This window comes from Oceanisphaera avium (assembly GCF_002157875.1).
GTDB classification, from domain to species: domain Bacteria; phylum Pseudomonadota; class Gammaproteobacteria; order Enterobacterales; family Aeromonadaceae; genus Oceanimonas; species Oceanimonas avium.
In genome coordinates, this window is sequence record NZ_CP021376.1 from 922,744 (window position 1) to 980,414 (window position 57,671).

Sequence of the window (57,671 nt, forward strand, 5' to 3'; positions counted from 1 at the left end):
ATAGCGTCAGTGATTATTCAGAAGACGAAGTACCTAACTGGTTAAAATTACACTGGCAAGATGAGGTCAGTTACTCTTTCCCCTCTGGCCATTCCATTGCCGCCATGACTATCGCTAGCTTTTATTGTTTACTCTTAGCTTATCGCCAGCGTTCTAAATGGCTTATTGCCGGTCTCAGTGTATGGGCGGTGGGAGTGTGTTATTCCCGACTGTTACTGGGTTTACATTGGCCGGTCGATATTTTAGCCAGTAGCATATTAGGCGTCATGTTTGGCAGTTTAGGCGCTGGCGCCTTTATCTTTTGGGATAAACGCGAGCTAAAACTAGCGCCGCCTAAAGGCTGAGCTTCAAAGCATTAAAAAAGACACCTTAGGTGTCTTTTTTTATTTCTGTTCGCTTTTATTTTTACGTTAGCAATTGCGCTATTACTGGCCAAAGTAGCGAACAAAAGGCGCTATTTCATGCTCAGTGACTTTGCGTAGGTCTTTTTGCGGCGTGCCTAAATATAAGAAGCCCACAATCTGGTCTTGTTCTTTTAACCCTAGCTCGCTATGTACCCCACGATCAAAGGCAAACCAGCCGGTACGCCAAATGCCATTAAAGCCTAACGCTTGCGCCGCCATTTGCATGGATAGCAGTGCACAGCCTGCCGACAATTCTTGCTCTAAGCGCGGCACTTTATCGTGCTCTGTCACTTTAGCGACCACAGTGATCACCATAGGTGCGCGCAGTGGCGCTTTACGAGCGCCTTCAATCGCTTCGGCGTCATTACCTTTAGCCGCAGTAGCATTGGCTAAAATATCACCGAGTAACTGGCGCTGTTCACCTTCAAAAACAATAAATTCCCACGGCGTTAAACCGGCGTGATCCGGCGCGCGCAATCCCGCTTTAAAAATGGTCTCTAATTGCTCACCCGCAGGGGCAGGTTCGTTTAAGCGCGGATTAGAATGGCGATTCAATAATAGTTGCAAAGCGTCCATGTATTACACCTTTAAAAATTTAAGCAACAAGCTGAGAGGCAATACCATAGCAGCCCCGCCCTCAAGACTAAAGTATCAATGGCAGCGCTTAGCGCTGTGTGCTGTTTTTTAAGCAAGAGTGATTAAATTTTTAACGCTAGCGCCAGCCCTTGAGCAATAGCGCGCTTAGCATCCAGCTCTGTTGCCACATCGGCACCCCCGATCAAGTGCGTGCTCATGCCCTTGGCTTGCAACGGGGCTAATAGCGCGCGATTGGGTATTTGTCCGGCACAAATAATCACATTATCCACCGCCAAACACAGCTTTTGGCCTTGGTACTCTACATGCAATCCCGCATCATCTACCTTATGGTACGTCACTCCCGCCCACATCTTTACTTGGTGTTGGCGCAAGCTGGCTCTATGGATCCAGCCGGTGGTTTTGCCAAGGCGTTTACCGGGTTTGCCCTCTTTACGTTGTAATAACCACACTTGGCGCTTGGGCCTCGCAAGACGGGGCTCAGTTAAGCCACCGGCGTGGCGATACTGACTATCTATGCCCCACTGTGCCTGCCATTGCTCAAGCGTTTGCTCTTCCTCCATCACCAACCACTGGGCGACATCAAAACCAATGCCACCCGCACCGATAATGGCGACCTTTTCCCCTACTTTAACTTGGCCCGTCAAGACCTCGATATAGGTAGCCACTTTAGAGTGAGCGTGGCCCTCAAGGGTAATGGTACGAGGCGTAATACCACTGGCTAATATCACTTCATCAAAGCCGCTCAGCGCGTCTAGCTCTGCTAGGGTGTTTAAGCACAGCGTCACCCCTGTATCGACTAAATGATGACTAAAATAGCGCAGCGTTTGGGCAAATTCTGCTTTACCCGGAATGTGTTTTGCTAAATTAAATTGACCACCAATTTTATCCGTCGCTTCAAATAAAGTGACGTTATGACCACGCTCGGCCGCGTGGCAAGCAAAGCTTAGCCCCGCCATCCCTGCGCCCACTACGGCTAATTTTTTAGGTGCTAGCGCAGGCGTTATTATAAGCTCAGTCTCATAGCAGGCTCTGGGATTAACTAAGCAGCTGGCACGTTTTTGAGCAAACACCTGATCCAAGCACGCTTGGTTACAAGCAATACAAGTATTAATACGCTCACTTTGCCCGCTTGCTGCTTTATTGACAAAGTGTGCATCGGCTAAAAAGGGACGCGCCATACACACCAGATCCGCTTGTTTAGTGGCTAAAATATGCTCGGCAATCTCGGGGGTATTAATGCGATTTGTTGCCACAACCGGCACGGTTAAACTTTGTTTTACCCGGGCTGTCACCCAAGTAAACGCCGCTCTTGGCACACTGGTAGCAATGGTGGGTACGCGAGCCTCATGCCAACCAATACCGGTATTAATCATAGTCACGCCGGCGTCTTCTAACGCTTGAGCCAGCTCAATCACCTCACTCAAGGTTGAACCCAACTCCACTAAGTCCAACATGGATAAGCGAAAAATAATAATAAAATGCTCACCCACCTTAGCGCGCACCGCCCTGACTATCTCCACAGCAAAACGCTGGCGCCGGTGCGCATCGCCTCCCCAGTCATCTTGGCGCTGATTCGTCCTAGCACATATAAATTGATTAATTAAATAGCCCTCTGAGCCCATGATCTCCACGCCATCGTAACCGGCCTGTTGCGACAACCAGGCAGTGTGAGCAAAGTCATTAATACAACGCTTAATTTGGCGCTGAGACATGGCGCTGGGCGCAAATGGAGTAATAGCGCAGGCGAGTGCACTGGGCGCCACCACTAAAGGATGAAAGCCATAGCGCCCTGCATGCAAAATTTGTAGCGCAATTTTAGCGCCGCCCTCATGCGCGGCTTGGGTAAGGAGTTGATGGCGTTTTAGTTGCCACGCATAACTAAGCTGGCTGGCTCTTGGCTGCAAGCGACCTCGAAAATTAGGCGCTATGCCGCCTGTAATAATTAAGCCCACCCCCCCTTTTGCACGCTCGCCATAAAAAGCCGCCAGTTTATGAAAGCCGCCACGCTCTTCTTCAAGTCCGGTGTGCATCGAGCCCATGATCAGCCGATTTTTTAGCTGGGTAAATCCTAAATCCAAAGGAGTAAACAAATGCGGATAGTGAGTCATAACGCGCAGCCTTAGCCATTAATCAACCCCTTGAGGCTAGTGCATCCCTTTAGCACTTTCAAACATTTGTTTACATTGCATTAACAAGGCTAGATAAGCCCACGCCATTATTTGCTTAATATAAAATTTGCTTAAGAAAATAATGCACATAGTAATGTGTTAGACGAGCCGTCATAATAGTTTCATAAGATAACTCAGATGGTTAAGGCATTTTTTATGTGGTCTGCAATTAAATGGTTCTTTCGCGCATTGGTTCGCGTTATCAAAGCCATTCGACTCATTATCTCAACCTTGTTACTGCTCCTATTACTGACTGTGGTCGTCATGTTATTGAGTAGCGAGGAAACACTAGTGTTACCGGATCACGGCGCGTTAACGCTGGCCATTTCAGGCTCCATATTAGAAAAAGAAGGCTCTGCCAGCCCAAAGCGCATGGCACAGAGATGGTTATCTGGCGATAACACGCCGCCACCGCTGACTTTAAAACAAATTAAAGATGCACTGGAGCTTGCAAAAACCGACGAGCGCGTGGGCGCCTTAGTACTGCAATTACAAGATATGTCTGAGTCAAGCATGACTAAGCTTGATGAAGTAGGCGACGCTATTGAGGCATTTAAAGCCTCAGGTAAGCCGGTGTATGCACTGGGCGATAATTATACGCAAAGCCAATATTACTTAGCCGCTCATGCCGATAAAATCTTACTTAATCCTGCAGGTGGCGTCACCATTGAGGGGCTAGGTGTGTATCGTTTATATTATAAGTCGGCATTTGAGCGCTTTAATATTACGCCCCATGTATTTAGAGTTGGCAGCTATAAGTCGTTTGTTGAGCCCTATATTCGCGATGACATGTCTCAAGAAAGCCAAGAAGATACTCAGCTTTGGCTGGGTCAGTTATGGCAGCACTATCAAGACCAAGTGACTCGCTTGCGCCATATTCCAAGTGATCACATCAGTCCCTCTAAAGAACAAATGCTCAGTCGCTTTGCTAAAGCAAAGGGGGATTTAGCGCAATATGCGCTTGAGCAAGGCTTAGTAGATAAACTGGCGACCCGCAGCGAGATGCAGGCGTTAGTTGGCGAGCAAGTGGGTTGGAATAAGCAAGACCATCAGTATTCAAGCCTAGAAGTAACTCATTACTTAGCCCATAACCAAGCGCGGATGAAAGGCGCGCCAGAGTCGATACCAGCAGTGGGCATCATTACCGCCAGTGGCGCTATTATGTCCGGCGATAGCGCCACGCCCAATAGCATTAATGATAAGCAATTAAGTCAGCTAGTTCATGAAGCTCGCCAAGACGAGCGCATTCACGCGCTGGTACTGCGCGTTGATAGCCCCGGCGGCAGTGCTTTTGCTGCAGAACAAATTAGACAGGCGCTATTAGCATTTAAAAGCAGTGGTAAACCGTTAGTTATTTCTATGGGTAGCACCGCCGCTTCCGGTGGTTATTGGATAGCTGCCGATGCCGATAAAATTTATGCCGCGCCCACTACCTTAACCGGCTCAATCGGCGTGTTTGGCTTATTTTTAACCTTTGAAGAAGCCTTACACAAGCTAGGCCTTAATACCGATGGGGTAGGAACGACCGACTTTGTTGGCGCCGGCTTAACCACAGGTTTACCTAAGCATATGCAGCAAATGATCCAAATGAGTGTGGAGCATACTTATAATCAATTTGTCAGCATAGTGGCGAAGGGTCGTAATATGAGCCCCGCCGCGGTAGAGCGCGTAGCACAGGGTCATGTATGGACGGGGCAAATGGCGTTAGAGCTTGGCCTAGTCGATGAGTTGGGCAACCTTGATAGCGCCTTAATAGGGGCAGCAGAGCTTGCCAACTTAGCAGAATTCGATGTTAAGCCCATTAAGCTGCCACAATCGGCTAAAGAAAAACTGTTTTCGCAATTGATGGGCGAAAATGCGCTTAGTAATGAGGCCTGGCTGGGCGTCTTGCCCCAGGCATTGCGCCCCGCGGCTCACCAACTGCAACAACAGGTGAGTCATTTAAGTCAGCTTGATGATGTGCGCGGCCAGTATGTGCTGTGTGTGCCCTGCCAAGGCTTTTAGTGACATTTAAAAAAGAGAGGCTCCCATTGGCGAAGAAGAGGATCTATATCGCTTATACCGGTGGCACTATCGGCATGCAGCACTCGGCTCAGGGCTATGTGCCCGCTCGGGGTTTTCTACCCCAATGCTTAGCTGCGATGACCGAGTTTCATGACCCCAGCATGCCCGAATATGAGCTGCATGAATATCAGCCGCTGATTGACTCTGCTGATATGGCGCCAAATCATTGGCAAATTATTGCCAATGATATTCAAGCCCATTATCACGACTATGATGGCTTTGTGGTATTACATGGCACAGATACGCTGGCATTTACCGCCTCAGCCTTGTCGTTTATGCTGGAAGACTTAGATAAGCCGGTGATAGTCACCGGCTCACAAATTCCTTTAGCCGAGCTTAGATCAGACGGACGGCCAAATTTATTAAATGCCCTATATATTGCCGCTCACTTTCCCATCCATGAAGTGGGCTTGTTTTTTAATCACCGCTTATATCGAGGCAATCGGTGCAGCAAAGAGCATGCCGACGGCTTTGACGCGTTCGACTCACCCAATTTTCCTCCCTTACTCGATGCAGGAATTAACATTAGCTTACAAGCGGGTCAACTTGGCCAAAATCACCGCTCAAGTTTGCGCGTCAGTCACATTACTCCCCAACCTATTACCATGGTGACCTTATATCCCGGCATTAGTGCACAGGTTTTGGCTAACCAATTACAACCGCCCGTAAAAGCATTGTTATTACTCTCTTACGGCGTAGGTAATGCGCCGCAACGTGCTGACATGCTGGCTCTGTTAGCCCAAGCTACTGAGCGCGGCGTTATTATTGTTAATCTTACTCAATGCCAACGCGGTAGTGTCAATATGGCAGATTATGCCCCCGGACGCGCCTTAGCCGCTGCTGGCGTTATTTCAGGTTTTGATATGACCACCGAAGCTGCGCTCACTAAGCTTCATTATTTATTGAGTAAAAACTTAACGCCTCAGCAAGTACGCCGCCAAATGGGAGAAAACTTGCGTGGCGAGCTCACTCTGCCCTCGCTAAGTTAGCGCTTGGCGTAACTTAAGTAATAAATTTAGTTAGTAGTATTAGGGCGAGTCATCCTGTAATTGCTGCCACTGATTAAGCAGCTCCGCCATGCTAGTAACGGCTAATTTATTCATCGCCGCTGCGCGGTGAACTTCCACGGTGCGCACCGCCACACATAATTGCTCAGCAATGCCTTTATTGGTTAAGCCCTGTGCCACTAAGCCCACTATTTCTCGCTCACGACTAGAAAGAAGATTAAATTGTCGCCTAAGGCTGACTTGCTGCTCCAGCTGCTTGGCACGCACCTTTGCCAGCGCTAAGGCGTGCGTTAAGCGCGCTGCCACGACCGGCTTTTCTAAAAAATCTACCGCACCTTGCTTCATGGCCGCCACGGCTTGTGCTACATCACCGTGGCCGGTCAGTAAAATCACGGCCACTGGGCAGTGGCGCGCGCTCAACTCAGCTTGTACTTGTAAGCCATCAAGCACAGGCATGGCTAAATCAAGTAATAAAATGGCCACTTGCTGCTCATCTATTTCAGCTAAAAATTGCACCGGATCCTGCCACGCTCGCGTGTTATACCCCAGTGCTTGTAATAAAAACTGATTGGCAGCCACCACTTGACTGCCATCATCCACCACATATACTTGCATGCTCCCTCCCTAACTCAGCCACTTATTACCCAAATGAAGCCGACTCACTAAACGACACACACACTTGAGTTCCATGTGGGATATTATTAATACGCATCTTAGCCTGTAGGCGCAGCACCAAACGATGGCTCACCAATAACCCAATGCCCAGGCCATGATAATGACTGGCGGGCATATTATGTTGTAAGGTCTCAATAATAGCCGCATCTATGCCTCCGGCATTATCGCTAATAGCGATCTGCCACGCCTTCTCACACTGACTTAGCTCCAGCTTAATCCAACCTTGATGACTATTATTGATGGCTAATTGCCTAGCATGTGCCTCTAGTGCATTATTTAATAAATTATTTAATATTTGCTCAATGGCTAGGCGCACCGAAAATAGGGTCGAAGCAGTTGCGCCCAGACCTTGCACCTTGATCACTACCCCTTGAGCACTAGCGCGAGGAGCTAATCGCGTGACTAGCTCTTGGCAAAGCACACTTAAGTCTATCGGCTCAGCGCTGGGCAGTGCTTCGGTGGCCCAGCGGCGAAAGCGGCGAATAATAGCGGCCCCCCGCTCGGTTTCTGCCACAATTTGACTAAAAGCGGTGCTACGCTGCGCGGCATCTTCAATCAGCTCTCCTGCTTGGGCATAGGCTTGAATTGCAGACAATGGCTGATTGAGCTCATGAGCAAGGCCGGTGGCCATTTCTCCCATTAACACCCGTTGGCGAGCATGAGCCAGCGCTTGTTCTTTTTGCTGAACTTGACTATGCAATTGCTCACACTCTTTAGTACGCCGGCGCAATAAAACCGCCACCCGCGAGTGATACAATAAGTGCCCCAGCAGTAGCAACATAAAACCACTTAGCCAAGGCCAATGCTGCTCTATAAAGCCGCTTAATAGCTGCCAGTGGGCCATGGGACTGGCCCGTGGGGCCAGTTGCCAGTCCATTAATAGTTGGGCCACTTCATCTAAGCGCACTGGCGCGCCCCACTGTGGACGATTATCTACTTCAAAATTTAACAGCGTTTGCGTAATTGACCTGAGTAAAGACTCATCAAGATCACCAACACTGGCAAAACTCCAACCCGGATATAAAGGGGTAGAGCGCATACAAGGTGAGTGAGATTGCACCATTAACGCGCTAAAGTCGGCGAGGTTAATTAAGCCTTCACCGGCCATGTCTTCAAGCACGCAACTGGGCAACATCACCGCCGCCACACTCCTTTTTTCTAGCGCATAGACCAAGCTATCTAGCGGATAATCATGAAACTCAATATCTAAATTTTCAGGAAAAATGCCCCGCCTGCGCAACTGATCCGCCACCATTAAATAGCCACCAAAGGCGCGTTCATGCACTGCCGCCACCGGATAGGAAGAGAGCTGCTCAGGTTCAATAATATCACTGTCACCGCGAACCCATAAGGTGCCTGCCACGCTGGCCCTCGCTTGCCCATAATGACTATCTAAATATGACACCAACCAATTTAGTTGCTGACCATGACTCAGCATAAAGTGCATGGGATTAGTCACCACAAAATCAAGTTGTTGCAGCTCAAGGGCTGCATCAAGTTGGGTTTGCGTTAAATAATGAGCAATAAATTCATGTTCACTAAAACGACGATTAAGCAGTGTTAAGGTCGGCGCCCACTCAGCTTGGGAGTGACTTTCACCACGTGGCGCTAATATTCCCACCTGATACGACTGGGAAACTGCGGGACTACTCAGTAAAAAAAGAGTTAACCCAGCCAAAAACCCACATAAAAGCCTGTTCCAGATCAAGTCAAAGTGCCTTATGTGGTAAACCACAATAGAGGTCATAGAGAGAGGTTGGAGACAATAGCACTCATTACTTGTGAGGAGTCATTTATGGACGTCAGTAAACGACAATTTCTTAGAAATTTGACTGGGCTCACCGCGGGCGCCAGCTTGATCCCCATCACTGAATTGCACGCCGCACCCGTGAACGCCGACGGTGACAGCAATAAACGCTACGGCATGATTATCGACTTACGTAAATGCATCGGCTGCCAAGCCTGCACCGTGAGTTGTAGCTTGGAAAACCTGCCGCCTATCGGTCAATTTCGCACCACAGTACAACAATATGAAGTGCAAGTGGCCGAGCTCGAGCAAGTGAGTCATGTCATGCTACCCCGCTTATGTAATCACTGTGCTAATCCGCCTTGTGTGCCGGTGTGCCCTACTCAAGCCACCTATCAAAGAGCCGACGGCATTGTGGTGGTCGATAATGAACAATGCGTGGGTTGCGCCTATTGCGTGCAAGCCTGCCCCTATGATGCGCGCTTTATTAACCATGACACTCAAACCGCCGACAAATGCACATTTTGCGTGCATCGCCTAGAAGTTGGCTTGCTGCCCGCCTGTGTGGAGTCTTGCGTGGGTGGCGCGCGAGTAATTGGTGATATGAAAGATCCAAACAGCCAAATTAGCCAATTATTACAAGCACATGGTCAAGACATAAAAGTGCTCAAGCCCGAGCAAGGTACGGCGCCACAAGTCTATTACATCGGTTTGGGTGATGAGTTTGTAGATCGCATCGACGGTCAGCCCGGACTTTGGTTTCCGCAACACGCCTAGGAGGCCCTATGCCTGTTATTGAACTGCTAACCACCCATGCCGATGCACCTTGGCTGCCGTGGGCGGTGCAATATTTCTTTTTAATTGGCTTAGCCGCCACCGCCGCCCTGCTGTTGCCGCTCGCCTTATATAACGGCTCGGCTCTACATCCGTGGCGCTGGCGTTTAGCCTTTATTATGGGCATGAGTGCCGTCACCGGCCCTGTCGCATTATTGGCCGACTTACACCAACCATTTCGCTTTTGGCACTTTTATACCCAACTCACACCTAGCTCTTGGATGTGGATTGGCGCGCTGATCTTGCCGGTGTTTGTCACGCTCAGCCTAGTAGTGTCATTTAGCATGTTAGTCAGTTTGCTGAAGCCCAAGCATCCCTTATTAAAGTGGTGGTGCGAGCACACCATTTGGCCCAAGGGTAAAGTATTGCAATTACTGGCTTGGCTGACAGCGCTATCGGCGGTCGGCATTTTACTTTACACCGGCATGGAGGTGATGGTGGTGCGCTCGCGCGCATTATGGGACACCTACTGGTTGCCGATTAACTTTTTACTCACCGCTTTGCTCGCCTTATTTGGCTTGCTGTTGCTGCTGGATATTTTATTCCCCCGCGACTCCGACCAAGTGTTGCCACTGCGACGTGGCCTCTTACTCACACTCAGCGCACTAACGGCTGCCATGATGTTATGGGCGGTGTCAGGCATCATCTTGGGTTCGCCTTCTTGGCTAGAAGCTTATCGCATTTTTAGCAATTTTGAATTTTGGCGCGACCTATTACTGGTGTCACTCACAGGTGGCATCTTGCTGTGGTTACTGTGCTTGGCTCGGCGCAATAGCCCGCGCAGCTACCTTGATTTTATCCCCGCCCTGCTGGCGCTGCTTTGCTCGTGGGGGTTTAGATGGGTGGTGTTGATGAACGTGCAATCGGTGCCTAAATACGGTGCCGGCATGTATCACTTAAGCCCCGACTTACTGGGCTCGGCTGGCATTATTGTGGCCGGCACTATTGGATTATGGTTAGCAATGGCCGCCGCCGTGTGGGCCTTATTGGATAATATGGGAGTCCGTCATGGATAAGAAACGTCGCGCCTTATTACAAGCGGGCCTAATTGCCGGCGGCACCGGTGCCTTTGCTCTCGGTTATGCCGATCCCGTGAATAAAGCAATAAAAGGGTTAATGAATGGCACCAGTGGCGTGCCCACCAACGATCGTATTGCCGGTAATGCGCTGCAACCCGAATTTATGATCAGTGCCGATAACCAATTAGTAATGGGCGAAAATCAAGTCGTGAGCCCGGTGCAGTGCTTTGGTTGCTGGACCCAGTGCGGGCTACGGGCACGAGTCGATACTCACGCCAATAAAATCATTCGCATTGCCGGCAACCCCTATCATCCGCTCTCCAACCCCCATCCACCAGCACAAGAAACACCGGTGCGGGAGGTGTTTAAACAACTGGCCGGTGAGTCGGGGCTCGACAATCGCTCAACCGCCTGTGCCCGAGGTGCGGCGCTTGGCGAGCAACTGCAAAGCCCCTATCGCTTAACCGAGATCATGAAACGTACCGGTAAGCGAGGTGAGGGTAAATGGCAAACCATTAGCTTCGAACAGCTCATCGAAGAAGTGGTCGAGGGCGGTAATTTATTTGGCGAAGGCCACGTGGAAGGTTTACGTGCCATTCGCGATCTAACAACGCCAGTCGATAGCAACAACCCCGAATTTGGCCCCAAAGCTAACCAACTCATGGTAACAAACGCCGGTGACGAAGGCCGTGATAGCTTCTTAAAACGCTTTATTTTTAATAGCTATGGCACCCGTAATTTTGGCCACCACGGCGGTTATTGTGGCTTTGGCTATCGGGCCGGCTCAGGTGCTGTGTTTAACGACTTACAAAAATTCAGCCACGGTAAACCCGACTGGGATAATGCCGAGTTTGTGTTATGCATCGGCACCTCACCGGCACAGGCGGGTAATCCCTTTAAACGCCAAGGCCGACAACTGGCCGAAGCGCGCAGCACAGGTAAACTCGATTATGTGGTGGTGGCGCCTACCTTGCCCAACAGTATCAGCCGCCTTAACGAACAACGCGGGCGCTGGGTACCGATTAAACCGGCCACCGACGATGCCCTAGCCATGGGGATTATTCGTTGGTTAATAGAAAACGACGGCATCAATCTCGACTATTTAGCCCAACCTGGCCCCGCCGCTCAAGCTACTGCCAAGCAGCCCAGCCACGCCAATGGCACTCATTTAGTAATTCAAGCGCCCCACCCCGAAGCCGGTCGTTTTTTAACGGCCCAAGACGTCGGCACCGGCGATGCCGACACCAACATGGTGGTGGATGCCGCCAGTGGCGAACTCATGGCGCACACCGAAGCACGACCCGCCGAATTATGGGTGAACCGCACCGTAACCATTAATGACGTGCCCGTGCAGGTAAAATCCGCATTATTGTGTTTAAAAGAATCCGCGCAGCGCCAAACGCTCGCCCAATACAGCGAGCATTGCGGAGTGCCGGTCGCAATTATTGAAGGCTTAGGCCAAACGCTGAAACGTCACGGCACCAAAGCCTCAGTGGATGCCCACGGTGGCATGATGAGCGGTAACGCCTTTTATACCTCTTTTGCGGTGATTACCTTGAATACCTTGCTCGGCAATATTAATGCCAAAGGTGGCCTAGCAGCCGGTGCGGGAGGTGTCGCCGGTGTTGAAGAGGGCCCGCGTTACGACTTAATGAGCTTTGATGGCAAAATTGGCCCCCAAGGGCTGTTTTTATCGCGTAACCGTTTCGCCTATGAAAAAAGCAGCGAATATAAACGCAAAGTTGCCGCCGGTGAACCCGCTTATCCGGCGCGTGCACCTTGGTTCTCGTTTTCGTCGCCCTTGCTCACCGAGCATTTAGCCGCCGCCTTTGCCGGTTATCCTTATCGCTTAAAAGCCTGGATCAGCCACATGACCAACCCTTTATACGGCATTGGTGGTGCACAAGCATTTTTAGGTGAACAATTAAAAGATCCCACACAGTTGCCACTGTTTATTGCCATCGACGGTTTTATTAACGAAACCACAGCGCTGGCAGATTACATCGTGCCCGATACCCTCACCTATGAAAGCTGGGGCTTTACTAAGCCGTGGAATGGCGTGCCACAAAAAGCCACCACCGCCCGCTGGCCAGTGGTGACACCGGCCACGCCCAAACTTGAAAATGGTGATTATGTGGGGTTGGAGTCGTTTATTATCGCCGTAGCTAAAAAAATGGACCTACCGGGTTATGGTGATAACGCCATTACCGACCACCAAGGCAATAAACACGGCTTGCATACGGCGGCAGACTTTTATCTACGAGCCGCCGCCAACTTGGCCTTTGCCAACGGCGATCCGGTCCCCGATGCCAGCGCCGACGATTTAATGCTCACTAATGCCGCACGTATGATGCCACTGATTGCCGACACGCTAGCCGCCGACGAGCAGCGCAAGGTGGGTTTTGTGCTCAGCCGTGGCGGGCGTTTTGCCCCGTTCGACAGTGGTTGGGAAGGCGAGCAGATGAAGAATCGCAATAATAATACGTTATGTATCTGGAATCCGATTATCGGCAGCACTATACATTCGATGACCGGCGAAAAACTGCCCGGTTGTGCCACCGAGTTTGGCCCGCGTTTTGCCGATGGTAGCGCCATGCGAGATCATTATTCAGAGCAGGACTGGCCGCTATTGGTCACCTCATATAAGTCACATATTATGAGTTCATCCAGCATAGGTGCCGAGCGTCTGCGCATGATCCACCCCGAAAACCCGATCAGCATCAACCGCAAAGACGCTGATCGCGCCGGCATCAAACACGGCCAAGGGGTACGCTTAATCACTCCCGGAGGTCAGGTTGAAGGCATTGCCTTGGTGCGTGACGGCATTGTAGAGGGAGCCATTGCCATCGAACACGGCTACGGCCATACCGAACTGGGCGCGCGCGCTCATGAAATAGACGGCAAGCCCATGGCATCAACCCCCCACTTAGGCGCCGGCGTTAACCAAAACTTATTGGGGCTGATGGATCCCACCCGCAAAGACGTCGCTAACGTTTGGCTAGACTGGACCAGTGGCGCGGCAGTACGCCAAGGCTTACCGGCAAGAATTGAAGCCATATAACGGCGAGCTAGCGCTCAATACTAAGCTATAAAAATAACGCCAACCTCGAGCCCAAACCTCGAGGTTGGCTGTTACTAATATTTTTTATTGCGCAGCAGCGAGGGTGCGATGGCCATAATCTAAGTGCAACACATCGACTAAATCATCGCCACTCACAGCAAAAGCCTTACCAAAACCTTTCACAAATAAGCCTTGCAGCGGAACTAAGCGAAATAAATGAAAGTCAGCGAGCTGACTTAAGCCAGAGACTGTATCGTCAAAGCGCGCGCGTAAGGCATCAATCCCCGCTTGCCATGCTTGACTATCTCGTGTTACGCGCTCTGGGCGAGCATCAAAAGTCAGCCGTTTTCTGGCAAAAAAAGTACGACAGTCTTGCTCATCTTCCACCATCATCAAGGAAATCGTCGGGTTTTCTAATAAATTACGGGTATGGCGCGCCATTTCGCTGATTAAAATGTAATAGCCATCTTCTTGTAAAGCAAAGGGAGCGTAACTGACATTCGGCTGGCCTTTTGCATCCACAGTAGCCAGTACTAACGTGTGGCAGCTATCGCGAAACTCGCGAATTTCTGGCTCTAATCGTCCTTGTAACCGGGCTTGTTTATCAAACATTTGCTAACTCCTTTAGATCGTGAAAAGCACTGACTTGCTCTGGAAACAGCTTTCCTTGTGAGCAGCGCCCTAAATAAATTTTAAAGATGGTGTGCCCATGTTCATCATAAAAGACGATGGCATAGGCCTCTTTTCCTCGATGCGGCTTACTTTGCAACGAAATATGGGCAATAGCGTCCAGCTTTAAATGACCATCTAACTCACCAGAGTTAGCCATTAAATTATAATAGCCGTGACCGACTCTCCCCTTGGGCAAGGGCGCTTTTATTTCAAAAATAGAGCCGGCCACTTCGATAATGGTGGTCACCCGTCCCCACTTCGCCACTTGCTCTAAAATGCTTAAGCTATGACCGCCCGTCAACGTCACCACCAGCTCTGCCGGTAGGCGACTCACGACTTCCCACTCTGAGACGTTTAAGCGTTTGGCCATGTCGGCGAGGCGCAGTAAAGGCTCTTCATTTAATAAGCTCAGTACCTGCTGCGTCAATTGCGCCATTTTTCTCTCCTTGTAAAGCCCACTTACGTTGAAATTTATGAGCAGCAGACTAATACAAGCGACCAATGAATACAAACTATTATCATTAAGTTTAGCAATAGACATTGAGAATTATTTACGTATGCTAAGGCTGTTTATTGCGCCTTAGTCGCTTTTTTAATACCTAACCTTCTTTATCACTTATCGGTTTGAAAGGACTCAACATGACAGTACGTAGCCTAGTGGCCCTTCTTTGGTTATTTGCAGCCCAGAGTTACGCTGAGCCGAGCCGCTTATTGAGTGTGGGCAGTAGCGTGACCGAATTGGTATTCGCACTTGATGCCGAGCAACAGTTAGTCGCCGTGGATAGCACCAGTGACCTCCCGCCAGAACTTGAGCTTAAAAGGCTGGGGTATCATCGCCAATTAAGTGCTGAGGGCATATTATCGACTCAGCCCAGCTTACTGATCGGCAGCGCCGAAATGGGTCCAGCGCGTGCACTCTCACTTGTGAAACAAGCCGGCGTAAAGGTAGAGCAACTGCCAGAAGCCATGGACGCTGAGCAATTAGGCGCTAATATTGCTCGTTTAGGTGAGCTACTAAAGCGCCCAGCCCAAGCCAAGCAACTGCAGCTTAGCGTACACCAAAGGGCCGCCAGTTTAGCTGAGCAACAAACCCGGATAAAACATAAAAAAGCCACGGTGTTTTTATTATTAGGCGAGGGAAATAGTGTACAAATAGCCGGTCGCGACACCTTAGCGAACAGCTTAATTGAGACCGCTGGGGGCTAAATCCTGCTGATGAGGTGCAAGGTTATAAACCCATTGCCATGGAAGCGATAGTAGCTATGGCGCCACAAGTGATATTAATCAGTCGTCGCCATTTAACAGATAGCGACCAACTTAATGAGTTATTTGAGCAATTTCCGCTATTACGCCACACTCCCGCAGCAAAAGACCAGGCACTGGTGGCCATTAATGGTAAGGCACTGATTGGTGGCTTTGGTCTGAGTACACTTGATGAAGCAGAGCGCTTATATCAAACCTGGTTAAGTCAGCCATGAGCCGTCACCAACTTTGGCTTAGCCTATTAACGGGATTAATGCTCACTACTGCCCTTAGCTCACTGGCGACAGGCCCCATGTCACTTAATATCGGCAAGCTGTTCAGCACTTGGCAGCTAACAAGCACAGAGCAGGTAGTACTGCTGCATATTCGTCTGCCCCGCACTTTATTATGCTTAGGGGTAGGCGCTATTTTGGCTTTATGTGGCGCTATTATGCAGGGCTTATTTCGAAACCCTTTAGCCGATCCTGGCATTATTGGCGTATCAGGCGGAGCGGCGTTAGGAGCGGCACTTTCTATGGTGCTTCTGGCTCCTATCGCTAGCACTCTGCCCCCTTGGCTGAGCGCCAGTTTAACCTCAATAATGGCTTTTTTAGGCGGCTTAATCATCACCTTAGTGGTGTATCAACTCGCCCGCAGCGCCCAAGGCACCTCGGTCAGTATTTTATTATTAGCAGGGGTAGCCATTGGTGCATTAAGTGGTGGAGTGTTAGGGCTGCTTAACTATTTGGCAGACGATCAAACACTGCGCGATTTAAGCTTATGGCAAATGGGCTCCATGGCACAAAGTGAACCCTATCAACTGGGCATCGTCATGTGCACGGCCCTAATGTTGGTGCTGTACTTGCGCCCCTACGCTCATGCGCTTAATGCGCTAGCGCTGGGGAAGCTGAAGCTAGCCATTTAGGTATTGATGTGCAATCTCTTAAACGACGCTTAATTATATTATCTGCCATCGCGGTGGGGGTGAGCGTGGCGGCGGTTGGCATTATTGGCTTTGTCGGTTTAGTGGTTCCACATTTAGTCCGCTTAGTCATGGGGCCCGACCATCGAAAACTTCTGCCGCTTTCAGCGCTATTGGGCGCTTGGTTATTATTGCTGGCTGACATGCTGGCGCGCACTCTTGCCGCGCCTGCAGAAATGCCTGTAGGCATCATTACCGCCTTATTAGGCGCGCCCTTTTTCTTGTGGTTATTATTAAAACAAAAGCGAGGCATGGGCTTGGCATGAGTAGCGCACTGTTTGACATCAGCAAAGCATTGGGCGCATGGCGCCGTACTAAAAGCACCACAACTCGCGTGCCTTGGCCGAGTTACAGTATAAAAAAAACAGCCCCGCACCGCGATGCGCTAACTAGTCCCTTACTTAATCAGCCTGTGCTAGCGATTAATAATTTAAGCTTAAGGCTTTCGCATCGCCAGTTATTAAAAAACATTAATGTTGAGCTTAAAGCCGGTCAAGTAAGTGTGTTAATTGGTGCCAACGGCGCGGGTAAAAGCTCGCTTTTTAAATGCATCGCGGGTGAGCACTCCTATCAAGGTAAGCTGCATTTATTTGGCCAAGAGCGCCACGCCTGGTGTCGCCAAGCATTGGCGCGCCAGCTTGGTGTATTACCGCAACAATCGAGCTTACAGTTTCCTTTTCTTGCTAAAGAAGTGGTCAGTTTAGGGCGCATTCCTCACCAAGCAAGCCCAAGTGAACACGCAAAAGTGATTGAGTATTGCATGCGCCAAGCACAGGTGTGGCAGCTGCGTGATGCGCCCTACCCGCAGTTATCTGGCGGTGAAAAGCAGCGAATTCACTTTGCACGGGTGCTGGCTCAATTAACCGGCACTCAACAACCTAAGCTGCTGCTGTTAGATGAACCTACTTCTGCTTTGGATCTTGGCCAACAGCATAGTGTGCTAGAGGAAGCTCGGCGCTTAGCAAGCCAAGGGTGTGGCGTGTTAGTAATTATTCACGACTTAAATTTAGCTGCCCGCTATGGCGATCAGCTATTGCTATTAGATAAAGGAGAGTTAGTCAGCCAAGGCAGCGCTCAGCAGGTATTAAGCACAGAAAACGTGGCGCGCTATTTTGGTTATAAGGCTCAGCTAATACAAAGTCCCTTTGGACATCCCATATTAATATAAGCCAGCACCAGATAAGCAGTCGCGAAGCACTAGACGTGTTACTCTTGAGATAACTTGCCATTAACGAGAAGGAATCCCTCGTGCAAAAGCAATTATTCGCCCTACTCGCCCTTGCTCTGTCTTTACCTGTGGCGGCCGAGCCAATATCAGTGAATGCTTTCAATGCTTGCGCGGCCCTAAGCCCAAATGATGCCAGACTGGCCTGCTATGACCAATTAGCTAAAGACCACGCCAAGATTAGCGAACATGCCGATACTGCCCACGGAAAGTGGGAAGTCGATATCAAAGTTGACCCTATTGATGACTCAAAAACGGTGCATATTGCGCTCACCGCCGACTCGGGTAACTCACGATATGGCAAGCCGATTCAGTTATTAGCAAATTGTGACTCAGACCAAACCGAGTTACTGATCGACTGGCAAATCTATTTAGGTAGTGAAGCTAAAGTCACGCTAAGAATTGGCGATCATCCTGCCCACACCACCAAATGGAAACTGTCTTCCAATAGGCAGCAATCTTTTAATACTGCGCCCATCGAGACCTTAAAAACCATGCTGCAAGCTGAACAAATGGCCGCACAAACCACTCCTTTTAATCAACAGCCCTCTACTGCTATTTTTGATCTTAGAGGCTTAGACGAGGCCATTAAACCCTTACGTGCCGCCTGTAATTGGTAATTCGCCGCTACTAACCCGCTCTTTCAGGGACAGCTAGCCACTGAGGCACATGACCGGTGTGCTCAGTAAAGCGTGCCAAATCGGCTTTACTGAGTAACACAGTGGCGGTGTTGCGCAGAGGGTGACACTGCAAGTGCTCACCCGGCATTAAGTCGTTATCTAGCCACAACTCCACCGCCTGCTCACTATCATTAATCAGCGCCAACACTGAGACATGTCCAGGCGCGACTTTTAAGTATTTATCGAGTCGCTCTGGCGAGGCAAACCCTAAGCGCGACCACGACACTTGTTTAGATAAGGCTTTTAAGTCTACCTGTTTATGAGGGGTGGTTAATAATAAGGCATGACGGCGGCCATAATTATCCCGTAAAAATAGATTTTTAAGTCGGGTACCGGGTCTGTCTAATAATAAACGGTCGGCCTCATTACAAGTAAAAAGAGGAGCATGCTCAATCACCTCAGGTGTAATGTGCCAACTTGCTAGTTTTTCTAAGATGTCCATGATGTTTACTCTTTTATAAACCCACTTTGCCCTATATTAACAACAGCTAAATAGCAAATCTCAGGCAAAGATGTGGTTATTAGTAGTTCAATTTCTTGTTATTGGAGGCCGCTATGTCGGTACCACCCATAAAACTTAGCCAAGTGACTCTCTCCATGTTGGACTTAGTGCCCACGAGAAGCGGCCATACCATAGCAGAGGCGATTAATGAGTCAGTGGCCGTGGCTCAACATGTGGAGCGCTTAGGCTTTAAGCGCTTTTGGCTGGCTGAGCATCATAATATAGAAGGCATTGCCAGCTCTGCTACAGCGGTGCTGATTGGACATATTGCCGGTCATACGCAGCATATTCGGGTGGGCTCTGGCGGTATTATGCTTCCCAACCACCCGCCATTGGTGGTAGCCGAACAATTTGGCACCTTAGCTACTATGTATCCCAATCGTATTGACTTAGGCTTAGGCCGTGCTCCAGGCAGTGATCAAGTAACCATGCGTGCGCTACATCGCCGACCAGAAGATGCCGACCATTTTCCACATCACGTCCAACAGCTGCAACAGCTATTAGGCCCACCACAAAGCGGCCAAACACTAAAAGCCATTCCGGGTATGGGTACCCGAGTACCCATTTGGTTACTGGGATCCAGTTTATTTAGTGCACAATTAGCGGCCAAAATGGGCCTACCTTATGCCTTTGCTGCTCACTTTGCGCCGCGCATGATGCAAGAGGCGATCAGTCTTTATAAAAATAACTTTCAGCCGTCAGCAGCATTAGCCGCACCTTATGTAATTTTAGGCGTGCCGGTGGTGGTGGGTGATACCGAGCGTGACGCTAACTACTTAGCCACCTCTGGCCAGCAAAAAATATTAAATTTATTTCGCGGTACGTCACTTAGCCTAACGCCGCCGGTAACCAGCATGGAAGGACTCTGGCTGCCTCATGAGCGCCAAGGCGTAGAGCAGTTTTTAGCAGCGGCCGCCATTGGCGACTCAGCGCAAGTGGCCAGCACATTGCACGCCCTAGTGGCACAAACCGGCGCTAATGAGCTGATGGTAGTCACGGATGTGTATGAGCAAGCGGCTCGCCACCACAGCCTTAGTCTGCTAGCCGAATTAGTGAAGAGTTAGAAGGCGCTAACAACACCAGATCTGCCACGCAATACTTGGAAGTATCAACTGTTCAAAAACGAAAATACTTATTATTGATAAGCGCTTAGATAGCTAAAGTATTTATTTTTAATTAGCTCAATTTCTCTGTATTGCGTGGCTAATACCTGTTTAGGCTCTTACTCTGGTATTTAACTCTTCATCTGTTACTGCTTACGCTGCACCTTGTTAGCGGGCAGAATTCACCGCTAACATGTCCCCTTTAATCACCGATTGCTCGGCAATGAGATCTGTCACCACAGCGCGGCTAGCTTTATAATGCGGCGTTAACTTATGCTCGGCTAATGCAGCTTCGTCTTCATAAATTTCATATAACCAAAACAACTCGGGATCTTCTCGGTCTTGCAAGACATCGAAGGTATGACAGCCTGGCTCATCGCGCACAGAGGCTTGCGCATTAGGCAACATAGCGGCTAAAAACTCATCGGTTTTACCTGGCTTAAGCTTGGTTTTGACAATAATGCAATACATTGTAAACTCCGTTTGGTTAATTAAACTCGACAAATAGTACACAAACCTTTTAGTAATAGACAAGTTAGCGGCTTATCCGCTTATTAAGGAGCCCACCATGGAAAGACCCAGTCGTTTAAACGGCATGCGTCATATCGCCTTCACTATGCCCAATCTCGAAGAGTGTGAGCGTTTTTATACCGACATTATGGGCATGCAATTACTGCGTCGTGCACACGAAGATCTCGTCTATTTAACGTGTGGCAACGATAACTTGTCTTTAGGCCGCGCCGATGTACCCGCCACCGGCGTTCAACGTATGGATCACTTTGGCTTTATCGTCGATACCAAAGAAGAGCTTGAGCAATGGTTTTTATACTTAAAAAGCAAAGGCGTTACTATGCTAGACCGTCCTCATGATCATGGCGATGGCGCGCGCAGCTTCCATATTACTGATCCCGCTGGCAACGTTATTCAACCTATTTATCACCCTGACATTTCTGGCCAAACTTTTACTAACCCTGAATAAGGTAGTAAATTTGCCTGACAAAAACACCGAGCTAAGCTCGGTGTTTTTATTACTTGCCTAGCTATTAATAAATGAGCGCTAAGCAATAAATAAGCGCTTAAATAGGTACTAACACGCTGGCACCATCTTGCTCAAGGCGCGCCACTGTTACCGAAAACACCTCTTTAATAAGCGGTGGCGTAATCACCTCAGGCGTGCCCTGTGCAACTAATTTCCCCTGTGCTAAACACCAAATATCATCACCATATTGGCAAGCTAAATTAATATCGTGCAGCGAGGCTATTACTATTAAGCCCAATGCCGCATATTCTCGTAATAAGCGCAACGTCGCTAATTGGTGCTGCCAGTCCAAGCCCGCTAGCGGTTCATCGAGTAATAATATTTTTCCTTGTTGATTCACCCGCGGATCGACTTGCAAAAGCGTGCTGGCAATTAATAATCGCTGCTGCTCCCCTCCCGATAAACGATTAACGGGGCGTTGATATAAGCAACTTAAGCCCAGAGGCTCCTCAAGGCGAGCTAAGCTTTGGGAGACGGCCTTGGTCACCCCCCCTAAAGGTGCGGCTGCTAGCGCTAATAGCTCATAAGCCATTAAACCGTGGGGCAACACGCTATCTTGCGCTAACATAGCGCGCGTGCAGGCCAGTTGTTGAATACTCAGTGTGCTTAGACACGTGTTTTTTAAATAAATCTGGCCAGATTGATAAGAAGACGCTGCCAAATTTAAGCCGGCCAATGCATTTAATAAGCTAGACTTACCGCTGCCATTTGGGCCAATTAATAGGGTTAATCGCCCCGCTTTTAACTCACCACTAATAGGACCGAGACGGTCTTTAATAACCAGCGCGTTAATGTGCAGCATAACGACGTACCAATAACCAAATAAACACCGGCGCGCCCAAGGTCGCGGTGACTGCGCCTATGGGCAGCTCGCCCATGCTCAATATATTGCGCGCTAAGACATCGGCTAAAGTGAGCGCACTTCCTCCCGCAAGCATAGAGGCGGGCAGTAAAAAAACTTGCTTGCCCCCACCACTAAGCGTAACAAGTGGGGGATCACTAATCCCACAAAACCAATCGGCCCGGCCATAGCAACACTAAAAGCGGTCAGCACACACACAGCAAGCACTAATTGTGGCTGTAAGCGGCGCACATTTAAGCCTAAAAGCTGGGCTCTATGCTCGCCTAAGGCTAACAAATCCAGCGCTTGGCCTTGCTTGGCTAACCAGAGTAAAGCCGCTATTGCGGGCAGCCACCACCCCCAAGACAATGACTGACCATGACCTAGGCTGCCCATCATCCAAAATAAAAAACTGCGCATTGAGGCATCATCAGCTAAATACAGTAGCCACGTTAAAATCGCATTGGCTAAGATGCCAATCGCCACCCCAAACAATAATAACGCTCCTGGCCCTAATCGGCGCCGGGCTAACGCCATCAATAATAAGGTTACCAGTAAGGCACCCACTAAGGCGGCCAGCGATAAGCTCCAATAAGGCAATACCCAGCCTAAAGAAACTGAGAGTGAGAGGGTTAATACCGCCGCTAAACTTGCTCCACTGGAGATGCCGATTAAACCAGGCTCGGCCAAGGGATTATGTAATAACACCTGCAACACAGCGCCACTGAGCGCTAAGCTTGCGCCAATTAATACCGCTAGCAAGGTTCGAGGAAGGCGTAATTGCCAAAAAACTTGCTGCTCTAATAAAGTAACGGGCCGCCACAGCGCCTCTATACCTACTCCCACGGCACCCAGTTGTAAGCTCAGCAACATCGACAAGACTAGCGCTAGGGTAAACAAGCCTAACCACAGCTGGTACTTACGTTGTTGCTGTTTAATTAACACCCCAAGCATGGCTTACCTTTTACGTTAAAATTCGACGCGAACCTAATGGTGAGTATTAGAAACTGAGCCAACTAAACCATGCCGGATATTGTTGCCACAACAAATGCAAAGACATGACTAACGACACACTCACCAACATGGGCTTTATAATACGCGTCCCTTGGCTTATCACTACCTTAGAGCCTAAGCGCGCGCCAATAAACTGCCCGAGCGCCATAGACAGCCCCGCTACCCACACCACTTGCCCTCCTAAGATAAAAAATAATAACGAGGCAATATTGGAGGTAAAATTTAATAGTTTGGTATGGGCCGTGGCTTTGGCCATGCTAAATCCGGCTAAGGCAATAAACGCCAGTGCAAAAAAAGAACCGGTGCCCGGACCAAAAAAACCATCATAAAAGCCAATGCCGGTGCCTATTAGCAAAGCAAACGGAATTATCCCAAGGCGATGCTGGCGGTCTTGGTCACCTACGCGGGGCGAGCATAAAAAATACACAGCAAAAGCCGCCAATAAAAAAGGCAGGATTTTTTGTAAAATCGAGGCATCTATTAATTGCACTGCGATAGTCCCCAGCACACTGCCGACAAAGGTACAGCCAATAGCCCACTTCATGGTGCGCCAATCCAATAAACCTCGGCGAAAATAATAGTAAGTGGCAGAAAAAGAGCCAAAGCTGCTTTGTAGTTTATTGGTGGCCAGCGCCATTGTGGGTGGCATGCCCGTCGCCAATAAAGCCGGTATGGTAATTAAGCCGCCACCGCCGGCAATGGCATCAATAAAACCGGCCACTAAGGCCGCCACCGCTAATAATGCCAGTACGCTTATCTCAAATTCCACATTCTACCCTTATCTTGGCTCACCCACTGGAGGGGATGATCATGGTGTAGTTAATTTCAGCCTAACCGCAGTGCGCATTTTACTCACACTGAACTTAGTCCCCTAAAGCGCGGTCTTTATTAAAAATGACGCACTGGGGCGGTTGGCCATTTAGACCTAGACTAGGCTATGGTAACGTAGCTCAACATTAATGAGGAGAAATGTGATGACGGATCCGGTACTTAACCTGTTACCCCATGACTTTCCGGATGCGGAAGATGGCGCATTTTTATCCCAAGGCACACGTTCTTTAGTGTTAGCCGGCGGTTGTTTTTGGTGCACTGAAGCTGTGTATCGCCAGCTTAAAGGCGTACTCAACGTCACTTCTGGCTATGCCGGCGGCAGTGCCGATACCGCCAATTATCAAGCGGTGTGCAGCGGCTCCACCGATCATGCGGAGGCAATTCGCATTGATTACGACAGCCATATTATTGGGCTCGGTACCTTATTAAAAGTCTTTTTTGGCATTGCCCACGACCCCACCCAGCTTAACCGCCAAGGTAATGACTTAGGTCGCCAATATCGCTCGGTGGTGTTTTATCAAGATGAAGCTGAACACCAAGTCGTTGCAGATTATATCAAACTATTAGAAACCAATGGCGTCTTGCGCGCACCCATTGTTACTACCCTTGAGCCCTTAACCGAGTTTTTTGAGGCCGAGCAGCAACATCAAAATTATGCGGCGATTAACCCCAATCAGCCCTATATTGCCGCCGTTGCTCAACCTAAAGTGGCCAAGGTACAGCATTATTTTAAACATCGGCTGAAAAAGGATCTTTAATTATGGCTATTATTCCCAGCCCCTATGACCTCTCTCCCCCAAGCGATGCGCAATTTGCTGAGCTCATTGCCAATCTGAGCCCCGATGAGCAGCGTATTTTACGCCAGCACGGCACCGAAGCCCCTTTTTGTGGTGGTTTGCTAGATAATAAAAAAGAAGGCAGCTACTTATGTAAGCTTTGCGCGTTGCCGCTGTTTTCTTCTGCCTGTAAGTTTGAGTCAGGCACCGGCTGGCCCAGTTTTTATGCCCCTTTTCATCCCGATCATATTACTGAGCTTAGTGATGTAAGCCATGGCATGCGCCGCGTCGAAATTTGCTGCAAGCGCTGTAATAGCCACATGGGTCATGTTTTTCCTGACGGACCTGCGCCAACGGGCCTTCGCTATTGCTTAAACTCCGCCTCCTTGGATTTTTGTGAGCAAGGTGCCACTAAGCCCGATCCGCTGCGTCGCGGGGAAATTAGCTGCGTATAATACTTTTAGCGCGCCCACCGCGGCGCGCTATCATTATTAAGTAGCCACATTATTTAATTGAGCTTTAGCTTCAAAACGGCGCACAAAGTCTGCCATAACCAGCTCATAGAGCTTGTCTTTTAAAAATACATCCTCTACTCCATGATCAATATTAGGGTTATCGTTCACCTCAATGACCGCCACCTTTCCTTGGCCTTCTTTAATATCAACGCCATATAAGCCATCGCCAATGGCTTTTACCGCTTTTAAGGCCGCATTAAGCACATTAGCGGGCACCTCTGAGATTGGGAGCGTCATAAATCCGCCCGAGTCGGCACTTTTATCATTGTCATAATGGCGATAAATTTGCCAATGGCCTTGCACCATAAAATACTTACAGGCAAAAATAGGCTGGTGGTTAAGTACGCCAATACGCCAATCAAATTCCGTAAAAAAATACTCTTGTGCTAATACCAGCGCCGAGGCATTACGCAGTATATTCAAGGTATCAGTTAAGGTAGTGCGATCCCCGACTTTATAAATGCCTTTTGAAAATGCGCCATCGGGTATTTTTAACACCAAGGGATAACCTAGCGCTTGCTCCAGCAAAGCCGGCGTGGCTTTGGCTTTAGGATCCACCATCAGCGTTTTTGGCGTAGGCACTTTATGCAGCGCAAAGCTTTCTGCTAAAAACACTTTATTGGCACAGCGTAAAATAGAAGTAGGTGAGTCCATTACCACCAAGCCTTGATGCTCGGCTTTTTGAGCAAAACGAAAGGTATGATGATCAATAGCCGTGGTTTCACGAATAAATAAGCCATCATATTGGGCTAAACGGGAAAAATCTTTGCGCGTAATCAGCTCCACATTCACCTTTAATCGCGCGCCCGCTTTCACAAATCTTGCTAAGGCACTGGCATCCGACGGCGGCAGTGCTTCGTTGGGATCAACCAGCATAGCTAAATCAAAACGAGAGTGTTTCATCGCTTTAGGTTTGCGCCATATCATGCGTGAGTAGGCTTGTAGTGCGTCAGCAAAGGGCGATTGCTGGGCCGTATTTAAGTCGCGTGGCGATAAACTGGTTAAGCCAACCAGCTCCCAACGGCTGCGCTTTTTAAAACTCAGCTCTAAAATCGGGCAAGGTAGACGCTCAAATAATTCACGACATAAGCTGTTAAGCGCAGGCTCTGTGCAGTGGCCAAAGTAACTTTTAAATTTAAGCGTTTTTTCAGGGTGGCTGTGTGCATACGCCGTTAACGCCTCTTCAATGCCCGCAAAGCCAAAAGCAAATATGGCAGGATGGCGCAAATTGTTTAAGGTGGCCACCGAGGGAATAACTTTGTGCCCGCGCGCTTCTGCTAACAGCGAGCAATAATAGCCATTAGATAAATATTTATTATTTTTACAAAGATTAATTACTCGGGTGCGAGAGTTAGGCTTGATAAGGACGCGATTTAAAAAGTCTTTAAAATCTATCACCTGCTCACTGGGGTAATAGGGTGCCCACACACTTAACTCATCTACTACTACCATTAGCTCCGCCATGCCGGTGTCCATTTATTAGTTAGCGCCACTGTCGTGACTGTAGCGCTAAATTGTGTCAATGAGCGTGAAATATTCTCGCGGTCAGCCATAAATTATCGTACCTTGAAGTATCTCCTGCCTGCTTTGGGTGTCTTATGCAAACAGCCCAGATCCGCCCTGCTCTTAAAGCTGAACTTAATGCGCTTGTCGAACTTGAAAATGACTGTTTTACTCAAGATAAATTGAGCAAACGCAGCTTTCAGCGCTTTATCGAGCACCCCCAAGATAAGCTATTAGTGGCCGCACTCAATGAACGCTTACTGGGCTATATTTTAGTTCTTTTTCGGCGTAACACCTGCTTAGCCCGTATTTATTCGGTCGCGGTGTCACCCCAGGCACGAGGCTTAGGTTTAGGACAGGCGCTTATTGAAGAGGCAGAATTAGCAGCTCAAGCTCAGGGCGCGGTGTTTATGCGCTTAGAAGTGCGGGCGGATAATATTTGGGCGCAAAACTTGTACCAGCGTTTGGGCTATCGCCAGTTTGGGGTCTATCACAACTATTATGAAGACCGCCAAGTTGCACTGCGTTACCAAAAGCGCGTCCATCAGTACCATGCCGCCAGTGGCACCAAAGATGTGCCCTACTATCGCCAAACCACCGACTTTAGTTGTGGGCCCGCCTCTTTGATGATGGCGATAAGTGCGCTTGATCCTAGCTACCAACCTGAAATAGATGAAGAGCTGCAATTGTGGCGAGAAGCCACCACCATTTTTATGACCAGCGGCCATGGTGGTTGTGGCCCTCATGGCTTGGCATTAGCCGCCTTTCGGCGTGCCTTTAAGGTGGCCGTCATTATTAACCAAACTTCACCGTTATTTGTAGACAGTGTGCGTACTGTAGAAAAAAAACAGATCTTAATACGCGTACATCGCCAGTTTTTAGCGCAACTGGCCAGCGCTAACATTGAACTTACCTACGATCATTTTACGCTAGAACAGCTCGAGCAAGGCCTTGCCCAAGGCGGGGTAGCTTTAGTACTGATCAGTACTTACCATTTAGATGGCCATAAAGCGCCCCATTGGATATTAGTGTGTGCCATCGACCAAGAGTTTGTTTATATCCACGACCCGGATATCGATGAAGGAAGTGGCGAAAGTGCACTAGATAAGCAATACCTACCTATTGCTCGCCCCCGTTTTGACCGCCTAGCTAAATACGGAAAACAAGGACTACGCACCTTAGTGTGGGTATTTAAAGGCGACGCAGGTGGCTAAAAATAAGAAAAATAGCGCAGTAATTTGATGTTTTCTGTTAAAAACTGGCCATCACGGTCAGCTTCTGTCGGCAACGATTGCTCACAAAACAATCAAAATAGAGTGCTGACTCTAATAATATCAATCACTTAAATTAAATGTGCACAAAGTTGACACACTTTGTCACCAGATTCGTCTTTCTTTGCGCTCGAGATTTCGTATAGTGATCTCAAGTTACACAGCCGAGAGACTGTCATTATGAAAAAATATCTTATTAGCTTTGCATTATTACCCGCCCTATTAACCACCACTCCTGTCATGGCGGGTGAGGATCTTAAAACGATTCTAGGTGGTGGCGCGGGTGGTGCAGCGGGCGCCCTAGTGGGTCGACAAATGGGCGGCGACACCGGAGCCTTAATTGGTGCGGCCATTGGCGGTGCTGCAGGTGGCGGTGCCACGGCACACAGAGGTAATAAAAATGAAGCCGCACTCGGCGGTGCCGTGGGCGCCATTGGTGGCGCTGCCCTGGGTAAAGAAGCCGGTGGTCATAACGGTCAGCTTATTGGTGCAGGTGTAGGCGGCGGTGCTGGCTCTGCCTTAGGAGCGCGCACTGGTAATGGTCATGACCGCCATGTCGATAATAATTACTATCGTGATCACGACCGTTACTATGACGATCGCAACATTAGTAAGTACGAGTACAAACGCCGTAAAGCTGAGCGCAAACATTACCAAAACATGCGCAAGCAAGAAATTAAACACCAACAGCGTATGCGAAAGCAAGAGCACAAACGTCGCCAACAAGCCCATAAAAACTGGGTAAAGCGCCAAGAAAGACGCTATGACTATTAAGCTAAATATGGCGTAGTTTTACATGAGTAAACCAGACACCGAGTGTCGGTATAAATAAATGATTACAACTAAATAAAAACAAAAACGTTATAAAAATTAGATAAATAAAAATAACGTAACCTATTAATAAATGGAGTAGCTCGCTCTCCCTATACCAGCACTTTGTATAGTGAGAGCAGCTAAACAGCCTAAGAGAGATTCAATGATGTTAAATAAAAAAATAATCAGCTTTGGCTTATTACCTTTTATTCTGGCCACTACCCCAGTGTTTGCCGGTGAAGATTTAAACACCATTTTAGGTGGCGGTGCAGGCGGGGCGGCTGGCGCTTTAATTGGTCGCCAAATGGGCGGTGATACCGGCGCCTTAGTAGGGGCGGCCTTAGGCGGCGCAGCTGGCGGCAGTGTTACCGCGCACCGCGGTAATAAAAACGAAGCCGCCCTGGGTGGTGCCGTGGGTGCACTAGGTGGCGCAGCCTTGGGTAAAGAAGTGGGCGGGCACACCGGCCAGCTCATTGGCGCAGGGGTTGGCGGTGGCGGCGGGGCAGCGGTTGGCGCACGCACCGGTAATCGCTATGACGACCGCCGTTATGATAACGACCGCTATTATGACAATCGTTATAACAAGCGCTACAAAAACCGTCACTGGAGCAAGTATTAAACGCCTAAGTTAATCTCCACTACTGCTTTTTAAAAGCCCACTGCCCTCACCTGGCGTGGGCTTTTTTAATGGTTAACACCCCTAAGATTGTTTTGAAAAACGCTCAGCAATAAAGGCTTAAATACCCCATCCCGCTTGACCAATAAAGATAGATAGTAAGCTGCGCTACTAATAGCAGAGCACATAATAAGAGGCGCGAATTAGAAAGAGCTTACGCTTATCTGCAGTTCTGCTGACTAATATGGCGATTTAAAATACTCATCTTTTACCTACCCATAAAAAAAGTGGCGATCTGCTGTTACATCTCGCCACTTTCATAAAGTACGCTCACTTATTGCTAATACACTAAGCGTCGCCTTGCTCTGGCGCCTTACCTAATTTAGCTTCACGAAACGCTTCTAGCTTGTCGGTAATCAAACTGCGCGTAGCTTCGGCATTATCTTTAATACTGCCATCAAACACTTTTAAGCCATCCAGTACTTTTACCGCCTCACCATAGCCTTTATCAATCGACTTAGTGATGATAGATAAGAATTTTTCTACCTGCTCTTCTTCTGGCATTTTGGAGTTTTGCTTTTGAAAGGTTTCAAAAAAGCCAAGCGCACCGTCGACTATTCTCCCAGCCGTGTTTTCTGGTGACCAGTAATCTTCTGCCTGGCCGGCCATTTTTTCAGCGGTTACCGCATGCTCAACGCCCAGCTCCTTATTAATGGTATCCATGATCTCGGTATAGAGAATGTTCATGGCCTTATCATCGCCTTGTTTAACGCCACCAAACATGGCTTCTACTATGCTTTGATTGGCGCGCGCCTTAAGCTCGGTACGCGATGCGCTAAATTCTTCTGACTTTACTGGCGATGGCGCTTTTTCATGTTGCTTAACTTGCTGAGCATCAGCTCGGCTAGTCCGTTGAGCTTGATGATTGGAAATGGGAGGGACCGACATAGTTTAACTCCTCTTTTTATTTGCATTATGATGGCTGCTATCACACCAGCCTGCACCATTGTTAGCAAGCTTACAGCTGCCCTTATTAGGCTATCGGCAGTAAGCATCACTTTCTTAACCACAATTATTCACAGATGTTAGGCTAGAGGAGCGGTTTTTTATTTCGCCTATCAATAAGGAGCGCCAATGCAATATAGAACCTTAGGTAATACAGACTTAAAGGTAAGCCTCATTGGCTTAGGGACTATGACGTGGGGTGAACAAAATACTGAAGCCCAAGCGCACGCTCAGCTCGACTTAGCTCTGGATCATGGCATTAACTTTATTGACACTGCAGAGATGTATCCCATCCCCCCCCACCAGCATACCCAAGGTGAGACCGAGCGCATATTGGGGCGTTGGTTACAAAAACAGCCTAAGCGCGAGCAGCTTATTATTGCCAGTAAAGCAGTGGGGCCGTCTCGGGATCCGGTGCGCCCTTCGTATTTTAGGCAAGGGCAAGCTAAGTTGGATCGCGCTAATTTAATCCAAGCCGTAGACGATAGCCTGCGCCGTTTACAAACCGATTATATTGACTTGTACCAAATGCATTGGCCCGATCGCAGCGCCAACTACTTTGGCCAATTAGGGCTAACTGAGCTGCCCGAAGAGCAGACGGTGCCCATTATTGAGACGCTACAAGCACTGGATGAGCTAGTGGCCAGTGGCAAAATTCGCCACATTGGCGTGTCTAACGAAACCCCCTGGGGGCTGCATCAGTACTTAAGCTTGGCCAAGCAAGAAAATTTAACGCGCATTGCCACTATTCAAAACCCTTATAGCTTACTTAATCGCAGCTTTGAGGTAGGTTTGTCTGAGTTTTGCTTACGTGAGCAGATAAGTTTATTGGCCTATTCGCCGCTGGCCATGGGTATGCTCACGGGCAAATATAATCAGGGTGCGCGCCCAGATAACGCTCGCTTAAGTATTTACCCCCGTTTTAAGCGCTACCTTAATCCCCAAGCGCAAGCGGCCAGCGAAGCTTATACCGCCTTGGCGCACGAGCATGGTGTTAGCCCAAGCCTGCTGGCGCTGGCTTTTGTTAATACCCGCCCTTTTGTCGCCAGTAATTTAATTGGCGCAACTAACCTAAATCAGCTTAAAGAAAATATCGACAGCGCCAAGCTCACGCTTAGCCCTATTTTACAAAGCGCCATTGAAGCCATTCACCAAACCATACCCAATCCTGCGGTATAACCATTACTAGGCTGCCAAGGCAGCCTAGTAATTAAGCATTCAAAACATTAAGACGTTTGATTAGCTAGGTCGCGCAGATAGGTCACGGCTAAACAATATTGCTCTAGTTTATCTTTACAGCGAAACTGATTAAAAAACTTGCCTCTAGGCAGCGTTTCTTGGGCGGAAACTAATTGATTTAACCACACATCGCGCGGTTTCATATGAGTGGGAATAGGCCCCAAATCGCGGCTAAGCTGTAGCGATAAATCAGCAATTCGCCCGCGCAGCTTGCTCGAAGAGCGCAAGAGTTCATCGGTATGGGTAGGCTGAGTGCTTGCATCTTGTGGCATATTATTCCTCATCATAAGTGAAAAAGTGAATATTACAGCTCATTAAGATTAGCCCGCGGCCCTAATAGAAGCGAGCCTATTTCCCCTTCCTCCTCTCTTATTGCGACAGTAACAGTAAATAAAACCACCTGGGTGGTGGTGAAGACCACCTTGCCACCAATCCGCCACCCTGCTCATTTCTAAGCCGCCTGTGTGGCGGTGAAGAAAGGTCTTCGTTTTGTTGCTCAGCCTCTTGATTTCTAAGCCGCCTGTGTGGCGGTGAAGCCCGAGCGCTAACCGTTTCGGCGCAAAAATCATTTCTAAGCCGCCTGTGTGGCGGTGAAGCAAACAACGATGAATAATATTTTTTTCGTATTTTTCTAAGCCGCCTGTGTGGCGGTGAAGTGCAAGCCGGTGCACTTACCCTCTGAGGTGACTTTCTAAGCCGCCTGTGTGGCGGTGAAGCGGATCCATGTTCTGCACTTCGGCTTCGGTAATTTCTAAGCCGCCTGTGTGGCGGTGAAGCGATTTCCGCCATCTGGTCGTCTACGCACTCATTTCTAAGCCGCCTGTGTGGCGGTGAAGCAGTATTTACGCGCTTATGCTCGTTCTGCTGCTTTCTAAGCCGCCTGTGTGGCGGTGAAGAGTATCTGCCGGAATATCAGGCCTACATTGATTTTCTAAGCCGCCTGTGTGGCGGTGAAGCCTCAACCAGACAAATGTTTACCGCTTGGGTGTTTCTAAGCCGCCTGTGTGGCGGTGAAGGCGCTGTTAATCTGCATTAAGCCCATATCAACTTTCTAAGCCGCCTGTGTGGCGGTGAAGTCTAAATAATTACAGAGTTGCTAGCTCTTCACTTTCTAAGCCGCCTGTGTGGCGGTGAAGTTACATCGAAGGCAAGTTGCAAACCCGTAAGTTTTCTAAGCCGCCTGTGTGGCGGTGAAGCTCCAATAAAAAAAGAAACAATGGATATGACCTTTCTAAGCCGCCTGTGTGGCGGTGAAGATAGCCATATCAAAATGCACTTTTTCATTATCTTTCTAAGCCGCCTGTGTGGCGGTGAAGGCCAACACGGGCCGTAAAGTAGAGTGTGGCACTTTCTAAGCCGCCTGTGTGGCGGTGAAGTCAATACTGGCACTATCATCAACATCATTAGCTTTCTAAGCCGCCTGTGTGGCGGTGAAGGAGGCCGAAGCTGAGTTAAAGCGGCGGTTAGATTTCTAAGCCGCCTGTGTGGCGGTGAAGTTACCGAAAGACCAGAGGCCAAAACCCTCAACTTTCTAAGCCGCCTGTGTGGCGGTGAAGGGGGGTTAGTCCTTGAGTACTCTTGGATTGTCTTTCTAAGCCGCCTGTGTGGCGGTGAAGAACGTAAATTTAGCGCGTTGCCGTTTGTACAATTTCTAAGCCGCCTGTGTGGCGGTGAAGCTTTAACCAAAAAACCTACGGTGCCCGCGTGTTTTCTAAGCCGCCTGTGTGGCGGTGAAGACTCACACATCAACAGGTTTTGATATTCATCATTTCTAAGCCGCCTGTGTGGCGGTGAAGTAAAAGTCATCGCTGCCGTGAGCACGTTTTAATTTCTAAGCCGCCTGTGTGGCGGTGAAGAAGACAGGTGAGCGCGTCAACTGGAAGGCCGAATTTCTAAGCCGCCTGTGTGGCGGTGAAGGAATTGAGCTTAGAACTGATTCTCTTTCATGATTTCTAAGCCGCCTGTGTGGCGGTGAAGAGTGTTTTTTCTAAAAACATGAGCGAAGCAAATTTCTAAGCCGCCTGTGTGGCGGTGAAGGTGAAAATCGAAAGCCGAGCCGACACTTTTAATTTCTAAGCCGCCTGTGTGGCGGTGAAGCCTTGGGCGTCACCGAAGGGCAATCACTGGGCTTTCTAAGCCGCCTGTGTGGCGGTGAAGAGTAGATTTATAACATAAAAAATAGTTACAACAAAGGCTTAGCTAAGAATACGAGAAAATACCCTTATTTTACGCTCTGCTGTAACTATCTGTTTTAAATGTATATTTTTAAAGGGCTTATTTTTAGGTTAAAAATGGGGTACCGAGACTATTTGCTCGCCGCGCACCGCACTTAAGCCGTAACAATTAAATAACCCCTCATTTGCCTCTGGTAGCTCGACTCGCTCAATAAACAGCGGAAACTTAGCAGAGCCCATAGGGTTTCGGGTTTTGGTCTCTAAGCTTTCCATCCAAATAAAAGCAGGCGCTTGCTTAATTTGCGGTTTGCTTTTCTCTAATTGCTGCAAACAAAGCTCAAGATTTTGGCCCGACTTTTTCGACCAAAGCAGGGCTTTATCAAGCATATCTTTTTCAATCCGTGCCTGACCTTTTACCCGCCGACGAACGAAAGCGACATGGCTAGTTGACTCGGGCACCGGCTGAATCGATTTTTGATGAGTGTAATCCTCAAATCGACTGAGAAACCGAGCCAAGTTTAGCTTTTCTAACTGCCCTTTTTCTTTCGCTAATAGCCGCAGTTTATTGCCTAATGGAAAGCCCTTACTGCCATAATTGGGAAAACTCACCGCAATGGCGCTGTGCTGGTCATCCACCTTTTGTTCAACCAGTGCTATATGCACTTGCTGATAAATTTTCTGCCACAGAAAGCCTAAGGCACTCTCTGCATCGGGCAGTAAGGTGATGTCTTGGTAGTATTTCATGATCTACCTCTATTTATCACTTTCGCCAAACACACCACCACGCACTAAAACCGCCATCACATAGTGCTCATCCTCTATTCGTGATAATGCCTCGCCTCTTGCCCACTTATCAAAGTGGCTATAAAAGTCTTGCTTCTCTTTGGGTGTACGAAACGCAGTGCCTAAGTTAGTGACGGCGCCATAAGGTTCAATGGCGATCGGACCTGCGGTTTTTTCTTGATCCTCAAACGCCGGATACCAAGTATCAATAGAGCGCAATGCGTTACCAATTTTTTGGGAGTGCATGGCAGCATGGCCTTGCACTTGATACAGCACCTTGCTCTTTTTGCTTTTGCCTTTGTCTAACACCAGTTCTTCAGACGGATACACTTCTTGCGCCTGTCCAAGCTGGGCGAAAGTCGCAATTTCTAGCAGCAAACTGGTGTCGCCACCTGAAAGCGCTTGGGCAATTTTTTCAGCCAACTCAGTCAGCTGTTGGTCGGCATAATCAAAGTGGCGCGTGCCGTACTGCGTGGCATCAAAGATCCAGCTCTGAGTTTGATCTTTATTGAGTACTTTTACTTGCACTTCGATCTGTTCAACACCCACGCGGTTACGCCACAAGAAACGCGCATTGGCAATGTTAATGGCATAACGACGCGCCAGCTCACGAAAGCCTTCTTTTTCGATATACGCTTTGGCGGCCTGTTGGTAACTGGCTTTAAAGCCCGCACTATTACAGGCCGAGGGCGTTTCAACACCACCTAGCACTTTTAAGGTGAAGTAATGCTTTAGCGTCTCTTGTTCAGTACCTAAGGCGCAGGCATCCACCGTTTGTAGATTTGGCTTTTCAACTTCGGCATCCAGTTTGGCTGGATCATTCTTTACCGCTGCCTTTAAACGGTTGGAGATGGTGCCGCGTACTGATTTTTCCTGTAGCGCCAGCGGCGTACATTGGTCTTTATGATCCCAAGTAGTGCCATAAAAAAATCCATCGGAAGGAACTAGCTTCTTTTCAAATGCCAGTACGGATGCAATATCTTTTACTTTAGCCATGTTGTGCTCCAGTTATTCATTAAGTTAAGTTAGTAACGACCGTGGTTAATGAGGTCTGTTGTTTCGGGTTGTGCCTGTTGGCACAAATAAAGATTTTTATTAAGATCCGTGTGGTAGTGCCACAGCACCTCATCGAGGTTGTGTATTCGGTGTACCATCCTGAATTCGCCTAAGGTGACCACACTTTCGGCAAAACGATGGGGAGTATCGGGGTCGCGCTGATTTTTTGCGATACCAAGCGGGCTGATTCCCTGAAACCCCGTGGCAATAGGCACTATCCAGCCCGGCTTCTCTCCCTCAAGACCCGCTTTACGCTGGCTACGCCAAGTCATTTCACCGGCGTCACTCTGTTCACAGCTGTGGTGGATGGTGAGGTATTCAAGCATGGCATCCAGTGCGTCGGCGCCCTCTTCCATCGCTTGCTGCATAAGCTCGCGACGCTCAATTAACGCAAAACCCGGCATAAAATTAAGTAATAAGCGACGCACAGCTTGTTGCTCACTGTCATCTAATACGTGCAGTTGCGGAGTCTTAAAACCGAACAAATCACCGCCCGCTACCTTCATACGCGTTAACAGCTGCTCTAATAGCGGCAAAAATTCGGGGCGCTCCATGCGTGCTTCGTCAGCTTCTTGTGCTCGGTATTCAATCAGCAGACTCACATCGAGATGACAACGGGCCTCCTCAATAAAGGCGGAGCGTTTACCGTCTTTATCTAGCGGGTTGGCGGTACCAATAATAGAGTGCACAAAGTCTCCTGGCCCTTGATAGGTTTGCAGATCACAACGATGACTGAACACGGCAGTGGCGACTAATTCCAGCGTAGGGAAACCTGCCGCCTGTAATTTTCGCTGTAAAGCATGCACAAAACCCAACCAGGCCGTCATGGCGGGAAAGCCAATGGTAAAAGGGCTAGATAGCGCATTAGCGTTATGAATATCGAGGTGCGGTAATGCGAGTAGTCGACGAGTACTCATAGCAGCGCCTCCTTGTTCTGTTCAATAATGCGGGCGAAGGCGTCAAGCTCGGTATCGCCAAGTTGGATCGCCGACTTACCCGCTATGTTTTGATAGCTAAAGATAAAGTGGCGGGCGGCATCTTCCACTAAGGTAGTGAGCCAAGGCACATCCGTGGTGCGCTCGGCTCCATATTCAGGAAACAGCCACTGTTTTTGGTAACCGACCAAATGTTCGGGGCGCGCTTTAGGCTGTTCGGTGAAAGCACTACGCACCTGCCACATTTTTAAGATCAATTGATCGAGGTATTCCTGAATACGATAATCTCGTGCATTACGAATATTCAGGTTGTTGTAATTCGCGTTTAACAGCCGATGAAACGCCTCAAAAGTCTGTTGCAACTGTCTGGGATACAATACATCACCAAAAAAATTGCGGGTTGGCAGGCGTACCGCTCTAGGAGCAAGCTCGGGAGGCGTAGATAACAGTAAATGAGCCCGACCCGCATTTTGATTGTTTAGCACACTGATATTTTGCGGTTTAGTGCCGCCATAGCCTATGGTGGTCAGGTTATAAATTTCTTGATAACCCACGTCCGAAAACTGGTTATTTCTTCTTAGCTCTCTGGCGGCTTTGGTTTCATCAGAAAAACGTAACCTATCGAGTCGTTGGCGCAGTTCAAACATATGGCCCGAGTGACTCAAAGTAGATAGCAAATGATAGCCCTGCTCTGCAGTAGCAACTGGGAAATAAACTTGCTTGACTTTAGAGCTGGTAATGGCTTCATCTTTGATGACAACCATGTCTAAAAAACCGTTTTTCAATTCATCTGCATTGCCTTCGCCACGGGCTAATAAATTATTAGCCAGCTCGCTATCCTGCTGTAAATGCTCAAGTAAAGTGCGGCCATCTGCCATTACTAAGGTTAAAAATTTGTATACATCCAGTGCCGCTGCATTTCCCAGTGCATCGATTTCAACTTGCACATTACCACTGCGTAGAAAACCATCCGCAACACGATCAGCCTTGGCAATAACCGAGCTCACATAGCCATTTTTATTTTTACGCGCACTGGGGTGGCTAAAAGTACAAGGGTGACTCGCTAGCGAAATTTGCCGCGCTCGTTTAGCCGCATTAGGCAGCCAATTTTTGAGAGCAAAAACAGCGTCACATGCCTGTTCTTGCTCTCGTATTTCATGTTCTTCCATGGAAGCTTTGAGGTTCTTCTTTAACCAAGCGTCTTTACGCTCATTAAAGAAGGCCTCAATCGTCGCATCAAGCATGTTTGTATCCCTCTATCACTAAGTAATGGAGTAAGAATAGAGCACCCTAGTGACATGATCAACCACTATATACTCATTATTAAAAAACTAAAAAACTATGAAAGCTACTGTGACACCTAGTTTCTAAATGCACATTGGAAAGCGTTGGCGATCTCACTTACGCCTGCTAACATCGCCTTTCTGCCACGCAGGCAGCTTAGAAGACTATGTACTCATTATTTCCTTTACTGCCACATAGGCAGCCGGTGAGCCGCTCCTTAGGAGCGGCTCAATTATTTGAGCCTCACCAGCCCCAACTGCTCGTTATACCGATAGCGATTCCCGTCTTTGTAATACTGCAGGCTAATTTCACCTAGCCGCTGAGAGGTGCGCTCTAGGTCTTCTTCCCTTAGTGCGCTTTGCTCGGCAATTAATGTCCCGTAGTCACGTACTAACCAAAGTCGCGCCATCCTTTGCTCACTTAACGGTTGATGCGCAATACCGAGCAACTTCTCACACTCCACCCAACCACTATTTCGATCATAAATTTGAAAACGCGACCGACCTTGTTCATCGATGACACAGTAAAGATTGAGCCCAGGATCGCTGCGACGAAATTGGTTGAACTGCTGAGGTAGCGCCGTCATCCACCAGTAATCATCGGTATAGCCCCACAGGCTTTTCGGGCTTTGTGCTGGATCATCCTTAGGCGTTTGTTCGCCTTTAAGATAATGGCAGCCCAATGTCCGACCAATGGCGTGGTGCTCCAGTGCGGCAAGCTGTATCTTGGAGTCTTTAAACATTCGCGGCGTCGCATCCACACAGCGCTTGAGTGCAGCTTCATCAACTAAATCAGACAAGTTTCGAGAAAATAGCTGCATATCATCTTGCTCATAACCCGGTCGACTAAAGACGTTTTTTGGCTCACCTCGATAGCCTTTCAAGTTGAACTGTAACAATCCCATATTGGGGACTTCATTATTTGGCTCGGCGTCGCGATGACGGCGCACTCGACCCGCCAATTGAATAATTGAGCGAAAAGAAGACGGCTCCACCACCGCCCAATCAAAATCATGGTCGCGCCCTACTTCTTCAACCGGTGTGGCCACTAAAATAAAAATGAGTTGTTTGCTATCACCGCTATCAAGATGCTGGCGGATAATCGGATGCTGAAAGACGCCCTCTGGATCATTAACGGGCGTTTTTCGTTTTAACACCTGATCCAAATGCTGCTCTTGAGCGTGACGCAATAAGAGCACTTGCTGACTGTGATAGGCCATCACTCTTACCGTTACCTCTTCTGGCCAAACCGCATCTAATAAATATTCGGTTAAGGAGACACAAGGTAAAATATTGGCGCAGCGCACCACACCAAAAGAAACCTGACGACCAGTCTTATTATCTTGTTGATGATGCTGATGATGTTTAGCCAGCACCGCCTGCTGAATAGCAGAAAAATAGCTCAACTCATGGCTTTCATCTGCCATAGGCTCAGCGAGTGGGATAATTTCTCCACGGCGCTTAACCGGCTCGGCACGCAGCTTGGTGACACGCTTTTTGATGAAAGCCTGATGAGCTGCCTGATAGTTAACCGTCGCCGCTTCGCCCTGATTAACGGTAACCAGTTGAGAGTTAAATTCATCGGTCCAGCCACAAGCCACTTGGCTACGTTGATGACGACTGGCAGCAAACAGCGCCCAGCCTTTTTGATAGGCAATAAAGTAACTCAGCGCCAAATCTGGCGGTATGGTGGCCGACGAAATCATGACTTTGCGCCCCAGCATGCCCGCCAGAAAAATCAGGCGGCCAATGGCCACCAGATCTTCACCGGTAAAGTCGTCAATCTCATCAATAACCAGATCAGAAGACATTAGGCGCAGACTGGGCAGAATATAGCGCCCGCCTCGGGTGGTTTCGGTCGCCGCCATCATATGATCAATGGTGCAGGCCAATACGGGGGCATAGAGCAAGGCACGCTCTTTGCGCCCAGTCAGGACTGTGGTCAATTCATCTTCTGGCAGTATATTTTGCCAGCGATCATCATCATCCTCGTTCTTATTAAAACCAATTACGTCTTCTTGCTTATCTAGCAAAGGATCGATTGATTCCGAACCGTAATCTTCCCCTGCAAGAGGTTGGACTTCTTTCTTATGTTCTTTGCTAGAGCCTTGATGCAGTTCTAAAATAGCCTGCGAACCGATTAATACCGCTAACTCATTATCGGCCAAACCAATACGATCACGATATTCATCGCCAGTTTGCAGGGTTAACGTCCTTAAGCCCAAGGCTAGAATAAAGCGCAGGCTTTGTTGATCATCAGATAAGGCTTGCATGATTTTGGCGTTAGCCAAGGTTTTACCCCGCCCAGTGCTGGCCATATTGACGATAAAGTAGCCGCCGATATTATCGTCATTCTCTTGCCGATATTCTTTAATGGCTGTTACGGCTTTATCTTGCCAGCCAAATTGTTTCTTGATGGCAGGGGCTAATTTTTTCGAGGGTTTGAGCTGTTGCACATCTTCCGCCTTTGGCGTGTCACGCTCAAAACGCGGCAACATACGACAGGTATTAACGGCAATATTAGCCACATTCACCAAGTGCTCATCAAGCTGTTGCTTAAGCTGTCCTTGCTCTGGCCCAGCACTGTGGGTATTAGCAAACAAGTTAACGGTATTCGGCCAGTTAAATGCCGCAGCCTGTGAGGAATAATAGTGATCGCCCACCATCAGGCAAAGCCGAGCATGGTGGGCAATGGTACGCCAGCTGCCATCCTGTACCGCCTGCGCAAATAAAGGCAAATGCGCTTCTAGCTGTCGGGCTCTGTGACTGAGCGCATTCAACCAGTGCTGGGATTTTGATAACAGCCCCTGTGGAAAAACAAAGCAATCCTGTAAACGCTTCTGGTACTGAGCAGCGTCCTCATCTTTACGACACAGATTTTCATAGCCCCATTCTTTACTGAGCCGAGCCAGCAGCTGCTGTGGATTGCTGTTTTCTCGGTCGCCAAAACTGGCTTTATTTTCAGGCTTAGGCAATCGATGATGGGACAGTACCAACCAGAGTAGCAAGGTTGCCGCATCAGGCAGGCTGCTAAAAGGCGCATGCTCTGCTTTTAATTGTGGTAAAGCAGCCGCCAGTTGCTGCTCGTTAATGGACTGATTTAATAAAGGTGCCAACCAGCTGCTATCGTGTTCAGGCTCCTCACCGGTTTTCACCAGTGCCATAATTAGCAGACTGGAGATCCACTCATGACGTAAGGGGTCGCCTTTAAAGCTTGCTTTAGAAGCAGGCTGCAATTTATCCTGAAATAATTTTGTTGCTTTGCCCCAATCATGCAATAGTGCCGCCAGGCCGGTAAAGGCCTTGATCAAGGGCAGATATTTCCAGTTTTTCTCTGCATCATTTGTCAGTAAATCCTGTTCAGTACTGTTCACCGCCACCACGCCCTCATTATTAAATTTCTTTTTATTACCTACAATCCAGCGCAACTGACTGCGCGAGCGCGAGCGTATCCAGTGGCAGCTAACGGCGGTGCTTTTGCTGGCAGTCTGGCGCAGCATTTTTCGAACCGTCAGCAAACCTTCCTCGGTGATCAGCGTTTGCCAGGTGTTATCGCCAATGCGGTTAGCAAAGGCATCCAATACCCGACGAGTTCTGGGCAGAGCTTTCTTTTCGCACTGAGAAACAAAGATCACCATCATAATGTTGGCTCCTCTGTGCTTTCTGCAGCTTTGCCTTGCAGGGCGATGGCTTTCACGGTATCAAACATATAATCCAGCGCTTTATGATCGGTAAAGGCTTGCAGCACTTGCTGGCGAAATTCTTGTTCGGTGGCGTTTTCTTTGGCACAGACAAAGGCCCATGGCAGCACCAGCGCATCTTTAATCAGATCCGCTACATCAAACACCAGTGCGCCCCGGCGAGTTTTACCGTGCATCACCGCAAAGCCATGCGGAATGCCTAACACCCATAGACAGCAAGCAGCTAAGCCATAGGCCAAATAGTTACCGTGATTTAGAAAGTCATTGGCTTTATCCACTGACTGATGTTCACGAGTAAAGCCACTTTGTCCGGTAGCCTCGGCGGCGTATTTGTAGAGCACCTTAGTCAGTTGCGCTTCGGTAAGCAGCAAGTCACTAGGCTTAATGGCGGCAGCCGTGCGGCTAGCAAAGATATCGAGTGCTTTTTGAATTTGGCTATCATTAAAATCAAAGCCTTCTTGCTTAAGGTCTCGGTCTTTTTGCCACACCTTTTTTAAAAACTCGATGCGCGCTTGCTGAAACTGTTGGCCTGCATTAAGGCGTTTGTCGTCATCAAACCAAAAGCTCAGCCAGCCTTGTAGGTATTCGGTGGGTCGGTATTCTCCCTGAGGAGTGAGCCACTCAATTTCACTGCCCATATACAGCGGTGTGCCTCCGCCGCCACAAAAGCCAACCAGCACGCCAGCTTGAGCCAGCATCCGTATTGCCGCTTGAGTAATGGAAGTGCCATTACCCAATAACAATACAGTGGTGTTAGCAATGGGAATGTTGTAGTACAGGTTTTCTTTCTCGGCATCGGTCAAATACAGCACTCGGCCATCTTTTTGCATGACCCTGCAGTATTCTAGGTAAAACAAATTAGCACGCTTGGAGTGCAAAATAGCTTTTAAATCAGACGGTGAAAAATCGTCCATAGATTAACTCTCTATAATGGCGCATCCGCTACCATTATAATTATTGATCTTTTAATCAAGACATTATTAATATAATTACCGCATAATGAGAGCAATCGCGCAAAAAAAATAAAACATTAATAAAATAAGAAGCCATCGCTTTATTAATTGATCTATAACAAGCAGATGTTTATAACTAATAACATCTGCTTGTCAGGTAATATTAAAAACTTTTATAAAGTAGGTTACCCGCCGACAATTTCTCCACCATTCACATGGATCACTTGCCCAGTTACGTAGCTGGCATCTTCACTGGCTAAATATAAATACGCAGGCGCGACTTCATTGGGCTGGCCGGCGCGCCCCATGGGGGAGTTTTTACCAAATGTTTCAATTTCTTCTGGGCTAAAAGACGCTACGATTAATGGCGTCCAAATTGGCCCTGGGGCCACGCCATTAACACGTATCCCCTTTTCTGAGCCGGATAAGTTATTAGCCAGCGCCCGCGTGAAGGACAAAATAGCGCCTTTAGTGGCGGCATAGTCTATTAAATGATCACTGCCGCGATACGCCGTAATAGAGGTGGTGTTTATAATGCTGGCGCCCTTAGATAAATGGGGCAGCGCGAATTTGCTTAACCAAAAATGCGGATAAAAATTAGTCTGTACGGTGCGCTCCAGTTGTTCGGTGGTAATATCCGTTAGCGAGACTTGCTCTACTTGAGTGCCAGCATTATTAATTAATATATCTAAGCGCCCAAACTCAGCTAGCGTTTTATCAATAAGCTGTTTGCAGTGTTCTTCTTTTGATAAATCCCCTGCTACTAATACACAGCGGCGCTGATAGCGCTCTACATGCTGCTGAGTGGCCTTGGCATCTTCATGCTCACATAAATAGCTAGCAACAATATTGGCTCCTTCTTTAGCGAATAAAATAGCCACCGCTTGGCCAATACCACTGTCGGCACCGGTTATCAGCGCCACTTTGCCCGCCAACTTGCCATTTGGATACTCTTTAGGCAGTACTTGTGGCTGAGGATCTTGCGCGTGCTGCGAGCCCGGTAAGTCTTGCTGTTGTTGAGGAAAAGGGGGATTTGATGATGAGTGATGCTGGCTCATAATGGCTCCTCTTATACAATAAGCGTGAATAACAAGGCAGACTGAGTTTATTGTCTACTTTGATTAAGCTTTAGCATAGTATGAGTCCGGTGCATGTGCGCCTTAGCACTGGTTCTTTAAAGCACCATAGTGATAAATATCTGTATAAAACAGCAGAAAACGCTAAATTTTAGGAGTAGCATAAGGTAAGCTTATATAAATACGCATTTTGCATACCCCTTTGAGGCTAACGATGTTTTTTAGCGCGCACAAGAAAAAATCCCAGCTATTAAGCCAGCAGTTATTGAGTACCCAACAAGAATTAATAGCCCTACAACAAGAAAATACCGAGCTTAAACAGCGCCTTCGTCAAGATGACACTGCTTTGACTGACACTCAAAATAAGCTGCATTTGAGTGAGCAACTGATGGCAGGGTTGAGCCAATTTGGCCGCTCACTGTCTGAGCTTAAAAGCTCATTTTCAGACTTATCAAGCATGCTGGGCACGCGCCGCGATGAAGCCCTGACCACGCGCGATGAGTCTTCTCATATGCGCGACGGCATGCAAGGGCTAGTGAAACAATTAAATGAAGCCCGTAGCCACGCGTTAGACTCTTCACAAAAAATGAACTCACTGGAAACGGAAACCAATGGCATTGCCGACTTAGTTAATGTGATTGATGGCGTATCTGATCAAACTTCACTGTTAGCTCTTAATGCCAGCATTGAAGCAGCGCGGGCTGGCGAGCATGGCCGTGGTTTTAGTGTGGTCGCCACCGAAGTGCGCAATTTAGCCTCTCGCACGGGCGAGGCGACAAAAGAAATTGAAGAAGTCATTGCCCGAATTCGTAACCAAACCATCGCTGTGGCGGGCGTTAGTCGCGAAAATAGCGTAGAAATGGAGCAACTGGCAGGCGAGGCAGAGTCGGCACGGCTGCGCTTACTTAATTTAATTGAGTTAGCCAATACCTCATCTAGTGCCTTAGATGAAGCGGCGGTGCTTTCAGAAATTGAGTTAGCAAATTTAGAAGAATTAGAAATTAAGCTCACCGTTTATCAAATTTTATCGGGCTTATCTGATACCCAAGCCGAGGCGCTACCTGATGAAACGCAATGTCAGTTAGGACAATGGTATTACCAAGGCAGTGGCGCTAAACACTACAGTGGGCGTTTAGATTTTGCCGCTATCGAAGCACCGCATCGTTTAGTCCATGTATATGCTAAACAAGCGGTTAAGGCGCATCATGAACAGCGTGGCCAAGAGGCACTGACGGCGCTATTAGCCATGGAAAGTAATAATTTAGATGTAATGACGAAATTGCGCCGCCTGATTAATGCTTAAGCAATACAGCAGCAAGTCATTCGCTAAAAAACAATGAAGTTAAAGGCAAAACCAGATCCTGATTTTCATCAGGATGACGGCATAAAGCAGACATAGTGCTAAGTTGGGTCTTACCAGACGTGCTCCGATACCTCGCTCTGTGTTTAAAGTCTAAATACTAACACGAGATCCTGATTTTCATCAGAATGACGGCATAAAGCAGACACAGTGCTAAGTTGGGTCTTACCAGACGTGCTCCGATACCTCGCTCTGTGTTTTAAGTCTAAAACTAAGGCGAGATCCTGATTTTCATCAGGATGACGGCATAAAGCAGACATAGTGCTAAGTTGGGTCTTACCAGACGTGCTCCGATACCTCGCTTTGTGTTTTAAGTCTAAATACTAACACGAGATCCTGATTTTCATCAGATGACGATAGTGAGACAGATATAGCGCTTGGCCGTCTTACCGGACGTGTTCCGGTATCTCGCTTTGTGTTTAACAAAACTAAGATGACGGCAATAAAAAACACCGCCTGCAAGGGCGGTGTTTTAATAGAGTGTTACTGGGTTATGTTTTCTCTACCCTTTAGTCTTCACGCTTACAAATTACGCAGGCTTTGAATGCGTTTTTCTAATGGCGGGTGGCTCATAAATAATTCGCTGCTACCGCGGCCAGTAATACCAAATGCCGCTAACGAGCCTTCTAGCTCGGCTTGTGAGCCTTGACCAAGGCGCTGCAAGGCCGCAATCATTTTATCTTTGCCCACTAATCGCGCCGAGCCTTCATCAGCACGGTATTCTCGATAGCGGCTAAACCACATTACAATCAGGGACGCGAGCATGCCAAACACCAGCTCTAAGACCATGACCACGCCAAAATAAGCGATGCCGCCTAAGCCGCCGCCCTCTTCATTATCACGACTCATGGCGCTGCTAATTAGGTTGGCAATAATGCGGGCAAAGAACATAACAAAGGTATTCACCACCCCCTGTAATAGCGTCATGGTGACCATGTCACCATTAGCAATATGGCTAACTTCATGGGCAAGTACGGCTTCGGCTTCATCACGGCTCATGCTATACATTAGGCCACTTGATACCGCCACTAATGAGCTATTACGACTAGCACCCGTGGCAAAGGCATTCATATCGGGCGAGTCATAAATACCCACTTCTGGCATACCGATGCCGGCTTGTTGAGCTTGGCGCGTTACGGTGGTGAGTAGCCAATGCTCTAGTTCGTTGCGGGGCTGATCAATAATTTGCACATTGTACGCGCGCTTGGCCATCCACTTAGAAATCAGCAGTGAGATAAATGCACCACCAAAACCAAATACGGCACAAAATACCAATAACCCCCCTATGCTGCTACGGTCAATGCCTAGCATAGAAAACACTATGTTCAGCACCACACCCAATACCAGCACCACGGCAAGGTTAGTGGCAATAAACAATATAATACGCTTCATACTTTCCCTTTATATTAAAAGTCTAACTCTATAATGGGGCCGCGTGCCCCTTTTTCAAGCGCAGATTATGGCTTATAACGCGCCTTTCGCCTATATGGGAGCCGAGCTTAATGGCGAAATATCGATAAAATCAGCCCCTTTTTGATGCGCATTATTGGCTAACCAAGGAATCTCCCCCAATAATGGGGCCTTAATACGCTGAGTTAAGGTATCTATGTTGGCTTTTACTTGCGCCATATTAGGGTCAATATGATTAATCACCCAGCCGGCTACTGCTAAGCCATCATTTTCAATGGCCTCTAAGCTCAGTAAGGCATGATTAATACACCCCAAGCGCAGTCCCACCACTAGAATGACCGGCAATTGCTCATCTTTAACCCAGTCTGATAGATAATGTTGCTCATTAATGGGTAAGCGCCAGCCCCCCGCCCCTTCAATAAATATCCACTCTACCGCGTGTTGACTAAGACTTGCTAAGTCGCGACTGAGGCGAGTGCAACAAATTGTCCTATTGCTTTGCCGTGCGGCGATATGCGGCGCAATAGCGGGCGCAAATGCATAAGGGTTATGCAACTTATAAGGCAGTGAAATGGAAGAGTGGGCTTGCAGTGTGAGGGCATCGCTGTTTTTAAGCTCACCGCCAATATGCTCACAGCCAGAGGCAATGGGTTTAAAACCCAGTACCGTATCGCCCGCTTTAGTCGCGGCTTGCATTAGCGCTTGGGTGACAAAGGTTTTGCCCACTTCAGTGTCGGTACCGGTAATAAAAAAGCGCTTAACCATAAACCACTCCATAAGCCAGTTGATATTCGGCCACACACTGACCTTTTTCATTCCGCGGATAGGTGGCATTAAGCTGTTGCCAGCGCGCTTTACCCAATAAGCCGCTGGCACGGCTAGCATTTACCCGATTGGCGCCTATCCCTTTAAGAGCATGCAATAATGACTTTAAATCACTAAAGGTCAGGTGCTCCCACTGATAATCGCAGTGCCACCGCTTACCTGTATTTTCCAAATCGTGGGTTAATTGTTGACGGCTTATAAAATGATTAATGGGACTGGCTAAACTCTGTGCTTGCCAGCACTTGGCCAAGTTTGCCAAGCTGCCCTCTACTAAGGTGGCAAAAACTAAGACGCCGCCCGGTTTAAGACACCGGCTCCAGTTCGCCAACCAGGCAGTGGAGTCTTGGCTCCACTGCATACATAAATTAGCAAAAATAAAGTCCAGGCTGTGCTTGGCAAAGACTACCGTGTCCATATCGGCACATAATCGGATAAGGTTCGCCTCTTCGCCTAGCTTAAGGCGCGCTTGTTGCAACATAGCGGGCGATAAGTCGAGCGCAAAAACTTGCTCGGCCCGCGCGTTAAGCTGGGGTAGAAACCAGCCACTGCCACAGCCCAAATCAAGCCCAGTTGCCACAGTGGGTGGCAAAATATGGCTTAATTTCGCTAATAAGACATTGCCGGTGCGTTGCTGCAGCTTATTATTCTGCTCATAGCTATGTGCCGCGCGGCTAAACGCCGTCGCCACTTGGCTTTTATTAATCATCGGTAGTGGATGGATGAGCGAGCTAGCTTCTGGCGCTGGAGCCTGACTAGACACATGTTCATAAGCTAAACAGTCCATAACATCCCTTGCATAAAATACCTCAACCCTATCTCGTTTCATTTCGTTTTAGACAGATTTAGACACAGCGTTCTAACGCCACTAGCAAGGCATCAATGTCTGCCAAGGTATGAGCCGCCGTTAACGTGATACGTAATCTGGCGGTGTTAGCGGGCACGGTAGGTGGGCGTATGGCGCCAACCCAACAGCCAAGATCACGCAATTGCTGACTAAGACCCATGACTTTTTGCTCATCACCCACCACTAGCGGTTGAATCGCTGTGTATGATGGCATAAGTGAAAAGGGTAAGTGTGTTGCGCCGGCTCGAAAATACTGGATCAGATCCTGCAAGTGAGCACGTTTACTGTCGCTCGCGCGCGCCACTCGCACGGCCGCTAAAATCGCTGCCGCTTGAGGGGAGGCAAATGGGTACTGTAAATATAGCCGCGCGCATGGTTAATTAAATACTCTTTCAGCGCGCGATTCCCCCGATAAAAGCACCACTAACGCCTAATGCCTTACCAAAGGTCCCCATATGAATATGAACCTTATTAGCACTGACTTCTTGTGCGCTTAAGGTACCGCGCCCTTCCTTTCCTAGTACGCCTAAACCATGGGCATCATCAATCATTAACCAATTTTGGCTATGCGCAGCAAGTTGGCTTAAGCCTTGCCAGTCGCCTTGGTCGCCGTCCATGCTAAACACGCCCTCTGAGATAATGAGTCCGGCGTGGGGTTTGAGCTTAGCCGCTAACGCCGCCATGTCATTATGAGCAAAACGCTGCATCTTAGCGGGGCTGAGCGCGCCGGCTTCTTGCAGTGAGGCATGGTTAAGACGGTCTTGCCACACCGTATGCGCTTTGGTGAGTAAGGCATGAATAAGCGCTTGGTTGGCAGCAAAGCCCGAGCTAAACAGTAATACCGCTTCTACTCCCAACCAGTCGGCTAGTTCACTTTCAAGCTCTCGATGAATGGCGTGATGACCCACCACCAAAGGGGAAGCTTGTGCGCCCACGCCAAACTCAGCCGCCGCCGCTTGGGCGGCGTTGATCAGTTGCGGCGCTTGGCTTAAGCCTAAATAGTCATTACTGGCAAAGTTGAGGTAGGTGTTACCTTGGCTCACTAATTCGCGCCCACTCACCTTATCGATAACCGGTAAATACCGTCGCAAGCCCGCTGCTTCTCGCTCGGCCAAACTTAAATTAAAGGGCATATTCTCACCTTATTTATTAACGTATTGCCGGTGATAATAGCTGTCAACGATAAGCGATCAGCCGTCGAGAATGGCAGCACGAAGCCATACGTTCAACGCCGTACGCGATACGTTAACCACCAAATCCTCCTGTGTCAGTGCGAGGAGCGTAGCGACGCGGCAATCCATCGCACAAACGACGATACGCTGACCGCTTTGCGTAACACCCAAACCGGTGTTTTTCTTTAACGTATGGCATCAGCGTTAAACGTACGGCGTATGACGGACAGCCGCCCTTAAACTTCGTAATACAAAGCGGGCTCGGCTTGGGCGGCAATTTGCTCGTGCAACTCAATTTCCGTCATTTCATCCGGCTTTTGGCTAATACTTGAGTCTGGGTTTAAGCCACTGGGGCGAATACCTAAGCGTTTAAATAACTGCATATCGCTGTTTTCATCAGGATTGGGCGTGGTTAATAGTTTGCAGCCATAGAAGATAGAGTTAGCCCCCGCCATAAAACACATGGCTTGCATTTGATCGTTCATCTTTTCACGACCCGCCGATAAGCGCACATAGCTGTTAGGCATTAAAATTCTTGCCACGGCAATGGTGCGAATAAAATCAAAGTCATCTAAGTCCGCTTGGTTTTCCATGGGCGTGCCTTTGACTTTGACTAGCATATTAATGGGCACACTTTCGGGCTGGCGCGGTAAATTCGCTAAAGATTGTAATAAACCGGCTCTATCATCCATGCTCTCACCCAAGCCCACAATGCCCCCCGAGCACACTTTCATGCCAGAGTTGCGCACATGTTCAAGGGTAGTGAGGCGATCGCTATAGGTGCGAGTAGTAATAATATCGCCATAAAACTCAGGGCTGGTATCCAGATTGTGGTTGTAGTAATCCAAACCGGCATCGGCGAGGCGCCCCGCTTGCGAGTCATCTAACATGCCAAGCGTCATGCAAGTTTCTAAGCCAAGAGATTTAACTTCTTGCACCATTTTCACTAAATAAGGCATGTCGCGCTCTTTAGGATTGCGCCACGCCGCACCCATGCAAAAGCGACTCGAGCCATTAGCCTTAGCTTCTTTAGCCCGATTTAATACGGTCTCCATTTCCATTAAGCGCTCGGCTTCAAGGCCAGTGTTATAGCGCGCACTTTGCGGGCAGTATTTGCAATCTTCTGGGCAAGCGCCGGTTTTAATAGATAACAGCGTGCTAACTTGCACTTCGTTGGCATCAAAATGAGCGCGGTGTACTTGCTGAGCTTCAAATAACAAGTCAAATAAAGGGCGCTCAAATAAAGCAAGCACTTGCTCACGACTAACTTGCTTAGGGCTCGATGGAGTGAGGCTCATGCCAATTCCTTAAATAATAAGTACAGCTAACGCTGAGGAGAGAGATGATTTTTGGTTGGCTAGTTTAAGCTCCAATGTTAGCCTGTCAACCATAAACGCCCCTACACCTTTACGATTGATTACTTTATGAGCAATGGCATTTCTAATAATACGCTTCCTTTTTCACGCCCTAACACCACAACCACGCCGCCTTCTGCCTTAACTAACACTGACTTTGATCGCGTGCATATGTGGCATCCTTATACTTCGTTAACTCAGCCTTTGCCTTGTTATGAAGTGAGTCATGCCGAAGGAGTCTATTTAACATTAAGTGACGGGCGACACCTGATCGATGGCATGTCGTCATGGTGGTCTTGTTTACACGGCTATAATGTGCCCGAGCTAAATAGCGCCGCGCAGCAGCAATTAGCTAAGATGTCGCATGTCATGTTTGGTGGGCTAACCCATGAGCCGGCCATAAATTTATGTCGGGTATTATGCGAAATTTTACCTCCCGGTCTTGATCGCTTTTTTTTAGCAGATTCTGGCTCGGTGTCGGTGGAAGTGGCGTTAAAAATGGCGATTCAATATTGGCACGGTAAAGGCACCCCCAAAACAGTATTTGCAGCGCTAAATAAGGGGTACCACGGTGATACCTTTGGCGCCATGAGTGTGTGCGATCCTAACGGCGGCATGCACAGTTTGTATCAAGGATTCTTGCCTGAACATGTGTTTATTGAAAGCCCTAAAAGTCGCTTTAACGATGAATGGGATCCCGCCGATTTAGCGCCCTTAGAAGCCTTGTTGCAGGAACGTCATCATGAATTAGCCGCCTTAGTACTAGAGCCTATTGTGCAAGGCGCCGGTGGCATGTGTTTTTATCACCCTGAATACCTTAAAGGCGCACGAGCGTTATGCAGCCAGTATGATGTGCTGTTAATTGTCGATGAAATTGCCACCGGCTTTGGTCGCACCGGTAAGCTCTTTGCCTGCGAGTGGGCAGATATTAGCCCCGATATTATGTGTATTGGCAAAGCCCTCACGGGCGGTTATATGACGCTAGCAGCCACCATTACCAGTGAAAAAGTAGCGAATACCCTTTGTAATGGTCCAGCGGGCGTGCTGATGCATGGGCCCACGTTTATGGCCAATCCGCTGGCCTGCACGGTGGCTCTGGCTAGCCTCAATCTATTGCAGGCTTCTCCCTGGCAAAGTCGGGTTAGCGCAATTGAAACCCAGCTTAAAAAAGAGCTGGCGCCAGCCAAGCAACTCAGTGCGGTAAGTGAGGTAAGAGTATTAGGCGCCATTGGCGTTATTGAATTACACCAGCCATTAGAACTGGCTAAGGTACAAGCTCAGTTAGTAGCACAAGGGGTGTGGATCCGCCCCTTTGGCAAGCTGTTATATATTATGCCGCCTTATATTATTTCTAACGCCCAACTGAGTAAGCTTACCCACGCCATGGTCCATGTCTGCGCCCAAGTGAGCGAACTAAACGTTTAAGTCACCTGTAATAAAAAAACCGAGCTTAAGCTCGGTTTTTACAATCTTTTATGTCAAAAACGCCTTAAGACTCATCCTGATAAAGAACCACTTGATTACGCCCCTGCGCCTTAGCTTGGTATAAGGCAATATCTGCTTGCTTTATAAGATCGTCTAACGTTTGCTCTGGCAAACTTAACGCCGCCACGCCAATAGATACCGTAAAATGCACTTCTTCATGTTTGTTGGTCACTACCACCACCTGCTCAAGGGCGCGGCGTAGGCGCTCTGCCACTTCCAGCGCAAAGGTGACGGGAGTAGGACTTAAAATAAGCGCAAACTCTTCGCCGCCAATACGGCCAAAGATATCGGTTTCTCGTAAGTTTTCATTTACTTTATTAGCCAGTGCTTGCAGGACTAAGTCACCGACGTCATGGCCATATTGATCATTAATATTTTTAAAATGATCGGCATCTATCATTATGACCGCTAATGGCTGGTAATAACGCTGGGCGCGTTTAATTTCAAATGTACCGCGCTCGTAAAAATGGCGTCTATTACTAATGCCGGTTAAACCGTCATTGTTAGCTAATAACTCCAGCCTTTGCTCAAGTTCAATGCGCTCACTAATATCAAAGACACTGGTGCGAGCAGCAGAAAAATGCCCTTGTTTATCTTTTAAGATAGTAGCGGAATTAGAAATATAAAAAGTACTGCCATCTTTGCGCTGCATTTCTAATACTATATTTTCTTGAGGCAGCCCTTGAGTAAAGCCATTAAAAAAGTGTTCAAACGTGTCTTTACTGTCTGGCGTTAATAATTGACTAAAAGGCTGATTAATGACGTCTTGGCGTTGATAACCTAACCAATCTAATTCGGTTTGGTTAATACGAATAACATTCCCTTGATCATCTAAGCTGTGATACCCACAGGGCGCATTGTCATATAAATCGTGTAATACCTCATTAAGTCGGCGCTGCTCACGCCGGCGCACGCGTAAATGGGTACTGACAATCGCGATTAATAACGCCGCACCCACTAACAAAATACCGAGCAAAATTAATAAAGATTTACCCATGGTCTGATATAAAAATGAGCGCTGATGAATATAATCATAAGGCACAAAAATAACTAACTTCCAAGTAGTATTATTATTGGACTGTTCGGTTAGCACCACATCATGTTGCGCCATAAAATGACTAGGCAGCTGGGTGTTAAAATTAAAAGGCTGAATAGTTTCAAAGCGAAAAATACCCGCCTTAGTCTCTAATACCCCTGAGCGTTGGCGAGCAATTATTGGCCATTCTTCCGGATACATATTAGCAAAAGTATGCTTAGGCTTGCCTAAGTCGGCGCCCCATTCATTACTGCGTTTATGATTACTTAACCAATAGCCTTGTTCATCTAATAACATGCCTTGCTGGTTAGCACGTTTGCGCATTTGCTGGCGAAACTTTTCTAGCATGCCTTTAGCCAAGTAATTAATTACTAATACCCCCGCTCGCTGGCCATCGTGATCAAACACCGGCACCGAAAAACGCATAATGGGCTTATGAGGCAATTCAATTTCATTATGCTTTACGCTTAAGTCGAGCTTAGAGACAAATATTTCATCTTTAGCTAAATTTTTCGCTTCGGTAAAATAATATCGATCAGACTTATCTTGCAGTGCTGCTTTAGGCGTAATGGTATCTTGACCCTTAACTAAGCTCACACGCACTCGCTCGCGGCCCGCATTATCGAGCAAACGAATTTGGTCAAAACGGTGAAATGCCGTAGAGACTTGTTGAAAGTACAACTCGAGTTGGTGGCGATGTGCCTCATCAAAACTACTTAGGTAGTCTTTAAGGCGCGCCGAGTGCTGAATTAAGCCCAAGACATGGAGTTGTTCATCCATTTCTTGTTGAATAAGCTGGCTGGCCGCCACTACCGAAGTTTCTTCATTGGCGAGTAAGCGCTGCTTGACACCTTGCTGATATTGTAAATAAACCGGATAAGTCACGGCTAAAACCATGGCTGATAATAAGATAAGCAACCATAAAAAACGCTTAAAAATCAAAGTTTTCATTATGTACCTAGGCTAAATAACAGCTGCGAGGCATATTGTTCACTTAGCCCTGCAAAAAGCGCATGCTAACACAAAATAACGCGAGATTAACGGGGGGAAAAGGTTCCCAGTAATAAGGTGGCGATAGCAAAAAAAGCCAACATAACTAAATAGACTTTAAGGTATTGTAATTGTGGGCTGCCTTTTAAATGCACCACAGTAAACAAGGTCACCGCTATCCCCAGAGCGCCCCAAATGCCTACATGAAACCAAAAATGATGTAAGCTTAGCCACTCGGAGCGCACGCTAATATCGTGGTTTTTTAAATAACCAAAGTTTTGCTCCGGCCGCCCAAAATGAAAGAACAATAGTAACAACACATAAAGTGCCCAGCCGCTCACCGTCAACGTCATTAGCAGCTTGCTGAGCCAATCAAAGCGTCGCGGCGACATGTCTACCTCCTGTTACAATTTTTGCTTGAGTCCTGAGTGTACACGGGTAACATTAGCTGCCTTATCTATATAGTCTATCGGCACCCCCCGATTAAGTTTAAGCTGGAGAGCGATTTTACAATGAGCCACGCATCCGTTACTGATGTGCTTACGGGCAAATATCCCGTTGGCAGCACCGTTACCGTTAAAGGGTGGATCCGCACCCGCCGCGATTCTAAAGCCGGCATTTCTTTTTTAGCTATCCACGATGGTAGCTGTTTTAATCCGGTACAAGCTGTGGTGCCTAATAGCGTGGCAAATTATCAATCTGAAGTGGTGCGCTTAACTACCGGTTGTTCAGTTGCTGTGACCGGCATTGTGGAAGCATCTCAAGGCCAAGGTCAAGACTTTGAGTTGCAAGCCACCGAGGTACAAGTCATTGGCTGGATTGAAGACCCAGACAGCTATCCTATGGCCGCAAAACGCCACTCTATTGAATATTTACGCGAGTATGCCCACCTTCGCCCTCGCACCAACATGATGGGTGCAGTCACCCGAGTGCGCAACTGCCTAGCCCAAGCTATTCACCGCTTCTTTCATGAAAACGGCTATGCTTGGGTCGCTACGCCTTTAATCACCGCCTCCGACTGTGAAGGTGCGGGTGAGATGTTTAGGGTGTCCACTCTTGATCTGGAAAATCTACCGCGTACGCCACAGGGCGGCGTAGACTTTAGTGAAGATTTTTTTGGTAAAGAAACTTTTTTAACCGTCTCTGGCCAGCTCAATGCCGAAGCTTATGCCTGTGCCATGAGCAAAGTGTATACCTTTGGTCCTACCTTTAGAGCAGAAAACTCCAACACTAGCCGCCATTTAGCCGAGTTTTGGATGATAGAGCCGGAAGTGGCCTTTGCCGATCTGGATGATGTGGCACACTTAGCGGAAGCCATGCTCAAATATGTGTTTAATGCGGTATTAGAAGAGCGCATGGATGACATGAATTTCTTTGCGCAGCGCGTCGACAAAGATGCAATCACCCGCTTACAAGACTTTGTGGCGAAAGACTTTGCACAAGTAGATTACACCGATGCCATTGATATCTTAATCGCCTCGGGTAAGAAGTTTGAATTTGCCGTGGAATGGGGCATCGACTTATCTTCTGAACATGAGCGCTATTTAGCAGAAGTTCATTTTAAAGCACCGGTGGTGGTTAAAAACTACCCCAAAGACATTAAGTCTTTCTATATGAAGCTCAATACCGATGGCAAAACCGTCGCAGCCATGGACGTATTAGCGCCCGGTATTGGTGAGATTATCGGTGGCTCCCAGCGTGAAGAAGTCTTAGAAGTATTGGATGAGCGCATGGTGGCCATGGGCTTAAATCCAGAAGATTATGGTTGGTACCGTGATTTGCGCCGCTACGGCACAGTGCCCCACTCAGGCTTTGGCTTGGGCTTTGAGCGCTTAATTGCCTATGTAACAGGAATGGGGAACGTACGAGATGTTATCCCCTTCCCTCGTACACCTCGCCATGCCGACTTCTAATAGCATGTCATAATAAAAAACCCGCTTAAAAGCGGGTTTTTTTATATCTAGCACCACCTACTACCTTGCCCCACCTCTATCCCTAATCCCTAGTCACTAGTCACTAGTCACCTCTAAATTACTTACTTCTCTTAGCTTTCATAAGTTGCATTGCAGATGAATATACTAATTTTTAATATTGTTCGTTAATTATGACTGCGATCAACTCTTCAAACAGAATTATATGTTAATTTCTATCCATTCTTACTGACATTTTGTTGTGACGTATCTGCAGAGCAAGCTGTATCCTGCGCGACCTGTGATACCTAACTTGAGGAATACCCTATGCCCTCTTCTCCCACCACGCGTCGCCAAGAATGGCGCACCTTTTTATTGATCACTGTGGTGATCATCCCTTTGCTGAGCGTCATGATAGTGGCCGGCTATGGCTTTAGTGTCTGGTTCTTGCAAATGCTGTTTGGCCCTCCGGGGCACGGTTAATGTCTGTGGTGAGTGGTGCCTGTTAATGCGAGGATCCAATGAAAAAATTCATTAAGTTATTTTGGAATACAGTGCGCCGCCCCTCGGTGCACATCAGTTTAGGGGTACTCACGCTAGGTGGCTTTGTGGCGGGGGTTATTTTTTGGGGTGGCTTTAATACGGCATTAGAAGTGACTAATACCGAGCAGTTTTGTATTAGTTGCCATGAAATGGAAAATAACGTTTACCAAGAGTTACAAGAAACCATTCATTGGTCTAACCGCTCAGGCGTACGTGCCACCTGTCCCGACTGTCATGTCCCTCATAATTGGACTAATAAAATTGCCCGCAAGATGCAGGCCAGTAAAGAAGTGTGGGGCAAGGTATTTGGCACTATTGATACGCGTGAAAAGTTTCTCGATAAACGCTTAGAGTTAGCGCAACACGAGTGGGCGCGCTTTGCTGCCAATGGCTCATTAGAGTGTCGAAACTGTCATGATTATAACAGCATGGATTGGGACAGGATGTCTGATAAAGCCAAGCGCTTTATGAAGCCGGCAGCGGAGCGAGACCAAAGCTGTCTCGATTGCCATAAAGGCATTGCTCACCATCTTCCGGACACTATGGTCTTTAAAGACCCAGCCCTTGATCAACTTGAACAGCGCGCCAGCAACTTAAAAGTTAAAGAAGGTGAGCAATATTATGCCGTTAAGGCCGTCACCTTATATTTAGATGAAGCACTCACCCAAGAAGCTGGCGAATTAGAAGCCGCCGCTCCCGTGGAGCTAGTTAAACACAAAGGCGATGCGGTGCAATTAGCCATTCCCTCTTGGCGTAAAACGCGCGGCTTTGGCCGAGTCTGGTATGAAGATTTTGGCATGAACATTCCTAATATGGTGTTGGATAAAGAGGTTGCGCAAAACGAGGCACACGTCACAGTGACCGCACCCGCTAAAGAAGATGCCATGACCGGTCTTCCTTGGGAGCCAGTAACTATCTCTTTATGGACTCAAGCAGGCTCCTTATTACCCGATGCCGATGATTTATGGGGCTATGCCCGAGATACCTATCGCAGCGGCTGTAGTGTGTGTCACTCGCAACCCGCCGAAGGGCATTTTGATGCAAACACTTGGCCGGGCATGTTTGCCGGTATGGTCGGCTTTACCAATATGGATGCGGACACCCAAGCGTTAGTACTCAAATACTTACAAAAGCATTCCTCCGATTATGCCACTGCACATTAATTAATTTTGACGAGGCACAATAATGGCTATTTCACGCAGATTTTTTCTTAAAGGCTTAGCGGCCAGTTCAGCGGCCGCCTTAATTGGTCAAAGTGTATTAGTGCGCAGTGCTCAGGCGGCCACGGTTTCTAGTGCCGGTACTTGGCGCACTGCCGGCTCCCACTGGGGAGCG

General features: G+C 48.2%; 49 protein-coding genes, 4 pseudogenes and 1 CRISPR repeat array (2 of these 54 only partly in view). Of the genes and pseudogenes, 25 read left to right on the forward strand and 28 right to left on the reverse strand.

The window, feature by feature from the left end:
* Positions 1 to 344 carry the 3' end of a phosphatase PAP2 family protein gene (locus CBP12_RS04180; protein WP_086965368.1) on the forward strand. The gene continues 415 nt to the left of window position 1, outside the view, so the window shows 344 of its 759 coding nt (coding positions 416-759); its start codon lies beyond the left edge, outside the window; the stop codon is at positions 342 to 344.
* 81 nt (positions 345 to 425) lie between these two features.
* Here the strand turns inward: CBP12_RS04180 and CBP12_RS04185 are convergent, their stop codons facing one another.
* Both CBP12_RS04185 and CBP12_RS04190 read right to left on the reverse strand, forming a co-directional pair.
* Entirely contained in the window at positions 426 to 980 is a 555-nt protein-coding gene (locus CBP12_RS04185; RefSeq protein ID WP_086963250.1) for an NAD(P)H nitroreductase, read from the reverse strand.
* Positions 981 to 1,102: 122 nt separating this feature from the next.
* On the reverse strand, positions 1,103 to 3,109 hold the full coding sequence (locus CBP12_RS04190) for an NADPH-dependent 2,4-dienoyl-CoA reductase (RefSeq protein ID WP_086963252.1): 2,007 nt from the start codon (positions 3,107 to 3,109) through the stop codon (positions 1,103 to 1,105).
* Positions 3,110 to 3,325: 216 nt separating this feature from the next.
* Between CBP12_RS04190 and sppA the strand changes: the two genes are divergently transcribed.
* Both sppA and ansA read left to right on the forward strand, forming a co-directional pair.
* Positions 3,326 to 5,173: a signal peptide peptidase SppA gene (gene sppA / locus CBP12_RS04195; RefSeq protein ID WP_086963254.1), complete on the forward strand. Its 1,848-nt coding sequence runs from the start codon at positions 3,326 to 3,328 to the stop codon at positions 5,171 to 5,173.
* A gap of 26 nt (positions 5,174 to 5,199) precedes the next feature.
* The gene (ansA, locus tag CBP12_RS04200; protein WP_086963256.1) at positions 5,200 to 6,222 is read left to right on the forward strand and encodes an asparaginase; all 1,023 of its coding nucleotides are present in this window, start codon (positions 5,200 to 5,202) and stop codon (positions 6,220 to 6,222) included.
* A 39-nt stretch (positions 6,223 to 6,261) separates the two neighbouring features.
* Here ansA and CBP12_RS04205 read toward each other — a convergent pair whose 3' ends face one another.
* Both CBP12_RS04205 and CBP12_RS04210 read right to left on the reverse strand, forming a co-directional pair.
* The gene (locus tag CBP12_RS04205; protein WP_086963259.1) at positions 6,262 to 6,855 is read right to left on the reverse strand and encodes a response regulator transcription factor; all 594 of its coding nucleotides are present in this window, start codon (positions 6,853 to 6,855) and stop codon (positions 6,262 to 6,264) included.
* Positions 6,856 to 6,880: 25 nt separating this feature from the next.
* Positions 6,881 to 8,593 carry a PhnD/SsuA/transferrin family substrate-binding protein gene (locus tag CBP12_RS04210; protein WP_198341856.1) on the reverse strand — a complete coding sequence of 571 codons (1,713 nt, stop codon included), beginning with the start codon at positions 8,591 to 8,593 and terminating at the stop codon, positions 6,881 to 6,883.
* 117 nt (positions 8,594 to 8,710) lie between these two features.
* On the opposite strand from CBP12_RS04210, the gene ttrB reads away from it, so the two are divergent.
* Genes ttrB through CBP12_RS04225 form a run of 3 tightly spaced genes read left to right on the forward strand, consistent with a single transcriptional unit; the run spans position 8,711 to position 13,576 of the window.
* Positions 8,711 to 9,439, forward strand: a complete 729-nt coding sequence (gene ttrB, locus CBP12_RS04215) for a tetrathionate reductase subunit TtrB (RefSeq protein ID WP_086963263.1) — start codon at positions 8,711 to 8,713, stop codon at positions 9,437 to 9,439.
* An 8-nt stretch (positions 9,440 to 9,447) separates the two neighbouring features.
* A complete protein-coding gene (gene nrfD / locus CBP12_RS04220) occupies positions 9,448 to 10,512 on the forward strand; it encodes an NrfD/PsrC family molybdoenzyme membrane anchor subunit (RefSeq protein WP_086963265.1) in 1,065 nt (354 codons plus the stop codon).
* Positions 10,505 to 13,576: a molybdopterin dinucleotide binding domain-containing protein gene (locus CBP12_RS04225; RefSeq protein ID WP_086963269.1), complete on the forward strand. Its 3,072-nt coding sequence runs from the start codon at positions 10,505 to 10,507 to the stop codon at positions 13,574 to 13,576. Before nrfD ends, CBP12_RS04225 begins: the two co-directional genes overlap by 8 nt.
* 84 nt (positions 13,577 to 13,660) lie before the next feature.
* Here the strand turns inward: CBP12_RS04225 and hutZ are convergent, their stop codons facing one another.
* Both hutZ and hutX read right to left on the reverse strand, forming a co-directional pair.
* Positions 13,661 to 14,188: a heme utilization protein HutZ gene (gene hutZ / locus CBP12_RS04230; RefSeq protein WP_086963271.1), complete on the reverse strand. Its 528-nt coding sequence runs from the start codon at positions 14,186 to 14,188 to the stop codon at positions 13,661 to 13,663.
* Positions 14,181 to 14,684, reverse strand: coding sequence for a heme utilization cystosolic carrier protein HutX (hutX, locus tag CBP12_RS04235; RefSeq protein ID WP_086963274.1), 504 nt, complete (start codon positions 14,682 to 14,684; stop codon positions 14,181 to 14,183). Before hutX ends, hutZ begins: the two co-directional genes overlap by 8 nt.
* Positions 14,685 to 14,887: 203 nt before the next feature.
* On the opposite strand from hutX, the gene CBP12_RS04240 reads away from it, so the two are divergent.
* From CBP12_RS04240 to CBP12_RS04260, 5 genes and pseudogenes are all read left to right on the forward strand, one after another.
* A complete protein-coding gene (locus CBP12_RS04240) occupies positions 14,888 to 15,454 on the forward strand; it encodes a heme/hemin ABC transporter substrate-binding protein (protein WP_086963276.1) in 567 nt (188 codons plus the stop codon).
* 14 nt (positions 15,455 to 15,468) lie between these two features.
* Positions 15,469 to 15,726, forward strand: coding sequence for an ABC transporter substrate-binding protein (locus tag CBP12_RS13815; protein ID WP_086963277.1), 258 nt, complete (start codon positions 15,469 to 15,471; stop codon positions 15,724 to 15,726).
* Positions 15,723 to 16,738 (forward strand): annotated as a pseudogene (locus tag CBP12_RS04250) (FecCD family ABC transporter permease). Before CBP12_RS13815 ends, CBP12_RS04250 begins: the two are co-directional and overlap by 4 nt.
* A complete protein-coding gene (locus tag CBP12_RS04255) occupies positions 16,735 to 17,640 on the forward strand; it encodes a heme ABC transporter ATP-binding protein (RefSeq protein ID WP_086963279.1) in 906 nt (301 codons plus the stop codon). Before CBP12_RS04250 ends, CBP12_RS04255 begins: the two are co-directional and overlap by 4 nt.
* A gap of 80 nt (positions 17,641 to 17,720) precedes the next feature.
* Positions 17,721 to 18,317: a type VI secretion system-associated protein TagO gene (locus tag CBP12_RS04260; protein ID WP_157420041.1), complete on the forward strand. Its 597-nt coding sequence runs from the start codon at positions 17,721 to 17,723 to the stop codon at positions 18,315 to 18,317.
* A gap of 10 nt (positions 18,318 to 18,327) precedes the next feature.
* Here CBP12_RS04260 and CBP12_RS04265 read toward each other — a convergent pair whose 3' ends face one another.
* Complete coding sequence (locus CBP12_RS04265; RefSeq protein ID WP_086963284.1) at positions 18,328 to 18,819, reverse strand: prolyl-tRNA synthetase associated domain-containing protein; 492 nt, start codon at positions 18,817 to 18,819, stop codon at positions 18,328 to 18,330.
* A gap of 113 nt (positions 18,820 to 18,932) precedes the next feature.
* On the opposite strand from CBP12_RS04265, the gene CBP12_RS04270 reads away from it, so the two are divergent.
* Positions 18,933 to 19,943 carry an LLM class flavin-dependent oxidoreductase gene (locus CBP12_RS04270; protein ID WP_086963287.1) on the forward strand — a complete coding sequence of 337 codons (1,011 nt, stop codon included), beginning with the start codon at positions 18,933 to 18,935 and terminating at the stop codon, positions 19,941 to 19,943.
* Between the two features lie 207 nt (positions 19,944 to 20,150).
* Here the strand turns inward: CBP12_RS04270 and CBP12_RS04275 are convergent, their stop codons facing one another.
* On the reverse strand, positions 20,151 to 20,453 hold the full coding sequence (locus CBP12_RS04275; protein ID WP_086963290.1) for a putative quinol monooxygenase: 303 nt from the start codon (positions 20,451 to 20,453) through the stop codon (positions 20,151 to 20,153).
* Positions 20,454 to 20,550: 97 nt separating this feature from the next.
* On the opposite strand from CBP12_RS04275, the gene CBP12_RS04280 reads away from it, so the two are divergent.
* A complete protein-coding gene (locus tag CBP12_RS04280) occupies positions 20,551 to 20,961 on the forward strand; it encodes a VOC family protein (protein ID WP_086963292.1) in 411 nt (136 codons plus the stop codon).
* 97 nt (positions 20,962 to 21,058) lie between these two features.
* On the opposite strand, the gene CBP12_RS04285 is transcribed toward CBP12_RS04280, so the two are convergent.
* The 3 genes and pseudogenes from CBP12_RS04285 to CBP12_RS04295 form a co-directional block, all read right to left on the reverse strand.
* Entirely contained in the window at positions 21,059 to 21,823 is a 765-nt protein-coding gene (locus tag CBP12_RS04285) for an ATP-binding cassette domain-containing protein (protein WP_086963294.1), read from the reverse strand.
* A pseudogene (gene btuC / locus CBP12_RS04290) lies at positions 21,810 to 22,816 on the reverse strand (vitamin B12 ABC transporter permease BtuC). Before btuC ends, CBP12_RS04285 begins: the two are co-directional and overlap by 14 nt.
* A gap of 46 nt (positions 22,817 to 22,862) precedes the next feature.
* The gene (locus CBP12_RS04295) at positions 22,863 to 23,645 is read right to left on the reverse strand and encodes a TSUP family transporter (RefSeq protein WP_086963296.1); all 783 of its coding nucleotides are present in this window, start codon (positions 23,643 to 23,645) and stop codon (positions 22,863 to 22,865) included.
* 205 nt (positions 23,646 to 23,850) lie between these two features.
* Here CBP12_RS04295 and msrA point away from each other — a divergent pair, with 205 nt between their 5' ends.
* Together msrA and msrB are read left to right on the forward strand one after the other, a co-directional pair.
* Positions 23,851 to 24,465: a peptide-methionine (S)-S-oxide reductase MsrA gene (gene msrA, locus CBP12_RS04300; RefSeq protein WP_086963298.1), complete on the forward strand. Its 615-nt coding sequence runs from the start codon at positions 23,851 to 23,853 to the stop codon at positions 24,463 to 24,465.
* A gap of 2 nt (positions 24,466 to 24,467) precedes the next feature.
* Positions 24,468 to 24,938 (forward strand): peptide-methionine (R)-S-oxide reductase MsrB, encoded by a 471-nt coding sequence (gene msrB / locus CBP12_RS04305; RefSeq protein ID WP_086963300.1) that lies wholly within the window; start codon positions 24,468 to 24,470, stop codon positions 24,936 to 24,938.
* A gap of 36 nt (positions 24,939 to 24,974) precedes the next feature.
* Here msrB and CBP12_RS04310 read toward each other — a convergent pair whose 3' ends face one another.
* Positions 24,975 to 26,462, reverse strand: a complete 1,488-nt coding sequence (locus CBP12_RS04310; protein ID WP_086963302.1) for a RimK family protein — start codon at positions 26,460 to 26,462, stop codon at positions 24,975 to 24,977.
* Positions 26,463 to 26,596: 134 nt separating this feature from the next.
* Between CBP12_RS04310 and CBP12_RS04315 the strand changes: the two genes are divergently transcribed.
* From CBP12_RS04315 to CBP12_RS04325, 3 genes and pseudogenes are all read left to right on the forward strand, one after another.
* A complete protein-coding gene (locus CBP12_RS04315) occupies positions 26,597 to 27,715 on the forward strand; it encodes a GNAT family N-acetyltransferase/peptidase C39 family protein (protein WP_086963305.1) in 1,119 nt (372 codons plus the stop codon).
* 237 nt (positions 27,716 to 27,952) lie between these two features.
* Positions 27,953 to 28,423, forward strand: a pseudogene (locus tag CBP12_RS04320) (hypothetical protein); the annotation flags it as partial.
* 325 nt (positions 28,424 to 28,748) lie between these two features.
* The gene (locus tag CBP12_RS04325) at positions 28,749 to 29,204 is read left to right on the forward strand and encodes a hypothetical protein (RefSeq protein WP_086963307.1); all 456 of its coding nucleotides are present in this window, start codon (positions 28,749 to 28,751) and stop codon (positions 29,202 to 29,204) included.
* 345 nt (positions 29,205 to 29,549) lie between these two features.
* On the opposite strand, the gene CBP12_RS04330 is transcribed toward CBP12_RS04325, so the two are convergent.
* Positions 29,550 to 30,149: a DUF5610 domain-containing protein gene (locus tag CBP12_RS04330; RefSeq protein ID WP_086963309.1), complete on the reverse strand. Its 600-nt coding sequence runs from the start codon at positions 30,147 to 30,149 to the stop codon at positions 29,550 to 29,552.
* A gap of 186 nt (positions 30,150 to 30,335) precedes the next feature.
* Here CBP12_RS04330 and CBP12_RS04335 point away from each other — a divergent pair, with 186 nt between their 5' ends.
* Positions 30,336 to 31,385 carry an NADP(H)-dependent aldo-keto reductase gene (locus tag CBP12_RS04335; protein ID WP_086963310.1) on the forward strand — a complete coding sequence of 350 codons (1,050 nt, stop codon included), beginning with the start codon at positions 30,336 to 30,338 and terminating at the stop codon, positions 31,383 to 31,385.
* Positions 31,386 to 31,432: 47 nt separating this feature from the next.
* Here CBP12_RS04335 and CBP12_RS04340 read toward each other — a convergent pair whose 3' ends face one another.
* From CBP12_RS04340 to CBP12_RS04375, 8 genes are all read right to left on the reverse strand, one after another.
* A complete protein-coding gene (locus tag CBP12_RS04340; RefSeq protein WP_086963311.1) occupies positions 31,433 to 31,717 on the reverse strand; it encodes a hypothetical protein in 285 nt (94 codons plus the stop codon).
* A gap of 176 nt (positions 31,718 to 31,893) precedes the next feature.
* A CRISPR array of direct repeats spans positions 31,894 to 33,602; the repeat unit is 28 nt; unit sequence TTTCTAAGCCGCCTGTGTGGCGGTGAAG.
* A 128-nt stretch (positions 33,603 to 33,730) separates the two neighbouring features.
* Positions 33,731 to 34,363: a type I-F CRISPR-associated endoribonuclease Cas6/Csy4 gene (gene cas6f / locus CBP12_RS04345; protein WP_086963313.1), complete on the reverse strand. Its 633-nt coding sequence runs from the start codon at positions 34,361 to 34,363 to the stop codon at positions 33,731 to 33,733.
* Between the two features lie 9 nt (positions 34,364 to 34,372).
* A complete protein-coding gene (gene csy3 / locus CBP12_RS04350; protein WP_086963315.1) occupies positions 34,373 to 35,398 on the reverse strand; it encodes a type I-F CRISPR-associated protein Csy3 in 1,026 nt (341 codons plus the stop codon).
* A 29-nt stretch (positions 35,399 to 35,427) separates the two neighbouring features.
* On the reverse strand, positions 35,428 to 36,375 hold the full coding sequence (gene csy2 / locus CBP12_RS04355; RefSeq protein WP_086963317.1) for a type I-F CRISPR-associated protein Csy2: 948 nt from the start codon (positions 36,373 to 36,375) through the stop codon (positions 35,428 to 35,430).
* The gene (gene csy1 / locus CBP12_RS04360; protein ID WP_086963320.1) at positions 36,372 to 37,637 is read right to left on the reverse strand and encodes a type I-F CRISPR-associated protein Csy1; all 1,266 of its coding nucleotides are present in this window, start codon (positions 37,635 to 37,637) and stop codon (positions 36,372 to 36,374) included. Before csy1 ends, csy2 begins: the two co-directional genes overlap by 4 nt.
* 272 nt (positions 37,638 to 37,909) lie before the next feature.
* The gene (gene cas3f / locus CBP12_RS04365; protein ID WP_086963322.1) at positions 37,910 to 41,317 is read right to left on the reverse strand and encodes a type I-F CRISPR-associated helicase Cas3f; all 3,408 of its coding nucleotides are present in this window, start codon (positions 41,315 to 41,317) and stop codon (positions 37,910 to 37,912) included.
* Positions 41,314 to 42,291: a type I-F CRISPR-associated endonuclease Cas1f gene (gene cas1f, locus CBP12_RS04370; protein WP_086963324.1), complete on the reverse strand. Its 978-nt coding sequence runs from the start codon at positions 42,289 to 42,291 to the stop codon at positions 41,314 to 41,316. The genes cas3f and cas1f overlap by 4 nt, the downstream gene beginning before the upstream one ends.
* Positions 42,292 to 42,515: 224 nt before the next feature.
* Positions 42,516 to 43,388 (reverse strand): glucose 1-dehydrogenase, encoded by an 873-nt coding sequence (locus CBP12_RS04375; protein WP_086963326.1) that lies wholly within the window; start codon positions 43,386 to 43,388, stop codon positions 42,516 to 42,518.
* A gap of 232 nt (positions 43,389 to 43,620) precedes the next feature.
* Between CBP12_RS04375 and CBP12_RS04380 the strand changes: the two genes are divergently transcribed.
* Positions 43,621 to 44,709, forward strand: a complete 1,089-nt coding sequence (locus CBP12_RS04380) for a methyl-accepting chemotaxis protein (RefSeq protein ID WP_086963328.1) — start codon at positions 43,621 to 43,623, stop codon at positions 44,707 to 44,709.
* Positions 44,710 to 45,288: 579 nt separating this feature from the next.
* Here the strand turns inward: CBP12_RS04380 and htpX are convergent.
* The 5 genes and pseudogenes from htpX to bioB all read right to left on the reverse strand — a co-directional run bounded on the left by htpX (position 45,289) and on the right by bioB (position 50,315).
* Entirely contained in the window at positions 45,289 to 46,158 is an 870-nt protein-coding gene (gene htpX, locus CBP12_RS04385; RefSeq protein ID WP_086963330.1) for a protease HtpX, read from the reverse strand.
* Positions 46,159 to 46,248: 90 nt separating this feature from the next.
* On the reverse strand, positions 46,249 to 46,941 hold the full coding sequence (bioD, locus tag CBP12_RS04390) for a dethiobiotin synthase (protein WP_086963333.1): 693 nt from the start codon (positions 46,939 to 46,941) through the stop codon (positions 46,249 to 46,251).
* Entirely contained in the window at positions 46,934 to 47,785 is an 852-nt protein-coding gene (gene bioC, locus CBP12_RS04395) for a malonyl-ACP O-methyltransferase BioC (protein WP_086963335.1), read from the reverse strand. Before bioC ends, bioD begins: the two co-directional genes overlap by 8 nt.
* Before the next feature lie 58 nt (positions 47,786 to 47,843).
* A pseudogene (bioF, locus tag CBP12_RS04400) lies at positions 47,844 to 48,978 on the reverse strand (8-amino-7-oxononanoate synthase).
* 275 nt (positions 48,979 to 49,253) lie between these two features.
* Positions 49,254 to 50,315 (reverse strand): biotin synthase BioB, encoded by a 1,062-nt coding sequence (gene bioB, locus CBP12_RS04405; RefSeq protein WP_086963337.1) that lies wholly within the window; start codon positions 50,313 to 50,315, stop codon positions 49,254 to 49,256.
* A 228-nt stretch (positions 50,316 to 50,543) separates the two neighbouring features.
* Between bioB and bioA the strand changes: the two genes are divergently transcribed.
* Positions 50,544 to 51,797 carry an adenosylmethionine--8-amino-7-oxononanoate transaminase gene (gene bioA, locus CBP12_RS04410; RefSeq protein WP_232455187.1) on the forward strand — a complete coding sequence of 418 codons (1,254 nt, stop codon included), beginning with the start codon at positions 50,544 to 50,546 and terminating at the stop codon, positions 51,795 to 51,797.
* A gap of 64 nt (positions 51,798 to 51,861) precedes the next feature.
* Here bioA and CBP12_RS04415 read toward each other — a convergent pair whose 3' ends face one another.
* Both CBP12_RS04415 and CBP12_RS04420 read right to left on the reverse strand, forming a co-directional pair.
* A complete protein-coding gene (locus tag CBP12_RS04415) occupies positions 51,862 to 53,844 on the reverse strand; it encodes a sensor domain-containing diguanylate cyclase (RefSeq protein WP_086963341.1) in 1,983 nt (660 codons plus the stop codon).
* A gap of 86 nt (positions 53,845 to 53,930) precedes the next feature.
* Positions 53,931 to 54,275: a hypothetical protein gene (locus CBP12_RS04420; protein ID WP_086963343.1), complete on the reverse strand. Its 345-nt coding sequence runs from the start codon at positions 54,273 to 54,275 to the stop codon at positions 53,931 to 53,933.
* A gap of 120 nt (positions 54,276 to 54,395) precedes the next feature.
* On the opposite strand from CBP12_RS04420, the gene asnS reads away from it, so the two are divergent.
* The 4 genes from asnS to CBP12_RS13665 form a co-directional block, all read left to right on the forward strand.
* Complete coding sequence (gene asnS / locus CBP12_RS04425) at positions 54,396 to 55,796, forward strand: asparagine--tRNA ligase (RefSeq protein ID WP_086963345.1); 1,401 nt, start codon at positions 54,396 to 54,398, stop codon at positions 55,794 to 55,796.
* A gap of 324 nt (positions 55,797 to 56,120) precedes the next feature.
* Complete coding sequence (napE, locus tag CBP12_RS04430; protein WP_086963347.1) at positions 56,121 to 56,276, forward strand: periplasmic nitrate reductase, NapE protein; 156 nt, start codon at positions 56,121 to 56,123, stop codon at positions 56,274 to 56,276.
* Positions 56,277 to 56,314: 38 nt separating this feature from the next.
* Complete coding sequence (gene torC / locus CBP12_RS04435) at positions 56,315 to 57,499, forward strand: pentaheme c-type cytochrome TorC (protein WP_086963349.1); 1,185 nt, start codon at positions 56,315 to 56,317, stop codon at positions 57,497 to 57,499.
* A gap of 22 nt (positions 57,500 to 57,521) precedes the next feature.
* Positions 57,522 to 57,671: the beginning of a molybdopterin-dependent oxidoreductase gene (locus tag CBP12_RS13665; protein ID WP_232455146.1), read on the forward strand. The gene runs 1,125 nt beyond the window's last position; only the first 150 of its 1,275 coding nucleotides appear in the window; the start codon lies at positions 57,522 to 57,524; its stop codon lies beyond the right edge, outside the window.

Coding starts and splice junctions, on each gene's coding strand:
- CBP12_RS04185 (WP_086963250.1), bottom strand. CDS start 980: ATGGACGCTTTGCAACTATTATTGAATCGCCATTCTAATCCGCGCTTA.
- CBP12_RS04190 (WP_086963252.1), bottom strand. CDS start 3,109: ATGACTCACTATCCGCATTTGTTTACTCCTTTGGATTTAGGATTTACC.
- sppA (WP_086963254.1), top strand. CDS start 3,326: ATGTGGTCTGCAATTAAATGGTTCTTTCGCGCATTGGTTCGCGTTATC.
- CBP12_RS04205 (WP_086963259.1), bottom strand. CDS start 6,855: ATGCAAGTATATGTGGTGGATGATGGCAGTCAAGTGGTGGCTGCCAAT.
- ttrB (WP_086963263.1), top strand. CDS start 8,711: ATGGACGTCAGTAAACGACAATTTCTTAGAAATTTGACTGGGCTCACC.
- nrfD (WP_086963265.1), top strand. CDS start 9,448: ATGCCTGTTATTGAACTGCTAACCACCCATGCCGATGCACCTTGGCTG.
- CBP12_RS04225 (WP_086963269.1), top strand. CDS start 10,505: ATGGATAAGAAACGTCGCGCCTTATTACAAGCGGGCCTAATTGCCGGC.
- hutZ (WP_086963271.1), bottom strand. CDS start 14,188: ATGTTTGATAAACAAGCCCGGTTACAAGGACGATTAGAGCCAGAAATT.
- hutX (WP_086963274.1), bottom strand. CDS start 14,684: ATGGCGCAATTGACGCAGCAGGTACTGAGCTTATTAAATGAAGAGCCT.
- CBP12_RS04240 (WP_086963276.1), top strand. CDS start 14,888: ATGACAGTACGTAGCCTAGTGGCCCTTCTTTGGTTATTTGCAGCCCAG.
- CBP12_RS04255 (WP_086963279.1), top strand. CDS start 16,735: ATGAGTAGCGCACTGTTTGACATCAGCAAAGCATTGGGCGCATGGCGC.
- CBP12_RS04265 (WP_086963284.1), bottom strand. CDS start 18,819: ATGGACATCTTAGAAAAACTAGCAAGTTGGCACATTACACCTGAGGTG.
- CBP12_RS04270 (WP_086963287.1), top strand. CDS start 18,933: ATGTCGGTACCACCCATAAAACTTAGCCAAGTGACTCTCTCCATGTTG.
- CBP12_RS04275 (WP_086963290.1), bottom strand. CDS start 20,453: ATGTATTGCATTATTGTCAAAACCAAGCTTAAGCCAGGTAAAACCGAT.
- CBP12_RS04280 (WP_086963292.1), top strand. CDS start 20,551: ATGGAAAGACCCAGTCGTTTAAACGGCATGCGTCATATCGCCTTCACT.
- CBP12_RS04285 (WP_086963294.1), bottom strand. CDS start 21,823: ATGCTGCACATTAACGCGCTGGTTATTAAAGACCGTCTCGGTCCTATT.
- msrA (WP_086963298.1), top strand. CDS start 23,851: ATGACGGATCCGGTACTTAACCTGTTACCCCATGACTTTCCGGATGCG.
- msrB (WP_086963300.1), top strand. CDS start 24,468: ATGGCTATTATTCCCAGCCCCTATGACCTCTCTCCCCCAAGCGATGCG.
- CBP12_RS04310 (WP_086963302.1), bottom strand. CDS start 26,462: ATGGCGGAGCTAATGGTAGTAGTAGATGAGTTAAGTGTGTGGGCACCC.
- CBP12_RS04315 (WP_086963305.1), top strand. CDS start 26,597: ATGCAAACAGCCCAGATCCGCCCTGCTCTTAAAGCTGAACTTAATGCG.
- CBP12_RS04325 (WP_086963307.1), top strand. CDS start 28,749: ATGATGTTAAATAAAAAAATAATCAGCTTTGGCTTATTACCTTTTATT.
- CBP12_RS04330 (WP_086963309.1), bottom strand. CDS start 30,149: ATGTCGGTCCCTCCCATTTCCAATCATCAAGCTCAACGGACTAGCCGA.
- CBP12_RS04335 (WP_086963310.1), top strand. CDS start 30,336: ATGCAATATAGAACCTTAGGTAATACAGACTTAAAGGTAAGCCTCATT.
- CBP12_RS04340 (WP_086963311.1), bottom strand. CDS start 31,717: ATGCCACAAGATGCAAGCACTCAGCCTACCCATACCGATGAACTCTTG.
- cas6f (WP_086963313.1), bottom strand. CDS start 34,363: ATGAAATACTACCAAGACATCACCTTACTGCCCGATGCAGAGAGTGCC.
- csy3 (WP_086963315.1), bottom strand. CDS start 35,398: ATGGCTAAAGTAAAAGATATTGCATCCGTACTGGCATTTGAAAAGAAG.
- csy2 (WP_086963317.1), bottom strand. CDS start 36,375: ATGAGTACTCGTCGACTACTCGCATTACCGCACCTCGATATTCATAAC.
- csy1 (WP_086963320.1), bottom strand. CDS start 37,637: ATGCTTGATGCGACGATTGAGGCCTTCTTTAATGAGCGTAAAGACGCT.
- cas3f (WP_086963322.1), bottom strand. CDS start 41,317: ATGATGGTGATCTTTGTTTCTCAGTGCGAAAAGAAAGCTCTGCCCAGA.
- cas1f (WP_086963324.1), bottom strand. CDS start 42,291: ATGGACGATTTTTCACCGTCTGATTTAAAAGCTATTTTGCACTCCAAG.
- CBP12_RS04375 (WP_086963326.1), bottom strand. CDS start 43,388: ATGAGCCAGCATCACTCATCATCAAATCCCCCTTTTCCTCAACAACAG.
- CBP12_RS04380 (WP_086963328.1), top strand. CDS start 43,621: ATGTTTTTTAGCGCGCACAAGAAAAAATCCCAGCTATTAAGCCAGCAG.
- htpX (WP_086963330.1), bottom strand. CDS start 46,158: ATGAAGCGTATTATATTGTTTATTGCCACTAACCTTGCCGTGGTGCTG.
- bioD (WP_086963333.1), bottom strand. CDS start 46,941: ATGGTTAAGCGCTTTTTTATTACCGGTACCGACACTGAAGTGGGCAAA.
- bioC (WP_086963335.1), bottom strand. CDS start 47,785: ATGGACTGTTTAGCTTATGAACATGTGTCTAGTCAGGCTCCAGCGCCA.
- bioB (WP_086963337.1), bottom strand. CDS start 50,315: ATGAGCCTCACTCCATCGAGCCCTAAGCAAGTTAGTCGTGAGCAAGTG.
- bioA (WP_232455187.1), top strand. CDS start 50,544: ATGTGGCATCCTTATACTTCGTTAACTCAGCCTTTGCCTTGTTATGAA.
- CBP12_RS04415 (WP_086963341.1), bottom strand. CDS start 53,844: ATGAAAACTTTGATTTTTAAGCGTTTTTTATGGTTGCTTATCTTATTA.
- CBP12_RS04420 (WP_086963343.1), bottom strand. CDS start 54,275: ATGTCGCCGCGACGCTTTGATTGGCTCAGCAAGCTGCTAATGACGTTG.
- asnS (WP_086963345.1), top strand. CDS start 54,396: ATGAGCCACGCATCCGTTACTGATGTGCTTACGGGCAAATATCCCGTT.
- napE (WP_086963347.1), top strand. CDS start 56,121: ATGCCCTCTTCTCCCACCACGCGTCGCCAAGAATGGCGCACCTTTTTA.
- torC (WP_086963349.1), top strand. CDS start 56,315: ATGAAAAAATTCATTAAGTTATTTTGGAATACAGTGCGCCGCCCCTCG.